Origin of the sequence: Vibrio sp. 1F255, assembly GCF_041439145.1 — a bacterium.
Classification (GTDB): Bacteria; Pseudomonadota; Gammaproteobacteria; order Enterobacterales; family Vibrionaceae; genus Vibrio; species Vibrio crassostreae_C.
The window spans coordinates 79,588-137,258 of the sequence record NZ_JBGONQ010000005.1; the positions used below are offsets into that span (position 1 = coordinate 79,588).

Consider the following 57,671-nt stretch of genomic DNA (forward strand, 5'->3'; position numbering starts at 1 on the left):
ATGCGGGCAATAGCGCGACGTCGACCGAGCTTGAAGTCATCATCGATACCGAAGCAGGAGCAGGTATAGATATCGATCAAGTTACTGGTGATGGGATTGTTAATGCTGAAGAAGCTTCATCTGATCAAGAGATAACAGGTAAAGTTTCTGGTGATGCAAGTGAAGGGGATACTGTACATATTTACTTGGGGGTTGGAGATAGCAAAGTTTTTATCGGTTCGACGGTAGTTCTAGCTGACAATACGTTCAAGTTAGTCACACATGGTTCGAATCTTATTATGGGTAACCCTGCAGATCTTACCGCTACTGTGACTGGAAGTGACGATGCTGGTAACGATTTTGTTGCTTCTAATACAGAGCGTTACTTTGTGTTCACAGATATTCCGGAATCTCCTGTAATTACAAATATCTCAGATGATTCTGCAGCTAGTGATTATTCTGAAGTTACATTGAGTGGTACTGGTGAGCCTGGCTTAACAATATTACTATTCGATGAAGACAGTAATCAGGTGAATGTAGCTCCGATTACAGTCGACAGTAATGGTAACTGGACCACTGATATATCGAACCTGGTTTCTACGTCAGTTAATGACAACGAATTCTTTACAGCCAAACAAGTTGATAATTACGGTAACACTAGTGAATCATCGAATACCGTACATTACTACCATGGTGATTTTGACCCAGCACAGCAAGAAACTACAGATGACTTCGTCTTACTTGGTGGGGGAGATGATCAATTTAATGCCACAGTAGACGACATAGATAACAGATTAGTTGTAGATGGTGGCTCTGGTACAGATACCGCTGTGTTTGATTTCTCTTTGGATTCAGCTTTAGTACAGTTAAACGCTGATGGTTCAGTGACTATCACTGAAAGCAATAGTGATGTGAACACTTTCATCGAGTTTGAAAACTTCAACTTCACTGATGGTGGTAAAACTGTTGAAGAACTCTTTGCCCCTTCAGTTACTATTGTAAGGGATGAAGACGAATTCATTAACAGTGATAGACCTGTGGTTTCATATAATGTGACACTGCCAGCTGGTGCTGCAGTCGGTGCCACGCTGTCGATAGAAGTTGAAGGTCAACTTACTGAAACTAAAGTTCTTACTCAATCTGATATAGATTCTGGCTCCTTATCCTTTGATGTTGATATGGATACGGTTGTAGACGGTGAGCTGAATATTGATGCAGAGTTAACATATCAAAATCAGCCTGCAGGCACGCAATTTATTGGGACTGATGCGTTATCTACCAATATCGACCCTAGTGCATCTAGTTTTAGTATTGACTTAGGTACAGAGCAGACAGCACAGTTCACGTTCGATTCTCACGTAAGTGACGCTGAAGACGATTTAAGCAGTACTGATAATAAAGATGTTCAACTTTCGATTATTGATCTTCCTGAGCTTGGTTCTTTATATGTGGTTGATGGTGATACTCGTACATTAGTTGATGAAAATACAGTTCTAACTGAAGACACCCAAATCGAATATGTACTTGATGAGACTATAAACTCAGACCTGTCTTTTGATGCATCAGAAGATTTTAACAATATAAATGGTTCAGAAACATCTTATACATTAGATAGTGGTGTAATCATTTCTGGTGGTCTTTTCGATGGAGATAGACCAGACTCATCTAGCAATTTAACAGCTGAAACATTGCATTATGATAGTGAGGAAAATGAGTCAGGATTAGGTGTAGGTGATAAAGAACTTGATGTTTCAACTAAAGATTTTATCTCGATAGACTTTACTAAGGTTGGTGATTCTAACGCCACTGAGGTAACAGTAACTGAGGTTAATATCGATTTTGGTAGTGTCTGGGCTCACTATGCCGATAACAATTCTGCTGATGCTGAGATACAAGTTATCTTATTTAAAGATGGTGTTCAGGTAGGCAATGCCCCTTACATCTTTGATGATGATACTAATTCTGCCGTTTATGATGGAAGCGGTGAATTCACTGCAAATATCCAGCTTGATGGTGGGTTTGATGAGATTCGTGTATACACAGTTAATGGGGACCAATCAAATGGATCGAACTCTAATATCACATTGCAAGGTGTTGAAGTTGTAGATACGATTGTTTCTGAAAAAATCACCTATGAAGCTACAGATAGTGACAAAGGAACCGATACAGGTGTTATAACCATTTCAACTTCAAGTACACAGGATTCAACAAATAAAGCACCAGTCTTGAATGACTCTCAGCTTGATGCTTCTAATGAAGATCAGGTGGTTAGTTTGTCTCTGGATAAGCTCAATATTACTGATGCTGATGGAGACCAGACATTTATTACAGATGTCAAGGTTGACCCATCATATGGTTCGGTTCAGCTTGTAACAGATTCAGAAGGGAAAGTGACCTCTGCAGAGTTTACACCAGCTTCGGATAAACATTTCGATAGCGTACCGTTTACTGTGACTGTTTCTGATGGAGCTAAGTCGAGCGAAGGTACAGCAACACTTGTTGTGAATGCCGTGGCTGATAAGCCTAATGTTACTGCGGTATTTGGTGATACTTCAAATGTTGTGATTAGTGATGCATTGCATACTAAGCTTGTTAATGCTGATGCTAACACCAGTTTTACTGAAAGTGATTATGCTGAACTTGGTCATACTGTAATGAATCAGTATGGTCAAACAACGGGGACTGTAGGAAATGATTTAATCGTTGGTTCTGATGTAAGCTCTGGTGATAGTTTGATTGGAGATGCTAATACAAACCCAGGAGGTACAGGTTCTGATATTTTTGTTGGCCGTGATGGTGATGATCATCTTTCTGGTGGTACTGGTTCATTGGATGCTGAAAGTGCTATTGATACTGCAGTATATGAAGGTGATTTTTCTGAATACAATTTAACTTTTGTTGGTGACACGACGACACAACATGATTGGACTATCGTGGATAGTTTGAACCGTGATACTCCTGAATGGGGTAGTACTGGTGATAAACTGTATCAAATTGAACGTTTAATTTTTGCAGATGCTATTGTTGAACTTAATGAAGACGGAACATTCAATGTGCTTCAAGATGTTGGCTTTACAGTAACAGCTTCGGTAGCAGATACAGACGGAAGTGAGTACCTAGACGAAGTTAGAATTTCCGGGTTACCAGATTCTGCAGAAATTATTGATAAAGATACTGGTAATGTTCTTGGTGGTTTCGTAACCATTGGTGATGAATCTGTCTGGGTCATTGATATTGAAGGTGACACTACACAGCATATTAGCTATGACAATCTTGCAGTAAGAGATAGTTCAGGTGAACAGTTAGATGTTGATGTTGAAGTCGTTGCTGTAGATGTGAATGAAAATGTTTCAACAGCGAGTACTAGTGTTAATGTTGCTGAAACTAACGATATCATGGCAGATCAAGGCGGGAGCGAACCAACAACAGTCATTACTCTGATTATTGATTCTTCTGGAAGTATGGCAAGTACTCCCAGTGGTCTAAGCGATATGAGAATTGAGTACGTATTGCAAGCGTCAATTAATCTCTTGCAAAACGTGGCTGATCAAGAAGGCAGTGAAGATGTTCTGGTACAGTTAATAGACTTTGATTCTGGAGCGACGAATACTGGTTGGAAGACAGTAGCTGAAGCTATAGCTATTCTTACCACCGCTCAAGAAAAAGTAGATGAGAGAAATTATAACGGTATCTTCGATGCGCAAGGCGGAACGGATTATGAAGATGGCGTAGAGGCAGCAATCGCTGGTTACAATACTAACCCAGTTTCAAATTTGTCATCTGACGATACCAATGACGTTGTTTACTTCTTAAGTGACGGTCGAGACAATGGCGATTGGGACAGTGATACCAACAGCGATTGGGACAGCTTTATTGCCGATAAAGATGTGACTGCCGTTGGAGTCGGTAGCTCAGATAATGTGCCTGAGAGTGGTCTTAAAGAAGTCGCTGGTAACAATGGTAAAGTTGTTTATATACCAGACTCTCTAATCACAACGGAATTACCAAAACTTCGTCCAACAATCGGTATTGCTGGTTCGTTGTTGCTATCTCTATCTGGCCTAGATGCAGTAGCAGTAATGATTGATGAGAGCAAAGCGTCAGTGATTCAGAAAGTCGATACTGATGGAAACACCATTAACCTGCCAACAGGTCTAACATTTACCAAAGACAGTGTTGGGAATGAACTGGTTGTTGATATTGGTTACGGAGAATTTCGAGTTGCACAAGATGGTTCATACTATTTCCAACCATCAAGTGACAGCACAGCAAGTGACACCGGTAAAGCGGTTGCATTTGAAATCCTTGTAACTGTAGAAGACAGTCAAGGCGCTCAGTCACAGCAACTTATTACATTAAATCTAAGCCCTAGCGGTGAGGTGAATGTTGCACCTACTTCTTCGTTTAACGCATCGACAGGTGATGATCAGTTCCAGGGTACTGAACAAGATGACATTATCTTAGGTCATGCTGGTAATGATGTACTACTAGGGGCTGCGGGCGATGATATCTTACTCGGTGGCGACGGTAGCGATATCTTAATCGGTGGCTTAGGTGATGACATTCTAACTGGTGGCGACGGTGATGATATCTTCAAGTGGGTTGATGAACCTTTGAACAACTATCGAGACGTTATTACTGACTTTGAAGTGGGCAGTGACCGTATTGATTTGTCTGAACTCCTTCATGATGAAAATACAATGGATGATGTTCTTGAACATTTGTCAGCTAAGATTAGCGATAACAACCAAGACCTAGAGTTAACCATTACTAATGATCAAGGTTCTCAAACTATAGTATTGCAGGGCCAAGCAAGTAATCTTAGTGGTTTTGACGTCGATTCTTCTGGTGTTTATTCCGGTGATGAATTGACGAATTTAGTAAATTCACTAATGACTAACCTACCAAACTCTTAATTCATGAATAACAAAAAGGGCCGAAAGGCCCTTTTTTAATATGTCTGTTTCGTCATATAAAATAATAGAGTCAAAAGCTCAAGGATTAAAGAACCTTACAAGCAAAACCTTTCAGGTAGAAACCTTCTGGGTAGGCAGTGTCTGTTAGGTGGTCGGCTGCTTGCTCGAAGCGTTCTACGAATTTAACAGTGCGGCCTGCATCTAATGCTGCATCAGCAATGATTTTTTGGAACAAATCAGTACCCATTAAGCCAGAGCAAGAGTAGGTGAGTAGAGTGCCACCTGGTTTCAGGATTTGCATCGCAAGCATGTTAACGTCTTTGTAGCCGTTAGCGCCTGAAGTTAGGTTATTCTTGCTTGAAACAAACTTTGGTGGATCCATGATCACTACGTCGAACTTCGTGCCTTGGTCTCGGTATTCGCGAAGTAGTTTGAATACGTCTGCGTTTAGGAATACTGCACGCTTTTTCGAGATGTCGAACTCATTCAGCTCAGCGTTGAACTTAGCTGTATCAAGAGCTAATTGAGAAACGTCTGCATTGATTACACGCTTAGCATCACCTTTAAGGGCATACAGACCAAAACCACCTGTGTACGAGAAACAGTTAAGGACATCTTTGCCTTTAACGTATTTCATCGATTCTTTACGGCTATCACGTTGGTCCATATAGAAGCCCGTTTTATGGCCTTCGATAATGTTTACGCTGATTTTCACACCGTTTTCTTCAATGACCACTGATTTAGGTGGTTCTTCACCGTGAAGTACGCCAACAACTTGTTCTAAGCCTTCTTTTTTACGGACTGCTACGTCAGAACGCTCATAAATATTGCAGTCAGGGAAACATTCAATTAAAGCTTCAACAAGTATGTTCTTATTAAACTCAGCTCCGGCGCTAAGTAATTGGCATACGAGGAAATCTTGATATTTGTCGATTGTGATACCGGGAAGGCCATCAGACTCTGCTGCAGTAAGGCGGTAGCCAGTTAGACCATCACGTTCAATGATATCTTCACGCAAAGATTGCGCGTCTTGAATTCGTTTTACGAAGAATGCTTTATTGATTTCTTCTTTTTCAAATGTCCAAACACGAGCTCGAATTTGAGATTCCGGTGAGTAAGCCGCTTTTGCAAGCCACTGACCATTTTGAGTGTATACGTCTACAGTTTCACCTGATTTTGGCTCGCCTTCGACTTTATCGATACCGCGTGAAAATACCCATGGGTGTTTACGGCGTAGTGATTTGTCACGGCCTTTAGCTAGATGAATTGAAGGAGTCATAATTTACTCTGTTTGTTGAATTTGAAGGAGGGGTATTGTCGAGGAAGTACAGTTGAAAAGCAAATAAGAAAGGGCTGCACAAGCAGCCCTAGTAATGATTAATCAACACATACTGGCTAGATATAAGTATTAAGCTTTGAGACCTGTCAGCAAACCTTCCATCGTATCACTTTGTTTACGAAGTTGGTCAACATTGGAATTACTCTTACTGATCATCTCGCAGATACTGTCTGACTGATGACGAATCTCCTCAACACTTTGAGCTATGTTATCTGCACCAACACCTTGCTCTTCCGCGGCTGTAGCAATCTGAGTACTACTGTCTGAGATAGATTGATTCTTTTCTGCTAAAGAGCCGATCTCGACATTCACTTCTGACATCAGTGTCTGGCCTTCATTAGCGTTGTTTACCGTTATTTCCATCAGTTTGGTTAGTGATTGGCTGTTACGTTGTAATGATTCAATCATGCTTTGGATTTCAACAGTTGCTTGTTGAGTACGACCTGCAAGGGCACGAACTTCATCGGCAACAACAGCGAATCCACGACCCTGCTCGCCGGCACGAGCGGCTTCGATAGCCGCGTTCAATGCGAGTAGATTGGTCTGCTCTGAAATGCCATTGATGGTTGCGACCACCTCATCGATCTGCGCCGCGTTGGCATCAAGTTCTTCTACTGCTTGTGAAGCGGACTGGATCTCTTGAGATAGGCTAGAGATAGACTCCAGTGTATTTGAAACCTTGACTTGACCACTTTGAGCAACGCCGCGAGCGTCCATCGTTTGTGAACTAGACTCATGAGCAAGAGTCGCGACTTCGCGAATCGTAGCCGCCATTTGTTCCGTTGCACTTGCCAAGCTATTCAGGTGTTCCTGTTGGTTACCTGAGATGTCTGAACTTTGTTGTGTTGACTGGTTCAAGTCCGAGCTAATTTGCTGCATGAGAGCGACAGACTCTTGGATTGATAGAACCATGTTTTGTTCACGTTTAGCGACTTTATCGATTGTAATCGCGATTTCACTGAACTCGTCACGAACTAAGAAGTAGTTCATGCGGCAAGTTAAGTCGCCATTCGCAAGCGTGTTCAGAGCTTTGTTCATAGAGAACATCGCGCCGCCAATAAAGGTCATGATGTAGTAAACACCTAGTGCGATAAGCGTTAGGGTTACAGCGATGATAGAAACCTGAGTCGTCGATAGAGCAGACCAAAGGTTTTGGTCATGGTTAGCAACTAGGCTGAACGCTCCATTCATCACTGAAACAGAACCAGCACCGTAGCCTAAAGAGATGGTTTCAGAGCTGCTGACAAGCTGAGCTACTTGATCTTTAGTGAGTTGACCCGCTTCGATAAGCCCTTTCATCAAGAGCATTTCTTCTTGATAAAGGTGAGCAAGTAAAGAGTCCGCGGCATTATCTAAAACGAGAGTTAATATAACCAGGGCGAGAAGTGGCAATAAGAAGAGTAGATAGAACTTTTCTTGGATTTTTAGGTGAATGAGATATTTGTCAATCCAACGAAATGGGATTTCTTTCATAATCGTTATACTCGAAGTAAGTCCACCAATAAGCGGTGAATGAATAGAAACTCGACTATATCATTCATATAATTTATGAGGCAACGTTATGGAAAGTTCACAATATATTTTTGTCGTGTCAGGCGTAGTTCAATGTGTTGGGTTCCGTTACCACACCAGTAGGCAGGCGCAAGCTATGGGTCTCTCAGGTTATGCAAAGAACTTAAATGATGGTCGAGTTGAAGTGTTAGTTGTCGGAGAGAGTCAGCAAATTGAGAAGTTACATGCTTGGCTCTATATTGGCCCTTCGAGCGCAACAGTAGACAACGTTGTGATGCATCAAGTTAAAGATAGTGAGCGCCAAGACGTACGCATAGGGGCGTTTAAAATACTGTAGTTGTAGCACTACAGTATTTTATATTGAACGTAACTTAATGACCTAAAGCGGGTTAGGTTTTACAAGCACTTTGCTGGTTTAGGTAAACCGGCGAGCTTGGTCGCTTGTTTTGCAGGGCCGTTTTTGAATAACTTGAAAAGGTACTTACTATTGCCTTTTTCTGGGCCGTGAGCTTTTTCCATTGCTTTAACGAGCATGCGAACCGCTGGTGAGGTGTTGAACTCTTCGTAAAAGCTCCTTACAAAATGTACGACTTCTAAGTGTGCATCTGTAAGTTCAATCGCCTCGTCTTGAGCAAGAATTTCAATCATGCCTTCTTCCCATTGCGTGTAATCCAATAGGTAGCCTTGAGCGTCGGTTTCGATTTGCTTGCCGTTATATTCAAACATGTTTAATCCAGAATCCAATTAACTATGCGGATAGGGTACATGACCAAGTTTGTCTTTCTCAACAGAAATTATAGCTATCCAATGAAATATCGTACTTATAGATACAAAAAAGCCCAAGAGGTAGGCTCTTGGGCTAGATATTCTTCAATGATGGGAACGATTAGTCGTCGCTGCCCATGATGCCTAGGATGCTTAGTAGGCTGATGAAGATGTTGTAGATCGATACGTACAAGCTGATCGTTGCAGAGATGTAGTTTGTTTCACCGCCACGAATGATGTTTTGCGTTGTAAGCAAGATAACACCAGTCGAGAACAGGATGAACATACCGCTCATTGCCAATGATAGTAGAGGCATTTGTAGGAAGATGTTTGCAACCATACCTACAAGTAGTACTACGAAACCAGCTAATAGCATGCCATTAAGGAACGACAGGTCACGCTTAGTTGTTAGTGCGTAAGCTGATGCGCCCATAAACGCCAGTGCTGTACCGCCAAGTGCAGTTAGGATGACATCACCCATGCCTGCGCCAACGTACATGTTTAAGATTGGACCGATGGTGTAGCCTAAGAAACCTGTAAATAGGAATGTGAAGACTAGACCCATGCTGTTGTCACGGTTCTTTTCTGTTAGGAAAAGTAGGCCGTAGAAGCCAACTAGCATGATAATAAGACCCGGGCGAGGAAGGTTCATCGCCATGGATACGCCTGCTACAACAGCAGACCAAAGTAGTGTCATAGACAGTAATGCGTAGGTGTTACGCAACACTTTATTGGTTTGCAGAGCACTTTCTTGAGATGCTGTGCGTGAAAACATAGGGCTGTTCATAATCTTCCTCGTAAGGTGACTTCAATAGTTATTAGTACATTTATGGGGGTGAAAGTTCGAAAAATCAAGTCTCTCATTCCTCTTGTATACGTAAAATAATAATCAAAATAGTCGGTTAAGTGTTTCTGAAGGTGTAACAAAGTATTTCTTAAAGTGCAGTTAAGGTTCGTTGTTCAATTTTAATCGCACTGAATCGCTGTTTATAATCTTGAAAAACTAATTATAACACTGAAAACAAAGAGGCGACCTAAGCCGCCTCTGTAGTTTATGCATCATAACACATTAGTGGTGTAAGATTTGGCTTAAGAAGTTCTGCGTTCTGTCTGATTGTGGATTTTCAAAGAAATCGACAGGGTTGTTCTCTTCTATGATTTCACCGGCATCCATGAAGATAACGCGATCCGCGACCTCTTTAGCAAAGCCCATCTCGTGCGTTACACAAAGCATCGTCATGCCTTCTTCTGCAAGCTCAACCATTACGTCTAACACCTCACGAACCATTTCTGGATCGAGCGCCGACGTTGGCTCATCAAACAGCATCACTTGAGGGTTCATACACAAAGAGCGAGCGATAGCTACACGCTGCTGTTGACCACCTGAAAGCTGACCTGGGAACTTGTCCGCTTGCTCAGGGATTTTTACGCGCTCTAGGTACTTCATTGCAATCGCTTCGGCTTCTTCTTTTGGCATCTTTTTGACCCAGATTGGAGCCAGAGTACAGTTCTCTAATACCGTCAGATGTGGAAACAGATTGAAGTGTTGGAAACACATGCCGACATCTCTACGCACGGCTTCGATGTTCTTTAGGTCTTCCGTTAATTCATTACCTGAAACGAAGATATGACCTTTTTGGTGCTCTTCTAATCGGTTGATGCAGCGGATCATCGTTGATTTACCAGAGCCTGAAGGGCCACAGATAACGATTTTCTCGCCTTTTTTAACTTCTAAATTGATGTTCTTAAGTACGTGGAATTCACCGTACCACTTGTTCATGTCTTTCAACTCGATCATAAGACCTTGAGAGTTGTTTTCTGTCTGCTGCGTCATAATACGTCCTTGATCTTGTTAATTATCGTTTGTGACCGGTGTGAAGTCTGTTTTCTAGCCATATCGAATATCTCGACATGCCAAAACAAAACACCCAGAACACTAACGCGACAAATACATAACTTTCTGTTGAATACCCAAGCCATTCAGGGTCGGTATTCGCGGCTTGGCCAATTCCTAGTACATCAAACATACCAATAATCAAAACAAGACTGGTATCTTTAAACAAACCAATGAAGGTGTTCACAATTGAAGGAATCGTGATTTTAAGAGCTTGAGGTAGAATGATAAGCCCGGTCTTTTTCCAGTAGCTTAACCCCAGAGCATCAGCTGCTTCGTATTGGCCTTTTGGTATTGCTTGTAGACCACCTCGAATTACTTCGGCCATGTAGGCTGCACTGAATAGAACTACCCCTACAAGTGCTCGAATGAGCTTATCGGTTTCTGTCCCTTCTGATAAAAAGAGTGGCAGCATTACTGAAGCCATGAATAGAACTGTAATGAGCGGTACGCCACGCCAAATTTCGATGTATACGGTACACATACTGCGAATGATCGGCATCTCTGAGCGACGCCCAAGAGCAAGTGCAACACCAATAGGGAGTGACACTACAATACCAACAAGTGCGATGACCAGTGTAACCAATAGGCCGCCCCATTTATGGGTATCAACAACTTCTAACCCAAAGACGCCACCGTATAGCAAGCCGGCAATGATAAATGGGTAGATGTTGACGAAGAACAACCAAATCCACGTACGTTTAGGTGTTTTTTCATAAGCCAGTAAGGCTACAAAAATGGCCAACGTTGCGTAGAAGAGGCGAGGTCGCCACAGTTCAGCTTCTGGGTAGAAGCCATACATGAATTGGTCCCAACGAACGCTGATAAAAACCCAACAAGCGCCTTCGCTAGTACAGGCATCGCGTGTGGTTCCTATCCAGTCGGCACTGATGAATGCCCAATCCGCTATTGCCCATAATAGGGTGAAAGCAAAGTAAGCAAGAATCACAGTGACGACGCTGTTAATAGGTCCATTAAATAGATTTTTTCTTAACCAACCGACTGGCCCAACGGTATTCGCTGGAGGCGGAAGATCAGGTTGAAATTGATGTGTACTCATCTTATCTCTCCACCAACGCTACTTTGCGGTTGTATATGTTCATTAGAGCGGACGTTAATAGGCTCAAGGTTAGGTAGACGCCCATTGTCATCGCGATTACTTCGATAGCTTGTCCAGTTTGGTTAAGTGTTGTTCCTGCAAATACAGAGACAAGATCAGGATAACCAATGGCCATCGCAAGTGATGAGTTTTTGGTCAGGTTTAGATACTGACTGGTTAGTGGTGGGATAATGATTCTTAATGCTTGTGGAATAATGACAAGCTTTAGAGTTCTAGAACGTGGGATGCCTAGAGACATCGCAGCCTCAGTTTGCCCATGGTTTACCGCGTTAATACCTGAACGAACAATCTCAGCAATGAACGCTGCTGTATAGATACTTAAAGCGAGCATCAATGCAGCAAGCTCAGGGATTATCGTAACACCACCCTTGAAGTTAAACCCTTTCAACACAGGGTAATCTGCAGAGATAGGCATGCCCATAACAAAGTAAGTTATCAACGGTAAGCCTAAAATCAACGCAGCGGCAATTCGCAACATCGGTGTTTGTTGGCCGGTCAGTTTCTGTCTGTTCTTAGCCCAGATGTTGATAATAAACGTAGCGATAATACCGACAATCAATGATGCGATGACAATGCTACTGCCTTGCTCAAAGACTGGAGCAGGGAAGTACAACCCGCGTACGTTCAAGAAAATTGCTTCACCTAGACTCATACTTTGACGAGCAGAAGGCAAGGCTTGTAGAACGGCGAAATACCAGAAAAAGATTTGTAATAGCAGAGGGATATTTCGGAATATCTCAATGTAGACAGCTGCAAATCGGCTAACTAGCCAGTTTGAAGAGAGCCTAGCGATACCCATACTAAAGCCCAGCACTGTCGCTAGCATGATGCCGAGTACTGAAACCAAAGCGGTATTGAGAAGACCGATAAAGAATGTACGACCGTATGAGTAGGTCTCGTCGTATTCAATCAGTGTTAAGCCGATACCAAAACCAGCTTCTTGTGAGAGAAAATCAAAACCAGTGGTGATACCACGGGAATCTAAGTTTGTGAGTGCATTATTTACAATCGTGTAAAAGAAAGCACAAAGCGCCCCGACGGCGATAATTTGGAAAATGATGGAGCGAAAAGTGGGGTTGTAAAATAAGTTGGCACTTTTGGGCTGTGGCTTTGCCTGAGCTGGAGAAATAGTTTCATTAGGTTTCATACTACTATAACCTCAAATCCATTTAATAAATAGGGCGGAAAACTCCGCCCTAATTGATGCTTGAAAATTTATTAACGGATTGGTGGAGCGTACATAAAGCCGCCCGCATTCCATAATGCATTTACACCACGAGAGATTTGAAGTGGAGAACCTGTACCAACAGTACGCTCAAAACTCTCACCGTAGTTACCAACTTGCTTAATTACTTGGTAACCCCAGTCGTCGCGAATGCCAAGGCCTTTACCTTTAGGACCGTCTACACCAAGAATACGTTTGATGTTTGGATCTTTTGACTTAAGCATTTCGTCTGCATTTTTAGAAGAGATGCCGTATTCTTCCGCGTTAATCATTGCTGAAAGTGTCCACTTAGCAACGTTAAACCATTGATCATCATCCTGACGAACAACAGGGCCTAGAGGCTCTTTAGAGATGATTTCAGGAAGTACTTCTGCAGATTTAGGATCAGCTAGGTTTAGGCGAAGTGCGTATAGACCAGATTGGTCAGTCGTTAGCACGTCACAACGACCTGCGTCGAAACCTTTCGATGTTTGTGCTGCCGTATCGAATACCACTGGCTTGTAAGACATGCCACTGTTACGGAAGTAATCGGCTAGGTTAAGTTCAGTTGTTGTACCTGATTGAACACATACAGAAGCGCCATCAAGCTCTTGAGCACTTGTTAGGCCAAGTTCTTTTTTAACCATGAAGCCTTGACCATCGTAGTAGTTAACGCCTACGAAGTTCAGACCTAGAGCAGTGTCACGATGTAATGTCCATGTTGTGTTACGAGATAGTACGTCGATTTCGCCAGATTGAAGCGCAGTAAAACGCTCTTTTGCTGTTAGAGGTACATACTTAACTTTAGTCTTATCACCGAGTACAGCCGCTGCAAGAGCTTGACAATACTCAACATCAATTCCTTCCCATTCACCTTTTGAGTTAGGGTTAGAGAACCCTGGAAGACCGGTACTTACACCACAAGTTAGAAATCCTTGAGATGTGACTTTGTCCAGAGTGCTTTCTGCCGCTGATGCCGATGTTGCCATCATCGCAGTTGATGCAGCTACTACTGAAGCAAGAAGTGTTAGTTTATTTGTCATTTGTATCCTTCCTTGTTAACCAGGTGACACCTGATACTCGTGCTCGTTTGAGTTTCTCTTATGTGTTGCGTTTTCTATGACCTTGTTGTTCAAATTAAACGAGTTGCATTTTGCAAATGAAACTGTGTGCGATTTAAACAACTGTTTATAAGGTTAGGAAAGGATCCGTAGTTTCACAAATGTATAATTTAAAAAGAATTTTGAATGAAATCACAAATCCGAACACAATTAGAATGACCAAATGTTAAGTGAATGTAAATAGTGCAACGGTTCACACTGTTGGTGCAACGAGATTTAGATTTTTATATTGATAATCGACTAGATAAATATTCTGAATCCACATCACAATGATGAAATATTAAACTTAAGAAATGTTGAAATTTGGTCAATAAATATTTTTATTACACTTCGATAGTTATGAATATGCTCCAAATTTGGTAGCATGGCTGAATAGTTATTGAAGTAGTCTCAAGGAAGAACATGCGTTATTTCCCAATGTTTTTGGATGTAGAAAATAAGCCAATCTTAGTGGTTGGTGGGGGTGAGGTTGCTTGCCGTAAAGTCGATAGCTTACTACGAGCGGGAGCGGATGTGACTTTGGTCTCTCCCAAGGTAGCGCCTTACTTAAAGCAGCTTGTGGACGAGAACAAGCTTCACTGGGTTCAAAACTTTTACTCGTCACAGATCATATCGAAAAATTACTTGCAGGTTTGGGCCACAACAGACAACCCAAGCTTGAATCACCAAGTGTATAATGATGCGAAAAAACTGGGCATTTTAGTCAATGTGGTTGACGATCTTCCTTACTGCGACTTCATCACACCTTCGATGATAAATCGCGGCAGAATCCAAATTGCCATCTCTAGTGGCGGGGCATCACCTGTTTTAGTAAGAAATATCAGAGAAAAACTCGAAACGGTATTGCCACAAAACATAGGTTTGATAGCAGACTTCGGTGCATCAAAACGCAATTCAATCAAAGAGTCATTCCCAACCGTCGACGAGCGTCGTAAATTTTGGGAGCGTTTCTTGTCATCCAGCTTTATCGAGCAGGTGAATGACAGAGAGCAGTTAGAGTCTTACTACCAGCAAGCGCTAACCGAAGGCATTGATAGCGAAGGGCAGGTCACTTGGATTGAATTCGAGCAAGATGTCGAGCTGTTGTCTATGAAGGCTTTACGTTTGATGCAGGAGGCAGAGCTCGTACTTTCACCGAGCGATTGTCCATTTGAATTTATCGACCTGTGCCGCCGAGATGCAGAAAGAGAGAGCTACGCCAACAGCGGAGAGCTATCAACAAAGCTTGAGCAAGCAAGAGCAGAGAAATTACGAGTGTGTGTGTTTATTCCACCAGCAAGCGTAGAGTTTAATCTGTTGGTCGGCAAAGACCTAAAATTGTCAGCAGCCCAAGTACTCAGTTGAGGCTGTTGCTTCTAGTTGAAATGAGAGCTTTCTGGTTGTTTTAAATCGGCTAGAGGCTCGGAATAAAACTAAAGCTGGACCAGATAAATAAAAAGCCACTTCAAAAGAAGTGGCTTTTTGCTATTTCAAACACGACATTGTGCTGATGAATGAGCAACCCAAATAGGCGGTCACTCAAACTCAAAAATTAGTCGCGGAAGTTGTCAAACTGGAAAGGTTGACCAAGTTCACCGCCGCGAACTAGAGCCATAACAGCTTGTAGGTCATCACGCTTCTTACCAGTAACACGAACTTTGTCGCCTTGGATAGAAGCTTGAACTTTAACTTTGTTGTCTTTGATTAGCTTAACGATCTTCTTAGCGACATCAGTTTCAATGCCTTGCTTAAAGATAACCGTTTGGTGCCAAGTGCGACCTGTTTGGTCTGCCGCTTTCGCTTCCATCGCGTTAGGATCAACATTACGCTTCGTTAGGTTGCTGCGAAGGATATCGCGCATTTGCTTCAGTTGAAAATCGTCTTGAGCAGTCAATTTTACTGATTCATCTTTGTAATCAAAGCTTGCGTCAACGCCGCGGAAATCGAAACGAGTCGATAGTTCACGGTTTGCGTTGTCTACTGCGTTACGCAGTTCTACTGCTTCTACTTCAGAGATAATGTCAAATGATGGCATTGTGTTGTTTCCTTAAGCTAAGTTTCTATCTTTAATTGCTGTTGCAAGCATGTCTAGCATTGTTGCAGTATCTTCCCAGCTTAGGCATGGGTCAGTAATCGACTTGCCATATTCTAGGTTGTTAATGTCTGTCATTGGCTGGTTGCCTTCAATAATGAAGCTCTCTGCCATAATGCCTGCAATTTGGTTCTTGTTAGATTTAATTTGCTCACAAATGTCTTGTGCAACTTCTAACTGCTTACGGTGTTGCTTCTGACAGTTAGCGTGGCTAAAGTCTACAACCAAACGTTGAGGTAGATCGAATTCAGCCAGTTGCTTACATGCAGTATCTACAGATTCAGCGTCGAAGTTAGGGCCTTTATCACCACCACGTAGAATAACGTGACCGTATGGGTTGCCAGAAGTACGGTAAACCGTCATGCGGCCGTTCTTATCTGGAGAGTAGAAGTAGTGTGAAGCATGTGCTGCACGAATTGCATCGATAGCAATCTTGATGTTGCCGTTGGTCGCGTTCTTGAAGCCAACAGGGCAAGACAGTGCAGAAGCCATTTCACGGTGAATCTGAGATTCAGTTGTACGAGCGCCAATCGCACCCCAAGTGATAAGGTCTGCAATGTACTGACCTGTGATCATATCAAGGAATTCAGTCGCGGTAGCTAGACCAAGCTTGTTGATATCTAGCAGAAGCTTACGAGCTTTGTTCAAGCCTGTTTCAAGTGCGTATGAACCATCAAGGTTAGGATCTGTAATCAAACCCTTCCAACCTACAACAGTACGAGGCTTCTCGAAGTAGGTTCTCATTACAACGAACAGTTCATCTTTGTACTGGTCTTGAATTTTGCTTAGGCGCTCAGCGTAATCAAGTGCCGCATCTGTATCGTGAACAGAGCAAGGGCCTACGATAACTAATAGGCGGTTATCACGACCAGTTAGGATATCTTCGATTTGGCGGCGAGAATTTTTAATGCGCTCAGCAACGTCGTCAGTAATAGGGTGTGCATTGCCTAGTTCGGCAGGAGTTGGCATAGGACCCAGAGCTTGGGTTCTCAACTCATCAGTTTTTAATGGCATGTGATAGCTTTTTTATTCTATTGCGAAGTGGTTAAGATAACGGAATTGAACAGAGGAATAAACTCTATTGAGTCAAAGTTATCTCAGTTATTGCTAATATTCTTATTTTTATCAGCAGGCCAGCGTCAAATAAGGGATTTTCACTTGTATTAACAGGCAGCTATCGGTATTTTCGTTTGAACACAACATAAAAATGCTGGAGCAGCAATGACTCAAGAAAATCAAAGCACTTTGCACCCAGAACTTGTCTTAGGTGATGTGCTGCCTTCTTATAACGATAATAATAATTCCAACCACTTATACGTTTCACTATCAGAATTGGTGATGGATCGTGTCTTTTATCACCCAAGTATCGAGAGTCACTTAGATACTTTGACTGATATTGAAAAAACGTCTTTAGATGCGATCCTTGGCGATAAAACTGTCGATGAGCATTTTGTTTCGACCTTAGTGATTGCCATTCAAGCTGCCGTTCAGCCAAATCACACTTCTGTTCGTATCGCATTAAGTAGTGCAGACAGCTATGGCTTCCGTTCGCTACTTGGCGGGAACTGTGAAGCTGAAGAGATTAACCCAGCACTAGGCGTTCGTGGCGTTGCTCGCTATGCAACACCAGAATACAGCAAGGCTTTCGCTTTAGAGTGTCAGGTCATTAAAACATTGCGAGAGCAGGGTATTAACGTTGAAGTGGTTGTGCCTTATGTACGAACATTAAGCGATGCCGCTAAGATTATTGACCTGCTTGCCGAGCAAGGGCTACCACGCGGCCTTAACGGTTTGAAAGTACTGTTCTCGTGCGATGTGCCGTCTGCAGTGCTACTGAGCGAACGTTTACTGCATTACTTCGATGGTGTAGTGGTAAACGTTGATAGCTTAGCGTCTTTCACTTTAGGCGTAGACAAACACAATGAAGCTCAGCAACACGCTTTTGATCCACAAAACGAAGCGGTTATTACCTTGTTGGATATGATTGTTAAAGCAACCCTGAACGCGAAGAAGCCAGTGCTGCTAGTTACGCAAGGTTTAGTCGATTATCCACGTCTACAAGGTTACATTGCTGACCTTGAAGGTGTTGAAACGGTCGTGACTGCGTAAATCGATTAGCTTGCCTGATAAGCCGACTTAAGGCGCTAATGCTTTGAGAATGAAAGAGATATCATTGTGCGATGATATCTCTTTTTTGTAACATTTTTTTGACATTCTTATCGCTAGTCGATTAACTGGTCTGATGACTAACTTGGCTAGGTAATTCGAATGTTGACCCCTCTACAAAAAGCAAATTTCTACTTAAGCATGTTTGGCTTTTTCAAAGTCCCACTTATCTGGTTGTGCCGACCAAAACTACTCGCGTTGGACAACCAACATGTTGAAGTGAAAATCCCGCTTAGAAGGCGTACTAAGAATCACCTTAACAGTATGTACTTTGGCGTTTTGGCTGTAGGTGCGGATGTCGCGGGTGGGTTTCTTGCGATGAGCAAATCTCAGCAGCAAGGTGAAAAGATCTCGTTGGCTTTTAAAGAGGTGACGGGTAACTTTTTGAAGCGCCCTGAAGGTGATGTGCATTTCACTTGTAACGACGGTGAGCTGATCAACACTATGCTGGCAGAAACCATGTCGACCGGAGAACGGGTCAATCAACCCGTAACCATTATCGCGACTTGCCCATCTTTACATGGTGACGAGCCGATGGCGGAGTTCACGCTTACGCTTTCAATTAAGAAAGTCCCTTCAAGAAAATAGCGATTAAATAATAGATTTTGGTTTAGAAGTCATGGGTAACGTTGAAGAGATAAAACAACGGTATGTGAATGGTTTCCACATACCGTTATAGAGAACTTTATAACGGCTCTATGACTCTTGAGTGATCTGCTCAATATCAACTATTTTTGAACGGTTCATAACGATCTTCCAACGGTAGTAGGTTGGTTTGTTATCATGGTTGTTCTCTTTAATGATCAGGTTGAGAAGATGACGCTTTTCTACTGATTCGCGGCTCACTTGTCCTTCATTCAAGCGGTAGATCTTGTTTGAGCCTTTATCCATCAACCGTGTCAGCGCTCTGAGGCTGATCGATAACGTTTCACGAGTCTCCTCATAACCACTCATAAAGGTCGATGTCGACATCTCAGTATGAGAGCGGTAATGCAAGATTTGCTCTTCACGTTGTACCACACGCTTTTTACGGATCGACTGAATGCGATCTGCAAGCTTAGAAAAATTTGCGTAGTCCAACCATTCCAGTTTATGGCCTACTGACTTGTTGGTCGTTGGATCATAGTAACGACGCTTCCATTTTGGCTTGCCTTTACGCAGCCAGCGCCAAAGGATGTCTCTCAAGTCATCTTTAAAGATCTCACGCAGTGCGTAAATGAAAGACATTGCCACGATGAAAGAGGCGGTAATCTCACCAAGAAAGTCACGAGCCAAGATCACAGTAGTGGTCACGACAACCATCACCAAACCGGTCGCGATGCCTTTCACGGCACGCTTAACGTTCTTACCCATCGACGTTGTCTTTTCTTTAAGCACGATAGGGTGTTCAATCAAACGACGCAGCAAACGCATCTTGTTACTCAAGCGGGTAACGTCCTCTCGAACTCTTGCTGAGTTGTAGCGGTTCAGTTTACGGTGCGCGGTCTCTTTATCACAAAGCGTTAAGAGTCGTTCTTTAATCGTTGAATACTCACTACCTCGTGGCATGTGTGAAACTAGCGATAGGAACTTTTGCTCGGTATACCAAGATAGGTAGTTATCGATATTAGCGTAGTAGCGCTTGAGATTTTCTTCGTAAGGGATGCTTCGGCGTAGCTTCTTCAAGATATCTAAAGCCAATTCAATGACTTCATCTACTTCATCAGCCGTTACGTCGTCACTATCAGTTTTATTTAAGCTGCTGACTGCTTTATCTAACGCGATAACATATTGGTAGGCAAACAGACTCAAACTGACACGATACTGTGTTGTAGATAAGCGTCCACGTTTTGCCAAGCGACTGTGTACCAAAGGTAAAAGTGTTTTGTCACTATAGTAGGCACGTTTTTGAGTGATTGAGCTGTAGAAAAAGGCACTTTCAGAAAGCACTTCAGGAGTCAGTCCAAGTTCACCGGGAATGAATAGATAAACGTCCATGTCGAGCTTTTTGGTCTTAGCCATGGCATGGTTAATTTTAAGTGTTATCGCATCTTGTTTATCAACGGTGATCAACGATGTCTCCTAGAATGTAAAAATATGAATGAAACTAGCGAAAGCATATCAGAGATCACGTATAATCTCCGCCAAATTTAAAGTAGAGACAACCTTGATGATTAATATTGGTCAAATAAACAACTTAGAAGTAGTAAAACAAGCAGACTTCGGTGTATTCCTTGACGCGAGCGACTATGGAACCGTGTTGCTGCCGAAACGATTTACTCCTGAAGGTGTTGAAATTGGTCAAAAGCTAGATGTTTTCTTATACATAGATTCTGACAACCAGATCGCTGCAACGACTGAAAAACCAATAGCTCAAGTAGGCCAGTTTGGTTTGATGACGGTTGAAGGTGTTAACAGCACTGGTGCATTCATGAGCTGGGGCGTGAAAGGTAAAGACCTTCTTGTTCCTTTCAGCGAGCAGCGTGGCCGTTTAAACGAAGGTCAGTCAATCTTAGTATATGTGTATATCGATAAAGCATCGAGCCGTATCGTTGGTACAACGAAGTTCAACAAATGGTTAGACAACACGCCTGCGACTTATAAGCAAAATGAGCAAGTCGATCTCATTATCGCTGAGCGCAGCCAGTTAGGTTACAAAGCGATCGTGAACGGTGAACACTGGGGTATGATTTTCCCATCTGACATCATCGGTAAGCTGTTCATTGGTAAAACACTAAAAGGCTACATTAAAAACGTTCGTGAAGAAGACGGTAAGATTGATTTGTCTCTTCAGAAGGTTGGTGTGGCTAAGATGGATGACCTAAGCACTAAGGTTCTTGACCTGCTTGAGAAGAAAGGCGGTTACCTGCCTTTGAATGATAAGTCTTCTCCTGAAGTTATTTTCTCTGCATTCAGAACCAGCAAAGGTACGTTCAAGAAGACAATTGGTGGTCTATACAAATCTGGCAAGATCACTATCGACAAAGAAGGTATCAGCTTAGTTAAGTAAGCGGTCCTTTCGGTCAAAAAAAAGCCCAAACCTTCCTGTTTGGGCTTAGGGGAAAGGGCTCCGAAGAGCCTACGCTAATCGTTTTAATCTTTTGACTGTTAGATTGAAGTATAGTTTAGATTCTCTAAAGTGCGATTTTTCTTTTTGGAAATAGTGACTTGAATTGATATTTATATAATTAGCTGTTGATTTACAAGCGCTCGCACACTGACTTATATGGCCGATAGAATAGAAAAAGCCCAAACAATTAACGTTGTTTGGGCTTTTTGTTTATTAAGGTGTATTCAGTGCGAACGCTTTTAGAAAAGGTTCTTATCGCGCACGAGTTCGCGTGGTAAACCGTTCTTCACTCGGTTGCCAACCCACTTACCAAGGCCGATGATTGCACCATTGTACTTCACTAGTACTTCACCTTTTCCTGACAAGTTTTCAGGGCGAACATCGCGGCCCATGAACCATTCACGAGCATCTTCAATACTAAGCTCTACAACATTAGCTTCATTACCTGTTGCGAGCGTTGTCGCTACTTGGTGCTGCCAGCGGTAACCTTTTTTATGGGTTTCAGCGATCTTGATTCCCATGCGAGAAAAACGGAACTCACCGATCATCGGCTCTAGCGCTTCTGGGAATAGCCAAACGTCTTTGTCGCGAATCCAAACCTGAGTATCGCTTGGCAATTCGATATCGAGAGTACTCATTAGTTGTTCAGCGACTTCTTGCTGAGTTTTCTTTGATGCTTTTTCAAATGGGAATTTACCCATACGTTTTTTAACTTCTGGTGGAGTAACAGACGCTAGTTTACGGATACGTGCAACAAAGAAACCTTCAGAGTCATAGACCTGTGGGAAGATGTGAAGAAAGCCTTCTTCTGTCGTGGTTGCTTTTGCGTTGTCGAATAGTGATTCAAGAGATTCAAATTCAACCGCATCACCAAAGGTTTCTTTTAAGTGATGACACACTTGTTGGTTCTCTTCGGTGCTAAGCGTACACGTTGAGTAAACCAAAACACCATTAGGTTTAAGAGCATGGAATGCACTTTCAATCAGATCTTTTTGCGTGTCGGCAATATCGACCACAGATTGATACGTCCAGTTCTTCATCGCATCGGCGTCTTTACGAATGGTACCTTCGCCAGAGCAGGGTGCGTCTAGCAACACAGCATCAAACTGTTCTGGTAACCAACCACCAAAAACTCGACCGTCAAAGTTACTTAGAGCGGCATTACGAACGCCACAACGTTCGATGTTAGCGTGAAGGACTTTCACACGGCTTGCTGCATACTCATTGGCAACCAATACACCGCGATTATTCATTAGCGCAGCGATTTGCGTTGTTTTAGAGCCGGGTGCAGCCGCAGTGTCTAGCACCGCTTGGTAATCAGCTTCGCCTTGGAAAAGTGCCGAGGGTGGCATCATCGAGCTGGCTTCTTGGATGTAGAAAAGACCAGACATGTGTTCTGCCGTATTACCTAGTGGCGCTTCACTATCGTCCGCTGTAATCCAAAAGCCCGTTTCACACCAAGGTACAGGTTCCAGTTCCCAGCCTTTCTCTTTTGCTCGTACTAGGAAGTCTTCAACACTGATTTTCAATGTGTTGATTCGAATACTTTTACGAAGTGGTTTTTGGCATGACGCAACAAAAGAAGCCATATCTAGATGACTAGGCATGATTGCTTCGATGTGCGTTAGGAATTCTTCAGGAATATATACGTTAGCGTGCAAAAGAGTATCTCGATTTATTGCATTAATGCGGGGAGTTTAAAGCAAAATGAGGCCGTCCTAAACCATATTTGCAGCAAACAACAAAAATGCAGCCTAATGGCTGCATTTTGATGAAGAATTAATCATCCAGAAACGTCAGAGAGTTCACTCTATGGACGAGGAATTGCGGTTCTCCATGATTTCCACTCATCTTCGGCTTGAGGATAGAGGTAGAAAGACTGATCTTCGCTTGCTACTGGTTGAAGTTCATTTGTCGGTGGCGTTGAGAATGTAATACCACCTCTTAACAAGCTGTCTACCGTTCCGGCTTTGATGTTTGCGCCTGACAGGCCGATAGAGACATCGACGCCCGACACGTTCCAGAACACGGTGTTTGCGCGGATTAGATACGCGTAGTCAGGTTCTATTTGAATCGTAGATATGATGCGATCAGCAAACTCGCCCAGCTGAACATCTATAACACTGCCAATTTCTAGTTCACGGAATAGGATAGGTGTACCTTCAGATACTGAGCCGCGCGTTTCGCTTTGCAGTTGGAATATCTTGCCTTCAGGCTGTACAGGTCCTTTGCTAAGCTCAAATTTCGTGTTTCTTTCACCTTTGCCCGGGTCTACGTTGATGTGTTTAGAGAGCAGCGCAGAGACGTTTTTGATGCCATTAAGGCCAATCTCAGGTTCTGCCAACCAGAAGTGACTGTTCGTCACGGCAATCTTGTCGACGTACTCAGGTAAAATACGCGCAGTAATTTCAATGCCGCCCTTGTTGAAGTTCGGAATCACCAAAGTAACCTCACCAACAGTGACACCTTGATATTTGATCGCCATGCCCTTGTTGACTTCTTGATCGCCAGAAGAGGTGATAGTAATCGCGCGGCCAAATTTTCGAGCAGATTTTGAATCTTTGTAAAGCTTCCACACGTCACCAAGTTTGTTGTCGATTCCCGGCAGAGAGTCAAAAGCAATACCGCCTTGGATAAGGGTTTTAACTGGTGCCGCTTTAATGCTGATACCCGATAGCGACGCATCAACCTCAACGCCTGATCGGTTCCAGAAAACAGTGTGCTTGTTGAGTAAGTGCGTGTAACGATTTTCGATTGTGACTTTGATTCTTACGCCACCGTCGGCAAGCTGAAAATCAGAAATACTACCCACTTGTAGGTTGCGGTAGAGGAGTGGACTGCCTTTAGAAATTGAAGGTAACTCACTGGCAAACAAAGAAAGTGTCTTTGAACCAGACTGATTAAACTTAGCAATTTCTGCTAACGACTTACTTTGGAAAAGTTGGTAGTCCGTTCGAGCTTCAGATTTACCTTCACTCACAAAGCTAATCGAGCCGGTAAGAAGCTGTTTTGCTGGTGGGACCGTAACACTCAAGCCTGATTCGGTTAGCTCTGCAGTCGCACTACCTGTCACAAAGAAACGGTTGTGGCTTTTGATAAGGTGCGCGTACTCATTATCGATAAGTGCATCCATGAAGACTTCGTGTTTATCAGAGCCCGTACCAACACCATCAACTAATCCCACATGGATGATAGAGCCAACGGCAATGCCTTTGTAGAGAAGTTGTGTACCGACATCTAACCCGAACGAATTGTTCGACGTTAAGCGAATCGCAACGGATTTCTCTTGTTCCTGACTGAATTCATTTTTGCGGATTGCAGTAAATCGACGCGCCTTTTCACCTTCACCCGGTACCAAGGTTAAAAAGTTACCTGTCACTAAATTGGCGATGTTTTTCATGCCAGTAAGCGACAGTTCAGCCTCTTCTAGAACGAATTTACTGCCGCTGTTTAAAAAGTCACTGAATGCCGGTTGGATAGCGGCAGATGCAACGACGTTTTCACGCCCTTCACTTAGCGATAAATCAGTGATTTGACCGATTTCAATGCCGCGATACATGATCGGAGCACCCGTTGCACTGATTTTATTATCATCGGGAACGGCAATCTTGATAGAGATACCTCGACCCGCTGTTTTCAGATCTGGGTAGAGTTTGAACTTAGTATTCATCTCAACCGGTTGGCCTTCTCCTGGAGAGTCGACCGCAATTGAACCGCCAAGCAATGCACTTAGGCTCTCTAAGCGAACATCAACACCAGAAAAGCCAATACTGGCACCTAAGCCACTGACATTCCAAAAACGGCTTTGGTCGGTAATGATATGGCTGTATTCATCTTTAATCGACGCTTGAATCGTAACGGATTTCGCGTTGTCGTTTAACTGGTAGTTGTAAACCTCACCAATTGGGATTTTACGATAAACGATTTGAGAGCCAACAGACACACCACCCAGATCTTTGGTCGTCAGTGAAATATTCAAACCTTCAGAAGCCAGCAAATCAGAAGGAGACGACTCTAAAGCCTGAAAAACGGTTTCTGGCTCTTCTTTAGTTTCGCTAGGGTGTATAGCGATATAGTTACCTGAAACAAGTGCATCTAACCCAGAGATACCAGACAAACTGGCCGTTGGCTTTACGAGCCAAAAACGTGTGCCTTTTGATAGTAGTTTCTTCGCTTCTGGGTAGATGTCAGCATCGACATAGATGCTCGATAGATCTTTGGATAAGGTGATGTCGCGCACCATACCCACCTCTAAGCCTTGGTAACGAATCGTTGTTCGACCTGCGACTAAACCTGCGGCATCTGAAAAGTATATCTGAACACGTTGGCCTGCATCGTGGATCGATTTCATGACCAACCAACCGGCTAATGCGACGGTTAATATCGGCAGAATCCACAAAGGTGAGATGCCTTTGTTTTTCCTTACTTCTGGTGAATATGACGTTTGTGATTGGTTATCGTTGTTCATTCACTGACTCATCTTTAGAGGTGTAGTTATCCCAAATTAGCCTAGGATCTAAGCTTTCCGCTGCTAGCATCGTGAGAACAACCACGACGCCAAAAGCGACTGCACCATAACCTGGTGTAAAGTTTAAAATTTGTCCGCGGTCGACCAAGGTCATCATGATCGAAATAACGAATAGATCCATAACCGACCATTTTCCCACCCATTTCACGATGAAATAGATGGTCATACGTTGTCTGTGGTAAATCGTACGCTTCATCTTGATACAGATTAAGATGTACGCGAGGCCCAGTATTTTCGCGACGGGAACGACGATACTGGCAATGAAAATGATCGCTGCAATGCCATACATATCGCTATTTATTAGCGACGCGACACCGGAAATTATTGTGTCTTCTAGCCTTTGTCCGTTGGTGATAAGGATAGAAATCGGAATGACGTTGGCTGGCACAATAGCCACTGATGCGGCAAACAACAGTGCCCATGTCTTCTGTATAGAGTAGGGCTTGCGGTGGTATAAGTCATGGTGACAACGCACGCAAGTATGCCCATCCGGTTGAGATAGGTGGCAGTTGTGACAGTGTACGTTCTTACTTTCAGTAAATGAGTAGTCAGATTCTTTTGTCCAAGCTTCCCAGTAGCGACGCACGCTGATGCGGCTTACCAACAATACACTGAAAAGCTGCAGAAGAATGAGGCCAACCAATCCAGGGCCGACAAAAATATCTGAGTAATCTTGCAGTTTGAAACATGAGACCGCCAAACTTACCAGAAACACATCCAACATCATCCAATGTTTTAATGTCTGGATGATGGCTAACGCATACCTAAATGGTGTAAAAAATTTGAATCGCAATGATAAATGGGTAATGAGTACCGATGTACACACGAGCAACGGAGCGATCGAACTGCAGAACAGGATCAGCAAACCAAGTAGAGGAAAGCCTTCGCCCATTAAGGTAAAAACACCCGATGGTAACGTCGCGGGTATCATGACGCCAATCAGGCGAATACTGATGAATTCAAAAAAGTGCGATGGGATAAACAGCAATAAGCAGGTAATTGCGATTGCTAGGTTTCCAGAGAGGCTAGGGGTACCGCCTCTATAAAGCTGAGTTCCGCATCTTGGGCAGTAAGCTGATTTCCCTAAAGGGATGTCCATTTTATCTACGGGAAGTTCGCAGCCCTGGCAAAGACGCACTGAGCTGCTGTCGCATTGGTGTTTTGTTGATAAAGGGTTGGTTACGGATGGGGAGGTCACGCGACCTCCCAAGTTGAAACGTAAGTTAGGTTAGCAACCCGACTTAAAGACTCAGAGCCACAAACATCAGGCGTGCGATTGCACACTACCGTAGAGTGTTTGATAGAGTCCTTGTTGTTCAACCAATTCACCATGTGTTCCCGTCTGTGTGACTTGTCCATCTTCTAAAACATAGATTAGATCGGCTTGTTTCACCGCTGATAATCGATGAGCCACTATCAAAGTTGTGCGATCTTTCAAAAACTCGCTCAACGCTTTATGCAGTGCTGACTCTGTTGCTGTATCGAGTGCAGATGTCGCTTCATCAAGAATAACAAACTTAGGATTGCTCAGCACCATACGAGCTATTGCTAAGCGTTGTCGTTGACCACCAGACAGTCGAACGCCATTCCTACCAATTTGTGTATCTAAGCCATTGCTCAGTTGCTTGATGACATCTTGCATTTGAGCGACTTCAAGCGCACGCCACAACGACATTTCGTCGTATTCAGCACCAAGGGTCAGATTATGCCTTAATGTATCGTTAAAGAGTATAGGTTGTTGTAAAACAACGGCAATTTGATTGCGTATTACATCAAAGCTGATGTCATCGGTTGTTTCACCGTTATAGCGAATGCAACCTGAGTCTGCTTGGTAAACCCCAATCAGCAACTGGATTAACGTAGATTTACCCCCTCCACTCGCACCGACCAAAGCGACTTTTTTACCTGCAGGGATGTGCAGCGATAGCCTATTTAAAACAGTGTTTTCTAATGTGTAAGAGAATGTAACGTCTTCGATGTCAACTGTCACTTCTTGATCTTCAGTAAATGGGTTCACTTTACTGATAGGGCGCTTCTCTTCTTCTAACTGAAGAAGATCGTTGATGCGTTGTAGTGCCGCTTTCGCGCTATACCAAGAGAATTGAATCCCTAGTAGCTCTTGGACCGGGCCTAACATGAACCACAAGTAGCCAAATACCGCGAAAATCTGACCAATGGTTAAGTCACTGAATAACACCATTAGCATAGCGACGGCACGGAAAAGCTCGAAACCTAGTAAGAACAGCAGAAACGAAACACGGCCAGCAGCTTCAGATTGCCAAGCGTATTTGTCTGCATCGATTCTTACTTGGTTTGCTTGAACCTTAAGTTCATCGAGAAAGATACGTTCTTTATTCGCCGCGCGCAGTTGGTAAATGCCATCTAAGGTTTCCACCAAACGGTTTTGAAAGCGCTCAAAAGATTGGTTTTCGTATTTCTTAAGGTGTTTGACCCTGCTGCCTAGTTTACGGGAGAAATAAATCACAACAGGATTGACCAGTAAAATGAACAACCCTAAACGCCACTCTAGCCACAACAGCACGATCGCTGTACCGAACACGGTCAGGAAGCTGATGATAAATTTAGAAAGAGTCGAGCCAATGAACTTATCTATTGTCTCTATGTCTGTTATTAGGTGGGCGTTGATACCGCCGCTGCCTTTGGTTTCGTATTGTCTAATACTGATGCGACCAAGCTTATCTATCATCTTGCTGCGCATTTGATAGGTAATTGTTTTGGACACAAGCGTAAACTGGCGCCCTTGCAGAATGTTCAACGCTTGGCTAACGGAGCGCATGATAATCACTAACAACAAAGTTAGTGCTATATAGCCAGTCGGTGTTTGTAATGAAGATGGAAGTAGGTGGTTCATCATCTCTAAGCCTGAAGCGGGCTTATCGAGTAATACTTCATCAACCATTAATGGCATGAGCAACGGGATAGGGACACTAATGAGAGTTGCAAATATGGCAATAATGTTAGCAAACAGTAATTTGGACTTGTGTTTTTTTACTTGAGTTATTAACCAAGAACGGCTAATAGTGTCTTCTGAATTGTTCATTGTAATGAGAATAAGTCCTATTTAGTTTGATGGCCGCATTCTACTGCGTTCTCTTGATAATGGAAGTCTCAATTTAATTGGAAGTTAATATGAAAATAGAACATTACCAACGCTTAACCAAACAAGCCGTTGCATTAATTGAATCAGAAACCGATCTAACTGCTAATCTTGCTAATATCAGTTCATTATTATTCATGGAATTGGATGACTTGAATTGGGCGGGTTTCTATTTAATGAAGCAGGATTTAGCTAAGGAAAAAGACGAACTTGTACTGGGCCCTTTCCAAGGTCAACCTGCTTGTGTGCGAATTCCGGTCGGGCGTGGTGTGTGTGGAACTGCGGTTGCGACGAATACAGTTCAGCGCATTCATGATGTTCATGAGTTCGAAGGTCACATCGCTTGTGACGCTGCAAGTAACTCAGAAATCGTTATTCCGTTCTCGATTGGCGGAAAAATCGCGGGCGTTCTTGATATTGATAGCCCAAATGTTGGTCGTTTTTCTCAAATTGACGAGGACGGATTGACATTTTTCATGGCAGAAGTGGAAAAGCTGCTTAATTCGCACGCGAACAAGGCATAAATTATTCTCTTACTGTGGTTTTTCCCAAGCATCTCTTTATAATACGTAAAAATATTTTCTTAATGCTCGCGGAAAACCGCAAAAACCAGGAACCCACATGGAAAACACTGAAAAGTTAAAAAACAGCAAAGAAGTTATCGCATATATTGCTGAATGTTTCCCTAAATGCTTTACTCTAGAAGGTGAAGCGAAGCCACTTAAAATTGGTATTTTTCAAGATCTTGCTGAACGTCTAAATGAAGACGAAAAAGTAAGTAAGACTCAGCTTCGTGCAGCGTTAAGACAGTACACATCATCATGGCGTTACCTGCACGGCGTAAAAGCTGGCGCAGAACGTGTTGACCTAGACGGCAACGCGTGTGGCACACTAGAAGAAGAGCACGTTGAACACGCTAAAGCTACACTTGCAGAAAGCAAAGCGAAAGTTCAGGCTCGTCGTAAAGAACAAGCACAAAAAGCTCGTGAAGAAGGCAAAGCGAAACCTAAGGCGAAGAAAGCTCAACAGCCTCGTCGTCAAGCGCCTAAAGCACCAAAAGTAGAAAAGCCTGTAGAAACACGCGCTTTGAACGCTGACGAATTCATCGCTGGCAAAGAAGTAAATGTGAACATGGGTAAAGGAAACATGGCTGCGACCATTGTTGAAATCAATAAGGAAGATGTGCGTGTTCAGTTAGCAAACGGCCTACAAATGGTTGTTAAAGCGGAGCACTTGCGCGCTTAAAGGAGATACTCCTACGCATGAAATGCCGTTCAAAATTGACACTGATTGCTGCTAGCTTTTGGCTAGCAGCTTCAGCTCAGGCTCTTGAAGCCAAATTAGATCAGGACGATTTACCTCTACTCGCTCCTGAGGTCCAACACGAAACTGCTAGTAAACGTGTTACTTCTCGATTTACTCGTTCTCACTATAAACACTTCAATCTCAACGATGATTTCTCTCAAGCTATCTTTAATCGTTACTTAGAGATGCTGGATTATAATCGTAATATCTTCACTCAAGCTGATATTGACTCTTTCTCTGCGTCATCTAAACAAATTGATGATCAGCTGAAATCGGGCAATAACCAGATTGCATTCGATGTTTATAATCTGTCTATGCAGAAGCGTTTTGAACGTTTTCAATATGCATTGTCTTTGCTAGATACAGAGATTAAGTTTGATACCGATGAAAGTATTGAGCTCAATCGTAGTGAAGCTGAGTGGCCAAAAGATATCGCTGAAGTGAATGAGCTTTGGAGAAAACGCGTTAAATATGATGCGTTGAATCTAAAACTTACTGGTAAAGAGTGGCCAGAGATTCAAGAAGTTTTGGAAAAGCGTTACAACAATGCGATGAAGCGTATTACGCAATCGCATAATGAAGATGCTTTCCAGATCTACATGAACGCATTTGCGCGTGAAGTTGATCCTCACACAAGTTACCTTTCTCCAAGAAATGCAGAACAATTCCAATCTGAGATGAACCTATCTCTAGAAGGTATTGGTGCTGTGCTTCAGATGACAGACGACTACACCGTTATTCGCTCTTTAGTTGCTGGTGGCCCTGCGTCAAACAGCAAACAATTGAGTGATGGAGACCGCATTGTTGGTGTTGGTCAAGATGGCGAAGAAATTGTTGATGTTATCGGGTGGCGTTTAGACGATGTAGTACAACTTATTAAAGGCCCTAAAGGGACCAAAGTTAAGCTACAGATCTTGCCAGATGGTAAAGATGCAAAAAGTCACGTTGTCACAATTGTTCGCGATAAGATTCGTTTAGAAGACCGCGCTGTTAAATCAGAAGTGATCGAGAAAGACGGCAAGAAAATTGGTGTATTAGAAGTACCAAGTTTCTACGTTGGCCTTTCTAAAGATACCGATAAACTGATCACCGAGCTTAAAGAGCAAGGTGTTGAAGGTATTATTGTTGACCTCCGAAACAACGGTGGTGGTGCACTGACTGAAGCAACTGAACTCTCTGGTTTGTTTATCAAAGAAGGACCTGTTGTTCAGGTTCGTGATAGCTACGGTCGTGTCAAAGTGAACAGCGATACTGATGGTCAAATCAGTTACCAAGGCCCGTTAACGGTATTGGTGAATCGCTACAGTGCTTCAGCGTCTGAAATCTTTGCAGCAGCGATGCAAGATTATGGCCGTGCGATTATCTTGGGTGAAAACTCTTTCGGTAAAGGTACGGTGCAACAGCATCGCTCTTTGAATCATATTTATGATTTGTTCGATAAAGAGTTAGGCTACGTTCAATACACAATCCAAAAATTCTACCGAATCAATGGTGGTAGTACGCAAAACAAGGGTGTAATACCTGATATTGCTTACCCAACGCCAATTGATCCTGCAGATACTGGTGAAAGTGTTGAAGACAACGCTCTTCCTTGGGACAGCATCGACAAAGCGAAGTACTCAGTGTTACAGCGTAACGATGAGCAGATCGCAGCGTTGACGGCTAAACACGAAGCTCGTATCGCAACAGACATGGAATTTGGCTTTATCGCGCAAGATATTGAAAAATATAAGGCAGATAAAGACGACAATGACCTTTCTCTGAATGAAAAGGTTCGTCAACAAGAGAGTGATGATGCGGATGCGCTTCGTCTAGAGCGTATTAACCAACGTCAAAAAGCCGCTAAGTTAGAGGCATTTAAAACGTTGGATGATATTCCAAAAGACTACGAAGCCCCGGATGCTTATCTTGATGAATCAGTTGCTATCATGCTGGATATGATCAAGAAATAAACAAAATACCTGTTATAAGGTGATTGTTTAAAGACGTACTATTTGAAAAGCGAGCTTAGGCTCGCTTTTTTTGTACCTGTGTTCTTGCCTCGAATAATGTCATGTTAACGGCATGCTTCCTCGCTTTTTAACTTGCTGCAGAACCACTGTTATTTGATTTTCGGCTGTGAAGTACACTGTAAAAATAACTAAACTTAAGTATTATTTTTCGAGTGATAATGACATTTAAGTTACTTCGCACTTAAAATTTAGTGACTTAGATCATATTTTTTCGCTTTCTATTCATTACGTGCCTAAGCTTAAAGAAAACGAGGGGACGCTTATGAAATGGATTCTACTATTTTTATCTTGTTTAAGTTTTGTGGCTTTTGGGAGCGAGGTCGCTTCGAGTAGCCAACAATCAAAAAGTGATAGTAATCTATCTCATTTTGACCTTCCTTTGCTGCTTGGTGATTGGTATTTGATGAATCCTGATCCTGAGCAAGGCACTGAAAACTTTAGAGCGATCAAGCTCACTCTTGATTCAAACTACTCATTCACTATCGATATCCAAAAGAAAGACTACAGTGTCGATCATTGGGAAGGTTTGTATAACGCCAATGAAGACACGATTATTTTGGGTTTGAATACCTCAGAACCTCAGGTTTACGCGTACAGCAGTAATCACAACATGCTGAATCTTAACGGTGTTATGTTCACCAAGGCCTTGCCAAATGCATTGGCGGGAATCTGGTCCAGTGCCCAACTGTCTGGAAGCGATCTACGTGCGAGTAACATTCAAAAAATGGATTTAGTCCTTCAGCCGGACTTTATATTCATGTTCCGAGTATCAGATGAAGAAGGTGGTGAAGTCATTCGTCGCGGGGTGTATTACACAGAAGGCGATCAACTAGTGTTACTTTATGAGAACGGTGAACACGGCACTCGATATACACTGAACAGCGATGTGTTAACGCTGCAAGGTGAAGAGGGAGATATGTTTGCGGTACTCAATCGCATTCGATAATCGTGAGTTTTAGCAGTAACGGCGTACTCGTTGATAATATTGTGCACAGTTCATTTCTTAGGCGTTCCTGTCTGATTTGATTGATAAAATAGCAAAACATGGAGGCATTTTCTTACAATGCCTCCTTTTTTTAATATTCCCCTTGTTTTATTGGCGCTCAACCTTTAGATATATACAGTTAAAAAATAATTACGTATAACGATCAAAAGGAACCCGTCATGGCACATACACCTCAAGCCAAGTATCGTAAAGATTATCAATCACCATCTCACACGATTTCTGAAATCGATCTTACTTTCGATTTGTACGACTCAGCATCCATTGTTACGGCTGTTTCTAGTGTTAAGCAGGAGAAAGACAGCACGACATTAGTACTTGATGGTGAAGGCTTGAAGTTGGTTTCTGTTTTGGTAGAAGGTAAAGAGTGGACTCAATATGAACAGTCTGAAACTCAACTTACGCTGAATGACCTTCCAAAAGAATTTACTCTAACCATCGTTACCGAAGTTAACCCTGAAGGGAACAGTGCACTTGAAGGCTTGTACAAGTCGGGTGGCGCGTTCTGTACTCAATGTGAAGCTGAAGGTTTCCGCCGTATCACTTACTACATGGATCGCCCAGATGTGTTGGCGAAATTCACTACAACGGTAATTGCAGACAAAGCAGAGAACCCATTCTTATTAAGTAATGGTAACCGTGTAGATGAAGGTGAAGCTGAAAACGGTCGTCATTGGGTGAAGTGGCAAGACCCACATCCAAAACCAGCGTACTTGTTTGCTTTAGTAGCGGGTGACTTTGATGTACTTCGTGACGCATACACTACACAATCGGGTCGTAAAGTTGACCTAGAAATCTTTGTTGATAAAGGCAATCTAGACCGTGCGAGCCACGCGATGGTTTCTTTGATTAACTCAATGAAGTGGGACGAAGAACGTTTCAATCTTGAATACGACTTAGACATCTACATGATCGTAGCCGTTGATTTCTTCAACATGGGTGCGATGGAAAACAAAGGCTTGAACGTATTCAATTCGAAGTTCGTTCTAGCAAACGACCAAACTGCAACGGATACAGATTACCTAGGTATTGAAGCAGTAATCGGCCATGAATATTTCCACAACTGGACAGGTAACCGAGTGACGTGTCGCGATTGGTTCCAGTTAAGTCTGAAAGAAGGCTTAACGGTATTCCGTGACCAAGAATTCTCATCTGATCTTGGTTCTCGCGCAGTAAACCGTATTAACAATGTACGTATCATTCGCGGTCCACAATTTGCAGAAGATGCTAGCCCAATGTCTCATCCAATTCGTCCAGAAAAAGTGATAGAAATGAATAACTTCTATACTTTGACCGTGTACGAAAAGGGCAGTGAAGTGATCCGTATGATCCACACATTGTTGGGCGAAGATGGTTTCCAAAAAGGCATGAAGCTGTACTTCGAACGTCACGATGGTACGGCGGCAACATGTGAAGACTTCGTCGCGGCAATGGAAGATGCGTCGGGCATCGACCTATCTCAGTTCCGTTTATGGTACAGCCAATCTGGTACGCCGACGCTGTCTGTTGAAAGTAAGTACGACGCAGAGAAGAAACAGTACACGTTAACAACTCGCCAAGTAACAGCGCCAACTCATGAGCAAACGGAAAAGCAGGCTCTGCATATTCCTCTTGATATCGAGCTGTACACAGCTGCGGGTGAAGTTGTTGAGTTACAATGTAACGGTAAGCCAGTTCATAATGTATTAGATGTGAAAGAAGCAGAGCAAACGTTCGTGTTTGAAAACGTTTCTGAGCAACCGATCCCATCATTACTTCGTGAATTTTCTGCGCCAGTGAAACTGGAGTACAACTATTCAGATGAAGAACTGATCTTCCTAATGGTAAATGCACGCAATGAGTTCTCTCGTTGGGATGCGGGTCAAATGCTATTAGCGAAGTACATCCGCAGTAACGTTGAGAAGGTTCAACAGGGTCAAGCGTTTGAGCTTTCTGATTCTGTTGTTGATGCATTCCGTGGCGTACTGCTGAGTGATTCACTAGAGCCTGCGTTTATTGCAGAAATGCTCTCTCTACCAAGCCACAATGAAGTATCAGGTTGGTATGAGCGTGTTGATATTGATGCGGTCGCATCGGTTCTTAACTCGATGAAAGTTACATTAGCTGCAGAACTTGAAGACGAGTTAGCGGCGGTTTATCACAGCCACGCACTAACAGAATACACGATCGATCACGATTCGATTGGTAAGCGTACTCTACGTAAAGTTTGCTTAAGTTACTTAGCTCATACTGGGCAGGGTAATGACTTGGTTGTTGCGATGTATCAACAAGCGAATAACATGACAGATACGATGGCAGCAATGGGCGCGGCAAACAGTGCACAACTACCATGTCGTGAAACCTTGATGGTGGATTACAGTGACAAGTGGAAACACGATGGTCTTGTTATGGATAAGTGGTTTGCATTGCAAGGTACAAACCCAAGTTTAAACGCACTTGAAGTGATCAAAGCGTCGATGTCGCACCAGGCGTTCAGTTTGAAGAACCCGAACCGTACCCGTAACTTGGTCGGTTCATTCTTAAACATGAACCCGGTTCAATTCCACGACAAGTCTGGTCAAGGCTATGCATTTGCTGGCGAGATCTTACGTGAGCTAAACAGCAGCAACCCACAAGTGGCTTCACGTCTGATTGACCCGCTACTTAAGTTCCGTAAGTACGATGATGTACGTCAAGCTCTTATCAAAAAAGAACTAGAGACGTTAAAGAACATGGACAACCTAGCAAAAGACTTGTTTGAGAAAGTGACGAAAGCACTAGAGGCTTAAGTCAGCGCGCATTCAGGTAACTGTTTGCTAATAAGCGGTTTACTAATAAACTGTTTGCTACAACGAAAGGTCATCAGTGGTAGAGAATATCTGCCACTGATTTTTTGTTTCTGGTTCATCGAATTTTCGATAAGCTAGAGCAGCTTCAAGTTCAGTTTCACCGTCAGACATCTAAAAGTGCCAAAAAACACTGGCACTGTATATTTATACAGGTATCGTATGAATCGCTATATTTTCCAACTTAACATCTCATATCAGCAGTTTTTGGCCAGCTATTCTGGTACGGCAAGTAAAGTTCAAGTGATAACAACAACAGGTTTACGCTTACAGTTACCTGCAACTCGGTTCAGACCATTTCTTACACAAATAGGGGTTAGAGGGCAGTTTAGGCTGACAACTGACCAAAAAAATAAGTTTATTAAGTTAGAAGCTCTGTAAACCTTGGCATGCCTAGTGAGTTAAAAGGAATCTTAATCACATAATCAAACATTTCAGCTCTTACCACCTCCAAAACAATTAACTATTTTTCAATAATGCTTTTACAATAAATGAATGCATTACCTTTGCTTAACTCGTTAGTAGAAAAGCGCTCAACGGCACGTTTCAAACACCAGATTAAGTGATCCCCCTAATAATAAAATATAATTCTAATTGTGGAGTGTGACTATGACCGCACGTGAAACTGTGGTTCCAGTTTTACTTGAAAAAGTTTACAAGCTGATTCAAGACAAACTTGACCTTGCTCATCGACCTCTCGTAACTCAACTTGCTCAACACTTGTTTAGTAACGTTTCTCACGACGATCTAACTCAGAGAAACGAATCCGATTTATACGGTGCTGTAGTTAGCTTATGGCATCACATCAATGAAAAGAAAGCCGACGAAATCTCTGTACGCGTTTTCAACCCGACGGTAAGTCGTCAAGGTTGGCAGTCTACTCATACTATCGTTGAGATAGTCGTTCCAGACAGCCCATTCCTTGTTGATTCCGTAAAAATGGCACTTACTCGCCTAGACCTTTCTTCTCACCTTATGCTTCATAACCCAACACAAATCTCTCGCTCAGATAAGGGCAGTGTTGTCGGTGTAAGCAATAACGAAGGTGCATTCCAATCGCTTTTCCATATTGAGGTTGACCGTCTTAGCAGTAAAGCTGAAATGACAGCTCTTAAAACGGAGCTACTGGATATCTTTACCGATACTAGCTTAGTTGTGAACGATTGGTTGAAGATGGTAGAACGACTTGAAGAAGTAACCAATCAAGTAGAAAAGCAGAAAGAGAGCATTCCTGTAGATGGCCAACGTTTTGATGAAACGTTGGCGTTTCTTCGTTGGTTAGGTGAACACAACTTTACATTCATGGGTTATAAGGAATATGACCTAGTTTCAGTTAACGGCGACACTGAACTGCAACCGACCAAGGAGCAAGGTCTTGGTTTGTTTGCGAACTCAGATCGTGTACGTAACGTTAAGCTATCTGAGTTTTCTGATTCGGCACGTCTTGAAGCGAAAAAGCCTTATGTGCTTATCGTAACCAAGGGCAACACGGCTTCACGCATTCACCGCCCAGCTTACAACGATTACATTGGTATTAAGAAGTTCGATAAGAACGGTAAGGTCATTGGTGAGCACCGCTTTACTGGTCTTTACACATCTGCCGTTTATAACCAAACCGTTGAAACGATTCCTCTTGTTCGCGAGAAAGTAGAACGTATTTTGGATGCGAGTGGTTACCGTGAAGGTTCATACTCTTACAAAGCGCTGCACAACATTCTTGAAAACTACCCACGTGATGAACTGCTGCAAGCTCGAGAAGAAGAGCTACTAGAAGTCGGTACGGGCGTAGTACAAATGCAAGATCGCGATCTCCTGCGTTTGTTTGTTCGCAAAGACCCGTTTGGTCGTTTCTTTAGCTGCATGGTTTACGTAACAAAAGATCGTTACAACACTGAGCTTCGTCGCCAAACACAGCGCATCTTGAAACAGTACTTTGGTTGTGAAGAAGAGGTTGAATTTACAACGTACTTCTCTGAAAGCCCGCTAGCAAGAACGCACTATATTGTTCGTGTTGATAACAACAACATGGATGTGGACGTGAAAACAATTGAGCAAAATTTAATGGAAGTATCGTCTACGTGGGATGACCGTCTGTCTGAATCTATCATTGCAAACTTCGGTGAAAGCAAAGGTCTTCCATTGTCGAAAGAGTACATGCGTGCATTCCCACGTTCGTACAAAGAAGACATGATGCCAGGTTCTGCTGTTGCCGACATTGAACGTTTAGAAGCGCTAAGTGAAGACAACAAACTGGGTATGCTTTTCTACCGTCCTCAAGAAGAAGCGGCAGATTCAAAAGCCGTTCGTTTGAAGTTGTTCTACCACAGCGATGAGCCAATTCACCTTTCTGATGTTATGCCAATGCTTGAAAACTTTGGCCTACGCGTTATCGGTGAATCTCCATATGAAGTGCGTAAAACCAACGGTGTGACCTATTGGATCCTTGATTTCTCTATGCTGCACAAGAGCGATAAGACCATTGATCTTCGTGAAGCTCGCGATCTTTTCCAACAAGCCTTTGCGGCAATCTGGGCGGGTGAGTTAGACAGCGATGGTTTCAACCGCTTAGTACTTGGCGCTGGTCTTTCTGGCCGTGAAATCTCAATCTTACGTGCTTATGCTCGTTACATGCGTCAAGTTGGTTTCCCATTCAGCCAACAATACATTGAAGACACATTGTCTCATTACCCAGAATTAGCGAAAGGGCTAGTGAGCCTATTCGGCAAGCGTTTTGACCCGAAACTGAAGGGCAGCGTAAAAGGCCAACAAGATCTTATTAAGAAGATCACTGAACAGTTGGATCATGTAGAAAGCTTGGATGATGATCGTATCATTCGTCGCTACATGGAAATGATCACTGCAACGCTTCGTACTAACTACTACCAAGTAGACGAGAATAAGCAGTCTAAACCTTGGTTGGCTCTGAAAATGAGACCAAGCGAGATTCCAGATATCCCTGCGCCGGTTCCTGCGTTTGAGATCTTCGTTTACGCACCAGACATTGAAGGTGTGCATTTACGTGGCGGTAAAGTAGCACGCGGTGGTTTACGTTGGTCAGACCGTCAAGAGGACTTCCGTACTGAGATTCTAGGCCTAGTTAAAGCGCAACAAGTTAAGAACACGGTTATCGTACCGGTTGGTGCTAAAGGTGGTTTCGTTTGTAAGCGTCAACACATGATGTCTGGCCGAGACGAGATCTTTGCTGAAGGTCAACGTTGTTACAAGCGCTTCATCCGTGCATTGCTAGACGTTTCAGACAACATCATTGAAGGTGAGGTTATCCCACCTAAGAGCGTTGTTCGTCACGATGAAGATGACCCATACTTGGTTGTTGCAGCCGATAAAGGCACCGCGACATTCTCAGATCTAGCGAACTCAGTAGCTGAAGAGTACAACTTCTGGCTAGGTGATGCGTTTGCATCGGGTGGCTCTAACGGTTACGACCACAAAGCCATGGGTATCACGGCGAAAGGTGGCTGGGAATCGGTTAAACGTCACTTCCGCGAAATGGGTATTAACTGTCAAAGCACAGACTTCACTGCCATTGGTGTGGGTGATATGGCGGGTGACGTATTTGGTAACGGTATGCTGCTATCTAAGCACATTCGCTTGCAAGCTGCGTTTAACCACATGCACATCTTCATTGACCCGAATCCAGAATCAGCATCAAGCTGGGTAGAGCGTGACCGTCTGTTTAATCTGCCTCGTTCAAGTTGGGAAGATTACAATAAAGACCTGATTTCTCAAGGTGGTGGCATCTTCTCTCGCCGAGCGAAGTCTATCTCTTTGACACCTGAAATTCAGAAAATGCTGGGTACCAAGAAAGCATCAATGGCACCAAACGACTTGATCAAAGCGATCTTGTCTATGAAAGTTGATCTACTTTGGAACGGCGGTATTGGTACTTACGTTAAGTCTTCTAGTGAGACTCATACCGATGTGGGTGACCGTGCAAATGACGTGCTACGTATCGATGGCCGTGACCTGAAAGCTAAGGTTGTTGGTGAAGGCGGTAACTTGGGTATGACTCAATTGGGTCGTATTGAATACGCTCTAACGGGCGGTCGAGTTAATACTGACTTTGTCGATAACGTTGGTGGTGTAGATTGCTCGGATAACGAAGTTAACATTAAGATCTTCTTGAATGGCTTGGTGTCTAATGGTGATCTTACCGTTAAGCAACGTAACCAAGTTCTTGAATCTATGGAAGATGAAGTAGGTGAAATCGTACTAGACGACGCTTACTGCCAAGCTGAGTCTATCTCTGTTACTGAGCATCAAGGTGTAGGCTTAGTGAAAGAGCAAATCCGCTTTATCCACACAATGGAAAAAGCCGGGTACTTAGACCGTGGTTTGGAATACATCCCAGATGACGAAACGCTGCTAGAACGTGAGAAGCAGGGCCAAGCACTAACAAGACCAGAGCTATCAGTATTGATCGCTTACGGTAAAATGGTTCTAAAAGAAGATCTTGTGAGTGATGACATTGCGAATGATGAGTTCCATGCTCAACAACTGATGCAATACTTCCCAACAGAGTTACGCCGTAACTACTCTCAGCACATGGATAACCATCCACTTCGTGCAGAGATCATTGCGACTGCGCTTGCTAACCAAATGGTTAACGAGATGGGCTGTAACTTCGTGACTCGCTTGCAAGAAGAGACGGGCGCGAACATTGTTGATATTGCGAATGCTTACGCGGCATCACGTGAAATCTACGGCCTGGGTAAGGTATTGAAGAGCATCCGTGAACTGGACAACATCTCAAGTTCTGAAGCTCAATACGAATTGCTTTACCATGTACGTCGTACGCTTCGTCGTCTAGCACGCTGGTTGCTAAGAAACCGTACCGGTAAACAGTCAGTGAATGCATTGATTGAGCTTTACCAAGGTGATGTCGTCGCAATTACTGAGAAGCTGGATGAAAACCTAGTGGCTTCAGAAGTAGAAGAGCATCAAGCAATGGCTCAAGTATGGATTGACCAAGGTGTAAACGCTGAGCTGGCTAATTCAGTGGCTCGTTTGTCTAGCCTGTACTCAGCACTGGATATATCTACAGTGGCTCGTGAAACAGGTAAAACAGTACAGCAAGCGTCTAAGCTTTACTTCAACCTAGGCGACCGTTTGTCACTGCACTGGTTCTTGAAGCAAATCAATGGCCAAGCTATAGACAACAACTGGCAAGCACTGGCGCGTGCAGCATTCAGAGAAGATCTGGATTGGCAGCAACGCCAGTTAACTGGTCAAGTACTTAACTGTGGTTGTGCTTCAGATATCGATGTGATTAAAGCGCTTGATGACTGGATGGAAAGTAACTCTGTTTCTCTACATCGTTGGGAAAGCATCCTAAACGAATTCAAAGTAGGTTCTGTTCATGAGTTTGCTAAGTTCTCAGTAGCACTGCGTGAATTGATGCTGTTGAATCTAAACTGCATGTCAAAAGACTAGTTACTAGATAAGACGAAAAAGTATAAGGGCAGGCCAAAAGGTCTGCCTTTTTCGTTTCGGTAAAGTGGAAACAATAGGCCTAACGACTTTTGAAGAACAAACTTCGACGCAAACGTTGTTTGTTGTTAAGTGACCTGATGGCTGTACTAAGGTTGAGATTAGAAATGGCTTAATAACTTGAAGAAACGATAACGTTTGCTTAATAATGAACCTCATTCGTTAGCAAACTTGATTATCTTACCCTTACAGACAGTAATAGATTGAATAGTTGGGTAAATAAGTAAATAATAGCGCCCCGTTTACACGGGGCTTTTTTCTATCGGAGGCACAATGCTTTACCGTCTAGCCAGAACTGGCTTTTTCCAACTTGATGCCGAAAAGGCACATGATCTTGCAATTCAAAATTTCAAGCGCTTCACAGGCACACCTATTGATCTTTTGTATCGCCAACAATTACCTCACCGACCTGTAGAGTGCATGGGTCTTACTTTTAAAAACCCAGTTGGCCTTGCTGCTGGCCTAGATAAAAACGGCGAATGTATTGATGCATTTGGCGCAATGGGTTTTGGTTTCGTAGAAGTAGGAACAGTGACTCCACGTCCGCAAGCGGGTAACGACAAACCTCGTTTATTCCGTCTTGTTGAAGCTGAAGGTATCATCAACCGCATGGGTTTTAACAACTTAGGCGTCGACAACCTTGTTGAGAATGTTAAGAAGTCGAACTACGATGGCATCTTAGGCATTAACATTGGTAAGAATAAAGACACACCAATTGAAAAGGGCGCTGAAGATTACTTGATCTGTATGGAGAAGGTATATCAATACGCTGGTTACATTGCTGTGAACATCTCTTCACCAAACACTCCAGGACTTCGTTCTCTGCAATATGGCGAAGCACTAGACGATCTATTGTCTGAACTGAAAACGAAACAAACTGAACTGGAAGAGAAGCATGGTAAATATGTTCCTCTTGCTCTTAAGATTGCTCCGGATCTAAGTGACGATGAAATCAGCCAAATTTGTGAATCATTGATCAAAAATAAGATCGATGGTGTGATCGCAACAAACACGACATTGGATCGTTCAATCGTTGAAGGCATGAAGCATTGCGACGAAGCGGGTGGTCTAAGTGGACGTCCAGTTCAATCTCGCAGTACTGAAGTTGTTCGTAAACTTTATCAAGAGCTTGGTGACCAACTGCCGATCATCGGGGTAGGTGGTGTTGATTCGTATGTTGCTGCAAAAGAGAAAATGATGGCAGGCGCTAAGCTTGTACAAGTTTACTCTGGTTTCATTTACAAAGGTCCAGGCCTTGTAGGTGACATCGTTAAAAATCTTTAAACGGCAAGACGCTTTTATTTCTGAAAAGCGACAATCTGGCATCGTCTTAATAAAAGAGACACTGTAACTCACTGAGTTGTAGAGAAAAGCGACAAGAAAGAGGAATTCATTTCCTCTTTTTTTTTGCCTATTGCTCAGTAAAATTACTGTAATTGAAGGTAATTTTGCGTTTTACCTAATGGAATGGTTCAACAGTGTGAGACGAAATGATGCTTAAACCTAGCGATACATGGAGTTGGTATTACGATGAGCAGCAATGTTCATTAATGCTAAACCTCGGAGAGGATATGATTTTCAAAACGAATCTGGTCCGCAATAAGCTGGTGGACTGCGCGTTTCGAGATAATGAATTCACCGTTGATGACGCATCTTCATACCAAACCTTCAAAGAACAAATTTCTGGCTTAGAACTGTCTGAGCCTCGTCAAGCTGAATTAGCACTCTATTGTGTGGCAGCAAAGCGTTTCCATAAGCCTGTACAGCCTAAGAGTTGGTTCTTCGACTCACAAGGTACTGGCCATGAATATCCTCAAGAAGGGGATATTGTACAAATGAATAACGAGCATAGCTTAGGGTATTTCATTGTATTAGAAGTGGGAGAGTGTGCGAGCCTATGTGCATTTGTTGACCTAGAAGAGTTCCTGTTAACGCCTTCAAAAGGACTGCGATTTGGAGACTCAATCAAGGTGATGCACGATAGAATGGTAGACGCGAACGCTATCCTTCATCAGACACACATAGCGATGGTAGGTTAACCTCTAATCTAGCACATCATTTCAACCACGCATCGCAGCACACAAACGTATAAACCTTCCTCAGAATCGGCTCATTAGCCGATTTTTTTGTGCCTAAAAAACCTCATCCTGATAAATACATCACGGCTTAACCATTTAAATAGTGAACTTACGACTATTTTTTCACCTTAATTTCTGCCCGTTTTCATCGCCAGAAGAGTAAATCTACCGTCTTTATTCCCTGTTTTTGGTCTTTTGTAGCTAAATTTCATCCATAAATCTCCTTTGGTATATACCAGTTTTGAGGTGAATATAAATTCACATTGCTACTTTGGTTAATAAGTGGTCAGAAATGAAGTCGGTTTGATAGGTCTTATGTTCTAAGGGGATGTGGGTAAGCGATCGCTTCAAGACTGTGCATTTGCTAGCCAGTTAGTCGAAAGATTCAATGAAAAGACGTGTTTAGTGTGATGCTCTAGTTATAAATTCAGGTATAATCGAACTCATTTTTATCAATAAAAGAACACTATGAATCAATATCTAGCGGTTACCTCAAACGGCCTTGAGAATTTATTAGTTGAAGAACTAACCCAACTAGGGATTACAAACGCAAAACCTGTTCAAGCAGGTGTTAAATTCAAAGCGACCAATGAGCAAATTTATCGTTGTTGTTTGTGGAGCCGTTTGGCTTCTCGATTTGTACGTGTCCTTTCTGAATTCACTTGTATGGACGACATGGATTTGTACCTATCAACCACTGCGGTTAACTGGGTAAATCAATTCCATAGCTCTAAGCGTTTTGTTGTTGACTTCAATGGTACGAACAACGAAATCCGTAATAGCCAATACGGTGCGATGAAAGTAAAAGATGCCGTTGTTGATTGCTTTGAGAAGAAGTCTTTACCTCGTCCTTCTATTAGCAAAGAGAACCCAGACATTCGTATCCACGTTCGTTTACACCGTGATAAAGCGATTCTTGGTGTTGATATGGTAGGTAGCGGTCTTCACCAACGTGGTTACCGTCCTGAATCAGGTCGAGCACCACTACGTGAAACTCTTGCTGCCGCGATTCTTCTTCGTAGTGGTTGGGACGCAACTAAGCCTTTCCTAGATCCAATGTGTGGTTCAGGTACGTTAGTGATTGAAGCGGCGATGATGGCTGCAAACATGGCTCCAGGTGTTAAACGTCAGAAGTGGTGTTTTGAATCACTAGAAGATTTCGAGCCTGAGCTATGGGCTGAAGTGAAAGCTGAAGCGAACGTTCAAGGTCGTCGTGGTGTTAAGAAAGTGGAATGTAAGTTCTATGGCTACGACAATGATGAACGTATGATCAAAACTGCGCGTGACAATGCTCGTCGTGCCGGTGTTGAAGAGTTGATTGAATTCGAAGTAGGCGATGCTGCAAAGCTTAAGCGTCCCACAGAGTTTACTGATGGTGTGATTGTTTCTAACCCGCCTTACGGTGAACGTCTTGGTACCGAGCCGGGTCTTATTGCACTTTACACAGCATTCGGTGCACAGCTTAAAGCTGAATTTGGTGGCTGTAACGCATCTATCTTCTCTAGCTCAGACGAGCTACTAAGCTGCTTACGCATGCGTGCAGATAAACAGTTCAAGTTGAACAACGGTGCGTTACCGTGTCACCAAAAGAACTACTCAATTTCAGATCGTCCGATGTCAGAGCGTCCATCAGGCGAGCAAGAACAATTGATTGCACCTGATTTCGCGAACCGTCTTAAAAAGAACATCGGTAAAATTGGCAAGTGGGCTAAGAAAGAGCAATTAGATTGCTACCGTATCTACGACGCTGACCTACCAGAATACAATGTAGCGATTGATGTATACCCAGGTCACCTTGTGATTCAAGAATACGCAGCGCCTAAAGATGTACCGGAAGAGAAGGCAAAACGTCGCTTAACCGATATCATCCGTGCTTCTATTCAAGTAACAGGCGTAGAAGCAAACAACGTTGTGCTTAAAGTTCGTCAGAAACAGAAAGGCCGTTCTCAATACCAGAAATTGGCTCAAGACTCATCGAACTTAGAAGTGAACGAGTATGGCGTTAAGCTGATTGTTAATCTTCATGATTACCTAGATACCGGGTTGTTCCTAGATCATAAGATCACTCGTCGTCGTATCGGTGAGATGGCCGCAGGTAAGGATTTCCTAAACTTGTTTGCTTATACAGGAAGTGCATCTGTTCATGCTGCTGTGGGTGGTGCTCGTTCTACAACTACTGTTGATATGTCTAATACCTACCTAGAGTGGGCGAAAGAGAACATGGAGCTTAACGGTCGTGTTGGTCGTCAACATCAGTTTGTTCAAGCTGACTGTCTACAATGGCTAGCTAAAGAGCAGGGTTCTTATGATCTGATCTTTATCGATCCACCTACGTTCTCTAACTCAAAGCGTATGGATCAATCTTTCGATGTTCAACGTGATCACATTCAGCTGATGGAAAACCTTAAACGTCTTCTTCGTGAAGAAGGCACGATTGTGTTCTCTAACAACAAGCGTCACTTCAAAATGGACTTGGAAGCTCTAGATGAGTTAGGTCTTAAGGCTCAGAATATCTCAGCGAAGACACTTCCATTGGACTTCTCTCGCAATAAGCACATTCATAACTGCTGGTTGATTACACATAAGTAGTTAAGAGATCGTATAAGGATATATAGTGCTGACTCTCTACAGTACAGAAGGGTGCCATCTATGTGAGATGGCATTCCAACTCACGGAACAGTTAAACATTAGCCATCACGTCAACGTTGTTGACATTGCATTTGATGATGAGCTCTTTTCCCGTTACGGGGTCACTATTCCGGTGCTCAAATTTGAAAGCTCTGACCTTTCTCAAAGCTCAGAGCTTAACTGGCCATTTGGCTTGTTAGAACTTAATGATTGGTTAAAGAAGAATGGCATTACTTACAATTCATAATGGGCAATTAGCGTTTGGTGATCACCCATTATTAGATCGTGCGGACTTCGTGCTGCAAGAAAACGAACGTGTGTGTTTAGTAGGGCGCAATGGCGCTGGTAAGTCGACATTGATGAAAATCCTATCTGGAAACATCATCATGGACGACGGTAAGATGCAAATCACGCAAGATGTGGTTGTGTCTCGTCTAGAACAAGATCCACCGCGCAATGAGCAAGGTACCGTTTATGATTACGTTGCTGGTGGCCTAGCTGAAATCGGTGAACAGCTGAAGATCTATCATGATCTTCTGGATCTCATCGCGACAGACCCAAGTGAAAAGAATCTAAACCGCCTTACTCGCGTTCAAGAACAACTGGATCATGCTAATGCATGGCGTTTTGAAGATCGTGTAAGTAACGTATTGGCAGCACTTAAGCTGACTGCTGAAACCAAACTGACAGATTTGTCTGGTGGTTGGCAACGTAAAGCGGCACTTGCTCGTGCGCTTGTATGTGACCCTGACGTGCTTCTACTCGACGAACCGACTAACCACTTGGATGTTGCAACCATTGAATGGTTAGAGGGCTTCCTGAAAGACTTCCGCGGTTCAATCATCTTTATCTCGCATGACCGTGCGTTCATTAAATCGATGGCAACACGTATTGTCGATCTTGATCGCGGTAAATTGAGCTCTTTCCCGGGCGATTACGAAAATTACCTTGTTGAGAAAGAAGAGGCGCTTCGTGTTGAAGAAATGCAAAACGCTGAATTCGATAAGAAGCTTGCTCAAGAGGAAGTTTGGATTCGTCAGGGCATCAAAGCTCGTCGTACTCGTAACGAAGGCCGTGTTCGTGCGCTTAAGAAGCTACGTGAAGAACGTTTGAACCGTCGTGAAGTGCAGGGCAAAGCGATTATCCAAATCGACGATGGCCAGCGTTCAGGCAAGATTGTATTCGAAGCAGAAAATCTTAACTTTGGTTTTGAAGGCAAAGAGATTGTTAAAGACTTTAGCTTCAACATCATGCGTGGTGATCGTATTGCTCTGATCGGTCCTAATGGTTGTGGTAAGAGTACGGTACTTAAGCTGCTTCTTGACCAGCTTAAGCCTGATTCAGGTCGTTTGCATTGTGGTACTAAGCTTGAAGTCGCTTACTTTGACCAATACCGCGAAATTCTAGACCCTGAGAAGTCTGTAATTGATAACCTCGCGGATGGTAAGCAAGAAGTGACCGTAGGTGGCCGTGAGCGTCATGCTCTAAGCTACTTACAAGATTTCTTATTCTCTCCAAAACGTGCTCGCACTCCTGTTAAAGCACTATCTGGTGGTGAGAAAAACCGTCTGTTATTGGCGCGTATTTTCCTTAAGTCGAACAACTTGTTGATTCTCGATGAGCCAACCAACGATCTAGATATCGAAACTTTGGAACTTTTAGAAGATTTGCTTGCCAACTATCAGGGTACGCTGCTTTTAGTGAGTCACGATCGTCAGTTTGTTGATAACACAGTGATGACAAGTTGGATCTTTGAGGGTAATGGCGTTATTGAAGAATTTGTTGGTGGTTACCACGATGCTCAGCAGCAAAGAAAGCAAGCATTAGAGTACCGACAGGTTGAAAAGCCATCAAAGCCCGAGAAAGTAGTTGAGGAAACTCCCAAAACTGCGCCAGTTAAGGCTAAACCTAAGAAGTTATCGTATAAGCTACAACGAGAACTAGAAGCGCTACCAATGCGTTTAGAAGAATTGGAAACTCAAATTGAAACTCTTCAGGAAGAAGTCAACGATCCCAGCTTCTTTTCAAAATCTGTAGAGCAGACACAACCAGTTTTAGATAAGCTATCTGCAGCAGAGCAGGAGCTTGAAGTTGCTTTTGAGCGCTGGGAAGAGCTCGAGGCACTACAACAGGAAAGTTAAGAAGTAATAATGACTTGTACTAAATTTAAATTAACTACAGTTGCAGCATTAGTTTTAGCTGCAACTAATGCCAATGCTGCGCTTTACAAGGTCGTTGAAGTCACTCCTTCAATTACAGGTGCCTCTGAAATCTATGGTGTGGCGATTCAACCTGGTGTTGCGACAGACGGAACGAATGAGCTTGCGTTAGGTTGCTTCGATTCAGCTGCAACCAACTGTACCGATAGTGCATTTAAACTTGCTGGTGAGACTCGCGATACGCTTGAAGCGGTAAGTTATCGTGAAGAAGTACCATTCGCAATGGATGCACCATTTCAGTACATTCAAGAGCGTGATGATTTCGAAAACTATTGTTATCGAGAGCTGAGATATTCTACATGTGAAAGTTGGGCTGAAAACCGTTGGAATGATACTTGGAGTAAGGAAAGAAATGACCTTACTCACGTAAATGCGAAAGCGTTTGTTGAAGGTGGGGATACTTTTGAAACTCGCAATACGGTCATTAACTCTCTAGATAATAATGCTCAACCACTAGGTGTTAAATCTGAAGGTGGTATCCGTAATAATGCGATGTTTACGACGACGGCTGGGCCTACTGGCACCTCTGAAACTCGTGCATGGAAAGCGATTACGGCAAGCAACAGTACTGTTTATAATGTAGGTAGTGTATCTACGGCAGGTCCAAAAACAGACACTTCGGATACAACATTTAGCTCAAAAGCTGCTATCTGGGATGGTACTACAACAAAAGAGATTGATTGGATCAGAAGTGGAAATGCTCAACAAGATGAATACTTTGCCCAAGGCAGTATGCGTTCAATTGTTGAATCAAACTCTGTTTTCTATGGTGTTGGCTATAATACAGCAGATGGCAATGGCGACCTACAAGACATGAATGCCAGTGTTTTTGTGAGCGATTCACTTGACCTTACCAGCGCAACATGGACAACTACACAAATTAGCGGTGCAGAGGTTAAGTCTGGTTCATCGAATGACGATGCTAGATACAGTAACTCCGTTGCGACTGATATTAACCAGAATTTGTTTGCTGTTGGTTATTCTAAGCGTAATGGTTATGTGCCAGAAAGTGGTAGTGCGGGTAACAAGATTTTTGTTGTAACTGATGCTAAAAACCCGACAGCAACGTATTTGTCTGGTGGTATATTCTTCGGCGGTTCGAGCGGTGAAGCTAAAGCAGTTAACAACTTTAATGAGTTTGTTGGCCAAATAGATGCAGAAACCACTCGTGAGGTTGATGGTAGTGAAAGAAGACACAGAGGCTTTATATATCCTTATAACGTGTCTTCATCAACTGAAGCTCGTCGTGTAGACATCTTTAACGGTCAGGCTTGGTGGTTAGATGATCTAACAAATGATGGCAATGTTTCCGGAGAGAACAACAAGTTCCGAATTATTGATGCTACTGACATTAACGATGCTGGTGTGATCTCTGCTACTGCTATCAAATGTACAGTTGGAGGAACGACTCAACCGTATGACACAACGTCTCACAACTCATACTGTGGTGGCGCGTCATCTAACGCGGTAGAAGAGGTTGTTGCAGTTAAGCTTGTACCAATTGCCGGTGCAACTAAAGCTGATATCCAAACTCGTAGTGCCGACTCAGAGAAAGTTGATCGTCAAGGTGGTAGCCTAGGTTGGTTAACTTTGACTGTGCTTGGTCTGTTAGGGTTCCGCAGAAAATTTAAATAATTTATCTCTTGGGCCCGAGTTCACAATTCTGAACTCGGGCTTTTTTTCGCCTTGAGAAAAGTGAAAATTTGACCGATTCTTAAAGTTGGAGTCACAAAAACTCCGTAAAGTTGTAATCATTGTATGTTAGTAAATGGAACACCCGTATGAGGACTGCACTATGAAGAGACAAAAGCGTGATCGACTAGAACGAGCACAATCTCAAGGCTACAAGGCTGGTTTAAATGGACGGTCGCAAGAAGCTTGCCCATATAGCCAAATGGATTCTCGGTCTTATTGGTTAGGTGGATGGCGTGACGCCAAAGATGACAAGCAATCAGGTCTCTATAAGTAGATAGGGCGTAAAGAATTCAAGGTCAGGGCTCCATTGTCTGTTGATTACAACGGCTGGAGCCTTGTTAGTTTCAGAACAATACAAAGACTCCCAGAGCTATGTAGCATTCTAGTTTCGCTATCATAAGCGTATCGCTGGTGGATTTATCCTGTTTCAAGCTTAATACGGGATATTTTAATGCACTATAACTAAATTTATTGGAACGAAAATAAAGCAGCCATGGGCTGCTTTACTAAAAATCTAACTATTAGATTAGAATGCTGACGTATCTTGGAAAAGGCCAACTTTCAAATCTTTAGCAACGTAGATCTCTTTACCATCAACAAGTACGCGACCATCCGCAAGGCCCATAACTAGACGACGGTTAACAACACGCTTCATGTGGATCTCGTAAGTTACTTTTTTCGCAGTAGGTAGAATTTGACCAGTGAATTTCACTTCGCCAACACCTAGAGCACGGCCTTTACCTTTGCCGCCAACCCAACCAAGGTAGAAGCCAACAAGCTGCCACATTGCGTCAAGACCTAGACAACCGGGCATTACTGGATCACCAGGGAAGTGACAGTCGAAGAACCATAGGTCAGGAGTAATATCCAGCTCAGCAAGAACTAAACCTTTACCGTAGTCACCTTCAGTTTCAGACATCTTAGTGATGCGATCCATCATTAGCATGTTCGGTGCTGGTAGTTGAGGGCCTTGTGGCCATAGTTCGCCTTGGCTTGATGCTAGAAGCTCTTCGCGAGTGTAAGAATCACGTTTGTTTTGCATTATCAATTACTCCGATTTTTGATAGGTGCATATTAGTGAACAGGTGTACGCTAAACAAGTCCGATCAGTACTAGACAAACCAGTTTTTAATGCGTCCAACGATTCCAATAGGGTGCTCATGTCTTTCAAAGTTTTCAATACGTTCCGCGATTTTACTCAGAACGCTTTCTTGTTCATCGTCTCTAAATGGTTTGTTCATAATGAGAGGAATTGCTTCGTCTACATTAGACACAGACCAAATATGGAATTCTTCATTCTTAATGCTTTCAATAAGGTCAGGCTTTAGTGCAAGATGCCTTAAGTTCGATCTTGGAAGGATCACACCTTGTTCGCCTGTTAAGCCGTTGTGCTTACACACATGGTAGAAGCCTTCGATTTTCTCGTTTAGCCCGCCAACAGCTTGCACACGTCCAAATTGGTCAACTGCACCTGTAACCGCAATTTGTTGATTGATAGGGTATTCAGACAAAGCACTAACCAGAGAACACAACTCCGCAAGAGAAGCACTATCGCCATCTACTTCGCAGTAAGACTGCTCAAATACTACGGAAGCTGCGTATGGTAATGGATCTTCAAGGTTTAGTGCGCTGCTCACAAATGCTTGCATGATCATCATGCCTTTAGCATGAAGATTACCACCCAGCTCGGCTTTGCGCTCAACATCGGCAATATCACCATCACCAAAGTGAATAACACAGGAAATTCGTGCAGGTTCACCATACGATATTGGGTGTCCCGGTACATCGATGACCGTCAATCCATTAACTTGACCAACTTGTTCACCTTCAGTTTCGATAATGACTTGGCCATCACGAATATCATCAAGGGCGCGTTCTGGTAGATAAGATTCACGGTTGTATTTGTGCTGTTGAGCTTGCTGGATATGGTGAATATCAATCTCACCATTGTCGGCTTCAATCAAAGCTTCGTTCAATAACGCGTTGTGCCAAATAGGGCACAGTGGGATATAGCTTTGATCTTCGGTTTCTCTTGCTCCGGCAGTAAGAATGCCAGTCAACGCTTGTTGCGTGATGTTTGGTAATTCATAGCGTTGTTGAAGCCACTTAAGGTAACCAAGATATTGAGTCAGAGTGTCTTCTGAGAGCTTAATGTCCTGTTCAATTTCGCTGAATAGGCAAAAACCGGTTTGAATATCGCTGTCTAGGTAATCAAGGTCACCTAGTTGAGCTCTGTCTCCAACCACAATCAACTTAATGTTGTAAGTCAAAGGCAAAGTCGGGGATTGGTTCAAGTGCTCTGGATTACTGCTGATTGGTTCTACGGCTTCACCAAGCAGTGCTGATTTAAGCAGTAACCAGCTTCCTGGGTTGGCCAAGATCAAGTTTGCTGAAACGATCAGATAGCCGTTGTTTGCTCTAGCCAGTAGGCCGGGCTTTGTCGCTACAACCTTACCGTCTTTTGACTGAACTTGGTCAAACAGAGAGACAGCATTTAAAGACTCAGTTTTTATAACCGGTAGAGTGTGATCATCTAAAGCAGTGACTAGAGATTCAACAATCATTTGACGATAGATCGAATTGTCTGGAGCGTTTACAAGTAAAACACGCGAAAGGTTAGACAAACGGACAAAGCGGGTTAGCGCATCTTTGAATCTATGTTGAATATCTGAAAACGGGAAAGGCGAGATGTCAGGGAATTGCTCTAATTGAGCGCTATATTCGTCGTACTGAGGCGTAACATGTCGCCAATCTACTTGAGTCATTTAAGTTTCTGATTATGATAATGAGGTAGGGAGTATATAGAAAAACCGATCTCGCTTGTAGCTCTATGTTGTAGTTACTAATCACTAAGCTAATATAAGTATGATCTTGGTCTATTCTTTCAAGATCATAATTGTTAAATAGCCTATTTTGGGTTACGCTGTCACTAGGATTAACTCTCGAGATTAGACATGAAATATCAGCAACTTGAAAACTTGGAATGTGGTTGGAAATGGAACTATCTGGTCAAAAAATGGAAAGAAGGCGAGTCGATCACCTGCCACATAGATTCAAGTGAAGCTGACGTTGCTGTTAAAGCCTTATTGAAGCTTGAACACCAACCTACAGGTGTCCCTGAGTGGATATCTAACAACATGTCTCCTGAGCTCGATAACAAGCTTAAACAAGCGATCAGAGCTAAGCGAAAACGCCACTTCAATGCTGAACAAGTTCATACAAAGAAGAAATCAATCGACCTTGATTACCGTGTATGGGAAAAGCTATCTCAACGTGCGAACGAGCTAGGTTGTACGCTCTCAGATGCCATCGAGTATTTGGTTAGCGAAGCGTCTCGTAGTGAGAAGGCCAGCAAGACGGTGACTAGCCTCAAAGAAGACTTAAGCAAGCTCCTTTCTGACGATAAATAACCATCAACAGTAGTGGTGACATTATGATGTACGTAATCTTAATCGGTGCGGTATTAGTTTTTTGGTTAGTAGCAGTCGACCGACCGGTATTGAAAATTAAATTTAGCGACGGGGCGATCGAACAAGTTAAAGGGCATCTTCCACCGAGCTTTAAACACAACCTTCAAGAGATTGGTCATAACAATACCTTTAAAGGCGAGCTAAAAGTGTATGCAAAACGTTCTGGTTACAATCTCAAGTTCACTAAAGATGTTCCTAAAAACGTACAGCAACGTATTCGTAACGTGTTCCCGCATAATGGTTTTAAGTCTAAAGGCTCAAAGAAAGCGTAATCGTTGAGAGTTACGCGTTAGCTGGTCAATATTCATACTAAGTTAATCCTTCATTTTTCTTAAATCTCCGCATACTGTTCTCACCCTCAACAAAGAGAGAGCAGTATGAGATATCTAGTATTACTATTATGTTTTTTATCCCCAGTCGCTTTTCCCGACGATGCATTGGTTAATCCTGTAGCTAAAAAGATAAAAGTCACCGTCATGAAAGGGCTCAACAAGAGTAATGTTGATTTCGAGGGTTATTGCGATCTGATGATTGAGATGAAGCACTCTAAAGGTTATGCAAGAATCAAAAAGGTGAGAACGTCTGGAGATAGTAAAGTTTGCAAGCAGGCGAAAAAACACCTACCGACGAAGAAAAGGTTCAAATACAGCTTTCCAGAAAAGTATATCCGGCTACATATCACACACTAGCCACTCTCAACGCACTATAACTAAATATCCTTGATTTTATTGAAACAATTTCGTGAACCAATCTCTAATTTCTATTAATATTAGTTTTGTTATAAAGGCAGGATATGCCGATACAAGAGCATTTACGGCAAAGGAAAGTCACGGTTGTTGTTAGCAAATAAAAGTTATACCCCTGAAGTAGTTGAGATCTCAAGGAAGGTCTCAATCAATGTTGAAGCTCGCTTTAATCGATGGTTAATCTCACCTGAATATAAGCTCGCACAATCTACAGTAGACACGTTACTAAGTTTGGAAAATAGGTATTGTGATAGTGTCATATTTGATGAATCTGACCGCATATCTCACAATCAACGTATTTTATTGCGCTGCGAGCAGGATAGAGTCAATGCTCATCGTGAAAAAGTCGACGCGAAGCAACAAACCTTACGATACGTTATCGATGATGTCAGCAATGCCGCTTCTGCGCTAATGCTTGAGAAGCTTCAAGGTACCTTAATAAGTTCGTTGTTTTCAGACTTACCCGATTACAATCAGTTCGCTAGTGTTGCGTATTCGCCATCTTTAAACTTTTCCAAACTCCATGAAATATCCGCGAAAAGTAGGCCATTGAGCTCAAGTTTAATCGAGTTTGTTTCCAATCAAGAGTTTGCAGATAAATATGGAAAGAAATCTAAGGTAATTCTCGATCCAAAAGTTGCAGCACGACAAATAGGAATAGAAAATTGTCGTTTATTGTTCCCATTGTTAATGAGTCAACAGCTGATTAAGTGGAATGATGGCAACATTAAACACATCACACCTAAGGTTTGGCAACACTTGGTCGTGACGTCAAATGCGACTCGAATTCGACTTCAAGAAACGTCGGTTAAAGATCCTAACGTAGGCATTTTACTTGGTGTGTTGAGAGTTCTGCCTTTGTTTTTAATTTGTAACCACTTTTCTTCAACGTTTGAAGACGCATTGGTAAAAACGATGCTTGGTTATCGTGAAGCAAGTGACAAGCATGACGAATATTATGCTTGTACTGAGGTGATGCCAAACACACAGTTTCTTGAATCAATGGTCGAGCAGCTAGAGCTTAAGCTACTAAAAAACCTCGTTGAATTTATAGATTGGAGCCCTGGAAATCAGTTCATCAAGAGGGCACTTCTAGAGGAAGTGAATGACATTCCAGTACTTGAGCGAACGGTTTATGGTGCAGCTTTGGCTCAAGGTAGAAAATATTCTGTTTTCGAGGCGTTAGATAATAGTGAACTATTTAACGTTAAGCACCGACCTTATTGGTTTTCAACTGTTCAAATGTCTATCGCGACGATTGAGCAGATGCAAGATAAAGTACTGGGAAAGCTTACGGTGAACATGTAATAAAAAGAGAGAGTCTCATTAATGTCGCTCTCTTTTTTGTTGCGCTGTAACTTTATGTGAATGTCTTGTTTTGGCGCTAAACAGTAGGATTACACTCTACTTAACTGACCACTTCGAAGGTAAACGACTCTTGCTTTGCTATTGCGTGTTTAACAGGGATACCAAGGCGCTGGCAAGTCATCAGAACTTTCAATTTCCTGTCGGCAGGAGCGTGCTCTGACAGAATCACCGAGCTTAGGCACTCTCTATTAAGGTAGAGTTTATTTTCGATCATCTCGTCATCAGGTAATACCCAGCGGTATTCCTTTTCATAACGCCAATTAGAATGCTTAATTTTGAATATCTCAGCTCCCAGTCTTGATGTTTGTAAACCTCTTAGCGATGCCGGGCGGAACATATTCGGTTCGTCTTCATACTGGACTTCAAAACAGTTGAGATTGGCCTCGCCGTTATAGCAGTTGAGATCATACTCGATACACATGCCTTTAAAGTTGTCACCATACTGCGACCATAGTATTGGGTGGTCGTTCGACTGAGAGAAACACATGATCTTAAAGTTTTGTTGAAGCTCTTTGTTGAATGCGTGGTTAGATTCAAAAGGGTTATTAAAAGTTTTAGCGTAATCAAACCACAACGAACACTCGGAAATAGATTGTATGTTTCTGTCGTGGAGCGATCTGAACTTATAAAGTTTAGGCAACATATCAAACACCTAGTTTACAAAATTGCCTGATGTTAACACTTTAATTTACTTTTAAGGATTGAATGCATAGCATTTGATTGCTTAATCACCAAATTTATTCGTATAACTGTTTGATAGATAAAAATTTAAACACGAAATAGTAGCCTGTTAAAGTGGTTTATTTTGCGTTAGGGGCAAAGCGTTCAAGTTGTAACTTTTTACAGAAGATACAACGTAACTTGTTGGATTGCTCGGAAGTTTTAACAACTCCTTCTTGAGGCTGAAACTAGCTACAGCCCAGAAAGGCCGAAAATTGATGGCATACGGCCTTACCAATGAGAGTGCGATAGTGTGTTTAACGCTTTATCTAGCGATGACGTAAGTCGATTGGTCTGACACGTCTGTTGATGCAATGCCGAAGTGCGCTAACGGACAATTGATTTAGGTGTCAGTGTTTTATCTGAAGATATTAATGCCACAGCGTTTGCCCTTTTAAGTGTGAAGGATCACGCGGTAACTTACGTAATGTGAATTCATCTCTGAGATAAGATTTAGCGAAGTTCTTTCGCTTCTTTCCCAATGCTGGCAAGTCGCCTAACACTTTAACAATACCTTTAACTTCCAGTGAATCAAAACTATAGCCTTGATCAAGAAGGAGCTCCAATACTGGATAGAGTTTTTTATATACCCGAGTTGCTTCAGCTTTTGAATCTCGTCTTACTTTTCTCTTCGCCTGCAATGAATCGAGTAGAGAGAGCCTTCCCAACATGCCAAGTATATTGGATACATTAATTATGACGTTCGTAACGTAGATACTTAGAACGAGTTCGATGCAAAAGATAACGTAGTACTCAGTAATAAATATTTGGTCACTGTACAGGATGACCGGGTAAACATTCTCTAAGATCGTCATGCCAACAAAACTAACACCGATCAAGATTCGATAATTAGAACTGATAACGTCCACATTAGTGAATCGTAAGAACAAACAAATAATGGCAACGTATGTGATAAACGCAGAAACAAAGGAGATGACTTGCTCACCAGTACTCGCCACCATTAGGTCAACATTAAAGAAAGTAGATCCGATGATTAGTAGTGCGCATAAGATAATTGCTTGCTTTTGGTCATTGTTTGTTTGCAAAATTTTGGCTCCGATTTAATACAGCGACGGAGTATAGATGAAACTTGCAACTACTTTTATATCATTGATTTAAAATGGTTATTTTGACTACCTGATTGGTGGTATTGATTGGTTCATTGAATCGAGAAACCGTGTTTTTGATAGGACTCGTTCTTTGCTACATAAAAACAAATGCTCATACCAACTCAATCAGGAGGGCTTAAGCTAACTTGACGGCCACAAACGTCCAAGTCGTCATCAATCCGGGCATGCGATTGATTTCGTGG

General features: G+C 42.8%; 43 protein-coding genes and 1 pseudogene (1 of these 44 running past the window's edge). 25 read left to right on the top strand and 19 right to left on the bottom strand.

Annotated features, from left to right (window positions below; translation table 11 throughout):
* Positions 1-4,895: Ig-like domain-containing protein (locus ACED41_RS05160; protein ID WP_371724597.1), on the top strand; the 4,895-nt coding region annotated here is incomplete at its 5' end.
* A gap of 85 nt (positions 4,896-4,980) precedes the next feature.
* Here ACED41_RS05160 and ACED41_RS05165 read toward each other — a convergent pair.
* Positions 4,981-6,174, bottom strand: a complete 1,194-nt coding sequence (locus ACED41_RS05165; RefSeq protein ID WP_017066319.1) for a class I SAM-dependent methyltransferase — start codon at positions 6,172-6,174, stop codon at positions 4,981-4,983.
* 129 nt (positions 6,175-6,303) lie between these two features.
* A complete protein-coding gene (locus ACED41_RS05170; protein ID WP_371724598.1) occupies positions 6,304-7,707 on the bottom strand; it encodes a methyl-accepting chemotaxis protein in 1,404 nt (467 codons plus the stop codon).
* Positions 7,708-7,795: 88 nt separating this feature from the next.
* On the opposite strand from ACED41_RS05170, the gene yccX reads away from it, so the two are divergent.
* On the top strand, positions 7,796-8,083 hold the full coding sequence (gene yccX / locus ACED41_RS05175) for an acylphosphatase (RefSeq protein ID WP_017059706.1): 288 nt from the start codon (positions 7,796-7,798) through the stop codon (positions 8,081-8,083).
* A 59-nt stretch (positions 8,084-8,142) separates the two neighbouring features.
* On the opposite strand, the gene ACED41_RS05180 is transcribed toward yccX, so the two are convergent.
* The 6 genes from ACED41_RS05180 to ACED41_RS05205 all read right to left on the bottom strand — a co-directional run bounded on the left by ACED41_RS05180 (position 8,143) and on the right by ACED41_RS05205 (position 13,772).
* A complete protein-coding gene (locus ACED41_RS05180) occupies positions 8,143-8,472 on the bottom strand; it encodes a TusE/DsrC/DsvC family sulfur relay protein (protein ID WP_371724599.1) in 330 nt (109 codons plus the stop codon).
* A gap of 160 nt (positions 8,473-8,632) precedes the next feature.
* On the bottom strand, positions 8,633-9,298 hold the full coding sequence (locus ACED41_RS05185; protein WP_017057206.1) for a Bax inhibitor-1/YccA family protein: 666 nt from the start codon (positions 9,296-9,298) through the stop codon (positions 8,633-8,635).
* A gap of 282 nt (positions 9,299-9,580) precedes the next feature.
* On the bottom strand, positions 9,581-10,345 hold the full coding sequence (locus ACED41_RS05190; protein WP_017059704.1) for an amino acid ABC transporter ATP-binding protein: 765 nt from the start codon (positions 10,343-10,345) through the stop codon (positions 9,581-9,583).
* A gap of 22 nt (positions 10,346-10,367) precedes the next feature.
* Positions 10,368-11,465 carry an amino acid ABC transporter permease gene (locus ACED41_RS05195; protein WP_017059703.1) on the bottom strand — a complete coding sequence of 366 codons (1,098 nt, stop codon included), beginning with the start codon at positions 11,463-11,465 and terminating at the stop codon, positions 10,368-10,370.
* A 1-nt stretch (position 11,466) separates the two neighbouring features.
* The gene (locus ACED41_RS05200; RefSeq protein ID WP_017063829.1) at positions 11,467-12,672 is read right to left on the bottom strand and encodes an amino acid ABC transporter permease; all 1,206 of its coding nucleotides are present in this window, start codon (positions 12,670-12,672) and stop codon (positions 11,467-11,469) included.
* Positions 12,673-12,743: 71 nt separating this feature from the next.
* Positions 12,744-13,772 (bottom strand): amino acid ABC transporter substrate-binding protein, encoded by a 1,029-nt coding sequence (locus ACED41_RS05205; protein WP_017059701.1) that lies wholly within the window; start codon positions 13,770-13,772, stop codon positions 12,744-12,746.
* Between the two features lie 480 nt (positions 13,773-14,252).
* Between ACED41_RS05205 and ACED41_RS05210 the strand changes: the two genes are divergently transcribed.
* On the top strand, positions 14,253-15,194 hold the full coding sequence (locus ACED41_RS05210) for a bifunctional precorrin-2 dehydrogenase/sirohydrochlorin ferrochelatase (RefSeq protein ID WP_017059700.1): 942 nt from the start codon (positions 14,253-14,255) through the stop codon (positions 15,192-15,194).
* A gap of 187 nt (positions 15,195-15,381) precedes the next feature.
* Here ACED41_RS05210 and ACED41_RS05215 read toward each other — a convergent pair whose 3' ends face one another.
* Both ACED41_RS05215 and ACED41_RS05220 read right to left on the bottom strand, forming a co-directional pair.
* The gene (locus ACED41_RS05215) at positions 15,382-15,864 is read right to left on the bottom strand and encodes a YajQ family cyclic di-GMP-binding protein (RefSeq protein ID WP_017063832.1); all 483 of its coding nucleotides are present in this window, start codon (positions 15,862-15,864) and stop codon (positions 15,382-15,384) included.
* A gap of 12 nt (positions 15,865-15,876) precedes the next feature.
* Entirely contained in the window at positions 15,877-16,935 is a 1,059-nt protein-coding gene (locus tag ACED41_RS05220; RefSeq protein WP_017059698.1) for a 3-deoxy-7-phosphoheptulonate synthase, read from the bottom strand.
* Between the two features lie 207 nt (positions 16,936-17,142).
* Here ACED41_RS05220 and ACED41_RS05225 point away from each other — a divergent pair, with 207 nt between their 5' ends.
* Together ACED41_RS05225 and ACED41_RS05230 are read left to right on the top strand one after the other, a co-directional pair.
* On the top strand, positions 17,143-18,030 hold the full coding sequence (locus tag ACED41_RS05225) for a putative PEP-binding protein (RefSeq protein WP_136974300.1): 888 nt from the start codon (positions 17,143-17,145) through the stop codon (positions 18,028-18,030).
* A gap of 159 nt (positions 18,031-18,189) precedes the next feature.
* Positions 18,190-18,675 (top strand): PaaI family thioesterase, encoded by a 486-nt coding sequence (locus tag ACED41_RS05230; RefSeq protein ID WP_017059696.1) that lies wholly within the window; start codon positions 18,190-18,192, stop codon positions 18,673-18,675.
* Positions 18,676-18,783: 108 nt separating this feature from the next.
* Here ACED41_RS05230 and ACED41_RS05235 read toward each other — a convergent pair whose 3' ends face one another.
* Positions 18,784-20,139 (bottom strand): hypothetical protein, encoded by a 1,356-nt coding sequence (locus tag ACED41_RS05235; RefSeq protein WP_371724600.1) that lies wholly within the window; start codon positions 20,137-20,139, stop codon positions 18,784-18,786.
* A 28-nt stretch (positions 20,140-20,167) separates the two neighbouring features.
* On the opposite strand from ACED41_RS05235, the gene ACED41_RS05240 reads away from it, so the two are divergent.
* On the top strand, positions 20,168-21,076 hold the full coding sequence (locus ACED41_RS05240; RefSeq protein ID WP_017059694.1) for a S1 RNA-binding domain-containing protein: 909 nt from the start codon (positions 20,168-20,170) through the stop codon (positions 21,074-21,076).
* 299 nt (positions 21,077-21,375) lie between these two features.
* On the opposite strand, the gene rsmF is transcribed toward ACED41_RS05240, so the two are convergent.
* From rsmF to ACED41_RS05260, 4 genes are all read right to left on the bottom strand, one after another.
* Positions 21,376-22,797, bottom strand: a complete 1,422-nt coding sequence (gene rsmF / locus ACED41_RS05245; RefSeq protein ID WP_371724601.1) for a 16S rRNA (cytosine(1407)-C(5))-methyltransferase RsmF — start codon at positions 22,795-22,797, stop codon at positions 21,376-21,378.
* Positions 22,798-22,946: 149 nt separating this feature from the next.
* Positions 22,947-25,604 (bottom strand): MlaD family protein, encoded by a 2,658-nt coding sequence (locus ACED41_RS05250; RefSeq protein ID WP_017063837.1) that lies wholly within the window; start codon positions 25,602-25,604, stop codon positions 22,947-22,949.
* Positions 25,591-26,874: a paraquat-inducible protein A gene (locus ACED41_RS05255; protein WP_065585048.1), complete on the bottom strand. Its 1,284-nt coding sequence runs from the start codon at positions 26,872-26,874 to the stop codon at positions 25,591-25,593. The genes ACED41_RS05250 and ACED41_RS05255 overlap by 14 nt, the downstream gene beginning before the upstream one ends.
* A gap of 54 nt (positions 26,875-26,928) precedes the next feature.
* Positions 26,929-28,725 carry an ABC transporter ATP-binding protein gene (locus ACED41_RS05260; protein ID WP_017059690.1) on the bottom strand — a complete coding sequence of 599 codons (1,797 nt, stop codon included), beginning with the start codon at positions 28,723-28,725 and terminating at the stop codon, positions 26,929-26,931.
* Positions 28,726-28,814: 89 nt separating this feature from the next.
* On the opposite strand from ACED41_RS05260, the gene ACED41_RS05265 reads away from it, so the two are divergent.
* The 14 genes from ACED41_RS05265 (at position 28,815) to rmf (ending at position 50,329) form a co-directional block, all read left to right on the top strand.
* A complete protein-coding gene (locus ACED41_RS05265; RefSeq protein ID WP_017059689.1) occupies positions 28,815-29,306 on the top strand; it encodes a GAF domain-containing protein in 492 nt (163 codons plus the stop codon).
* 97 nt (positions 29,307-29,403) lie between these two features.
* Positions 29,404-30,027, top strand: a complete 624-nt coding sequence (gene proQ / locus ACED41_RS05270) for an RNA chaperone ProQ (protein ID WP_017057223.1) — start codon at positions 29,404-29,406, stop codon at positions 30,025-30,027.
* A 17-nt stretch (positions 30,028-30,044) separates the two neighbouring features.
* The gene (gene prc, locus ACED41_RS05275; RefSeq protein ID WP_371724602.1) at positions 30,045-32,039 is read left to right on the top strand and encodes a carboxy terminal-processing peptidase; all 1,995 of its coding nucleotides are present in this window, start codon (positions 30,045-30,047) and stop codon (positions 32,037-32,039) included.
* A gap of 322 nt (positions 32,040-32,361) precedes the next feature.
* On the top strand, positions 32,362-33,045 hold the full coding sequence (locus tag ACED41_RS05280) for a hypothetical protein (RefSeq protein ID WP_017059686.1): 684 nt from the start codon (positions 32,362-32,364) through the stop codon (positions 33,043-33,045).
* Between the two features lie 218 nt (positions 33,046-33,263).
* A complete protein-coding gene (gene pepN / locus ACED41_RS05285) occupies positions 33,264-35,870 on the top strand; it encodes an aminopeptidase N (protein WP_371724603.1) in 2,607 nt (868 codons plus the stop codon).
* Positions 35,871-36,089: 219 nt separating this feature from the next.
* Complete coding sequence (locus ACED41_RS05290) at positions 36,090-36,308, top strand: DUF2835 domain-containing protein (protein ID WP_081325156.1); 219 nt, start codon at positions 36,090-36,092, stop codon at positions 36,306-36,308.
* A gap of 228 nt (positions 36,309-36,536) precedes the next feature.
* The gene (locus ACED41_RS05295; RefSeq protein WP_017063846.1) at positions 36,537-41,378 is read left to right on the top strand and encodes an NAD-glutamate dehydrogenase; all 4,842 of its coding nucleotides are present in this window, start codon (positions 36,537-36,539) and stop codon (positions 41,376-41,378) included.
* A gap of 330 nt (positions 41,379-41,708) precedes the next feature.
* Positions 41,709-42,719 (top strand): quinone-dependent dihydroorotate dehydrogenase, encoded by a 1,011-nt coding sequence (pyrD, locus tag ACED41_RS05300; protein ID WP_136974293.1) that lies wholly within the window; start codon positions 41,709-41,711, stop codon positions 42,717-42,719.
* A 206-nt stretch (positions 42,720-42,925) separates the two neighbouring features.
* Positions 42,926-43,474, top strand: coding sequence for a cell division protein ZapC (locus ACED41_RS05305; RefSeq protein WP_017063848.1), 549 nt, complete (start codon positions 42,926-42,928; stop codon positions 43,472-43,474).
* A 507-nt stretch (positions 43,475-43,981) separates the two neighbouring features.
* Positions 43,982-46,102: a bifunctional 23S rRNA (guanine(2069)-N(7))-methyltransferase RlmK/23S rRNA (guanine(2445)-N(2))-methyltransferase RlmL gene (gene rlmKL, locus ACED41_RS05310; protein ID WP_017059679.1), complete on the top strand. Its 2,121-nt coding sequence runs from the start codon at positions 43,982-43,984 to the stop codon at positions 46,100-46,102.
* A gap of 25 nt (positions 46,103-46,127) precedes the next feature.
* On the top strand, positions 46,128-46,388 hold the full coding sequence (locus ACED41_RS05315; protein WP_019823251.1) for a glutaredoxin family protein: 261 nt from the start codon (positions 46,128-46,130) through the stop codon (positions 46,386-46,388).
* The gene (locus tag ACED41_RS05320; RefSeq protein WP_017068914.1) at positions 46,366-48,282 is read left to right on the top strand and encodes an ABC transporter ATP-binding protein; all 1,917 of its coding nucleotides are present in this window, start codon (positions 46,366-46,368) and stop codon (positions 48,280-48,282) included. The genes ACED41_RS05315 and ACED41_RS05320 overlap by 23 nt, the downstream gene beginning before the upstream one ends.
* A gap of 9 nt (positions 48,283-48,291) precedes the next feature.
* The gene (locus ACED41_RS05325; protein ID WP_371724604.1) at positions 48,292-49,995 is read left to right on the top strand and encodes a DUF3466 family protein; all 1,704 of its coding nucleotides are present in this window, start codon (positions 48,292-48,294) and stop codon (positions 49,993-49,995) included.
* 160 nt (positions 49,996-50,155) lie between these two features.
* Positions 50,156-50,329 carry a ribosome modulation factor gene (rmf, locus tag ACED41_RS05330; RefSeq protein ID WP_017059676.1) on the top strand — a complete coding sequence of 58 codons (174 nt, stop codon included), beginning with the start codon at positions 50,156-50,158 and terminating at the stop codon, positions 50,327-50,329.
* Between the two features lie 252 nt (positions 50,330-50,581).
* Here rmf and fabA read toward each other — a convergent pair whose 3' ends face one another.
* Both fabA and ACED41_RS05340 read right to left on the bottom strand, forming a co-directional pair.
* Positions 50,582-51,097 carry a bifunctional 3-hydroxydecanoyl-ACP dehydratase/trans-2-decenoyl-ACP isomerase gene (gene fabA, locus ACED41_RS05335; RefSeq protein ID WP_371724605.1) on the bottom strand — a complete coding sequence of 172 codons (516 nt, stop codon included), beginning with the start codon at positions 51,095-51,097 and terminating at the stop codon, positions 50,582-50,584.
* 70 nt (positions 51,098-51,167) lie between these two features.
* Positions 51,168-52,820 carry an AAA family ATPase gene (locus ACED41_RS05340; protein WP_371724606.1) on the bottom strand — a complete coding sequence of 551 codons (1,653 nt, stop codon included), beginning with the start codon at positions 52,818-52,820 and terminating at the stop codon, positions 51,168-51,170.
* A gap of 189 nt (positions 52,821-53,009) precedes the next feature.
* On the opposite strand from ACED41_RS05340, the gene matP reads away from it, so the two are divergent.
* From matP to ACED41_RS05360, 4 genes are all read left to right on the top strand, one after another.
* Positions 53,010-53,465 (top strand): macrodomain Ter protein MatP, encoded by a 456-nt coding sequence (matP, locus tag ACED41_RS05345; protein ID WP_065585052.1) that lies wholly within the window; start codon positions 53,010-53,012, stop codon positions 53,463-53,465.
* A gap of 23 nt (positions 53,466-53,488) precedes the next feature.
* Positions 53,489-53,797: a DUF3634 family protein gene (locus ACED41_RS05350; RefSeq protein ID WP_017059672.1), complete on the top strand. Its 309-nt coding sequence runs from the start codon at positions 53,489-53,491 to the stop codon at positions 53,795-53,797.
* A 105-nt stretch (positions 53,798-53,902) separates the two neighbouring features.
* The gene (locus tag ACED41_RS05355; RefSeq protein WP_017059671.1) at positions 53,903-54,214 is read left to right on the top strand and encodes a hypothetical protein; all 312 of its coding nucleotides are present in this window, start codon (positions 53,903-53,905) and stop codon (positions 54,212-54,214) included.
* 144 nt (positions 54,215-54,358) lie between these two features.
* Complete coding sequence (locus tag ACED41_RS05360) at positions 54,359-55,579, top strand: hypothetical protein (protein ID WP_065585053.1); 1,221 nt, start codon at positions 54,359-54,361, stop codon at positions 55,577-55,579.
* 100 nt (positions 55,580-55,679) lie between these two features.
* On the opposite strand, the gene ACED41_RS05365 is transcribed toward ACED41_RS05360, so the two are convergent.
* Both ACED41_RS05365 and ACED41_RS05370 read right to left on the bottom strand, forming a co-directional pair.
* Positions 55,680-56,282, bottom strand: coding sequence for a DUF2971 domain-containing protein (locus ACED41_RS05365; protein ID WP_371724607.1), 603 nt, complete (start codon positions 56,280-56,282; stop codon positions 55,680-55,682).
* 448 nt (positions 56,283-56,730) lie between these two features.
* Positions 56,731-57,405, bottom strand: a complete 675-nt coding sequence (locus tag ACED41_RS05370; RefSeq protein WP_108100428.1) for a hypothetical protein — start codon at positions 57,403-57,405, stop codon at positions 56,731-56,733.
* A 208-nt stretch (positions 57,406-57,613) separates the two neighbouring features.
* Between ACED41_RS05370 and ACED41_RS05375 the strand changes: the two are divergent.
* Positions 57,614-57,671, top strand: a pseudogene (locus ACED41_RS05375) (M15 family peptidase); its annotated part runs 104 nt beyond the window's last position; the annotation flags it as partial.

Coding starts and splice junctions, on each gene's coding strand:
- ACED41_RS05280 (WP_017059686.1), top strand. CDS start 32,362: ATGAAATGGATTCTACTATTTTTATCTTGTTTAAGTTTTGTGGCTTTT.
- pepN (WP_371724603.1), top strand. CDS start 33,264: ATGGCACATACACCTCAAGCCAAGTATCGTAAAGATTATCAATCACCA.
- ACED41_RS05195 (WP_017059703.1), bottom strand. CDS start 11,465: ATGAGTACACATCAATTTCAACCTGATCTTCCGCCTCCAGCGAATACC.
- ACED41_RS05320 (WP_017068914.1), top strand. CDS start 46,366: ATGGCATTACTTACAATTCATAATGGGCAATTAGCGTTTGGTGATCAC.
- ACED41_RS05190 (WP_017059704.1), bottom strand. CDS start 10,345: ATGACGCAGCAGACAGAAAACAACTCTCAAGGTCTTATGATCGAGTTG.
- ACED41_RS05180 (WP_371724599.1), bottom strand. CDS start 8,472: ATGTTTGAATATAACGGCAAGCAAATCGAAACCGACGCTCAAGGCTAC.
- ACED41_RS05200 (WP_017063829.1), bottom strand. CDS start 12,672: ATGAAACCTAATGAAACTATTTCTCCAGCTCAGGCAAAGCCACAGCCC.
- ACED41_RS05355 (WP_017059671.1), top strand. CDS start 53,903: ATGAGATATCTAGTATTACTATTATGTTTTTTATCCCCAGTCGCTTTT.
- matP (WP_065585052.1), top strand. CDS start 53,010: ATGAAATATCAGCAACTTGAAAACTTGGAATGTGGTTGGAAATGGAAC.
- yccX (WP_017059706.1), top strand. CDS start 7,796: ATGGAAAGTTCACAATATATTTTTGTCGTGTCAGGCGTAGTTCAATGT.
- ACED41_RS05170 (WP_371724598.1), bottom strand. CDS start 7,707: ATGAAAGAAATCCCATTTCGTTGGATTGACAAATATCTCATTCACCTA.
- ACED41_RS05250 (WP_017063837.1), bottom strand. CDS start 25,604: ATGAACAACGATAACCAATCACAAACGTCATATTCACCAGAAGTAAGG.
- rmf (WP_017059676.1), top strand. CDS start 50,156: ATGAAGAGACAAAAGCGTGATCGACTAGAACGAGCACAATCTCAAGGC.
- ACED41_RS05240 (WP_017059694.1), top strand. CDS start 20,168: ATGAAACTAGCGAAAGCATATCAGAGATCACGTATAATCTCCGCCAAA.
- ACED41_RS05230 (WP_017059696.1), top strand. CDS start 18,190: ATGTTGACCCCTCTACAAAAAGCAAATTTCTACTTAAGCATGTTTGGC.
- ACED41_RS05185 (WP_017057206.1), bottom strand. CDS start 9,298: ATGAACAGCCCTATGTTTTCACGCACAGCATCTCAAGAAAGTGCTCTG.
- ACED41_RS05340 (WP_371724606.1), bottom strand. CDS start 52,820: ATGACTCAAGTAGATTGGCGACATGTTACGCCTCAGTACGACGAATAT.
- ACED41_RS05295 (WP_017063846.1), top strand. CDS start 36,537: ATGACCGCACGTGAAACTGTGGTTCCAGTTTTACTTGAAAAAGTTTAC.
- ACED41_RS05215 (WP_017063832.1), bottom strand. CDS start 15,864: ATGCCATCATTTGACATTATCTCTGAAGTAGAAGCAGTAGAACTGCGT.
- ACED41_RS05260 (WP_017059690.1), bottom strand. CDS start 28,725: ATGAACAATTCAGAAGACACTATTAGCCGTTCTTGGTTAATAACTCAA.
- ACED41_RS05225 (WP_136974300.1), top strand. CDS start 17,143: ATGACTCAAGAAAATCAAAGCACTTTGCACCCAGAACTTGTCTTAGGT.
- rlmKL (WP_017059679.1), top strand. CDS start 43,982: ATGAATCAATATCTAGCGGTTACCTCAAACGGCCTTGAGAATTTATTA.
- proQ (WP_017057223.1), top strand. CDS start 29,404: ATGGAAAACACTGAAAAGTTAAAAAACAGCAAAGAAGTTATCGCATAT.
- ACED41_RS05305 (WP_017063848.1), top strand. CDS start 42,926: ATGATGCTTAAACCTAGCGATACATGGAGTTGGTATTACGATGAGCAG.
- ACED41_RS05220 (WP_017059698.1), bottom strand. CDS start 16,935: ATGCCATTAAAAACTGATGAGTTGAGAACCCAAGCTCTGGGTCCTATG.
- ACED41_RS05265 (WP_017059689.1), top strand. CDS start 28,815: ATGAAAATAGAACATTACCAACGCTTAACCAAACAAGCCGTTGCATTA.
- ACED41_RS05350 (WP_017059672.1), top strand. CDS start 53,489: ATGATGTACGTAATCTTAATCGGTGCGGTATTAGTTTTTTGGTTAGTA.
- prc (WP_371724602.1), top strand. CDS start 30,045: ATGAAATGCCGTTCAAAATTGACACTGATTGCTGCTAGCTTTTGGCTA.
- pyrD (WP_136974293.1), top strand. CDS start 41,709: ATGCTTTACCGTCTAGCCAGAACTGGCTTTTTCCAACTTGATGCCGAA.
- ACED41_RS05210 (WP_017059700.1), top strand. CDS start 14,253: ATGCGTTATTTCCCAATGTTTTTGGATGTAGAAAATAAGCCAATCTTA.
- ACED41_RS05165 (WP_017066319.1), bottom strand. CDS start 6,174: ATGACTCCTTCAATTCATCTAGCTAAAGGCCGTGACAAATCACTACGC.
- ACED41_RS05290 (WP_081325156.1), top strand. CDS start 36,090: ATGAATCGCTATATTTTCCAACTTAACATCTCATATCAGCAGTTTTTG.
- ACED41_RS05365 (WP_371724607.1), bottom strand. CDS start 56,282: ATGTTGCCTAAACTTTATAAGTTCAGATCGCTCCACGACAGAAACATA.
- ACED41_RS05325 (WP_371724604.1), top strand. CDS start 48,292: ATGACTTGTACTAAATTTAAATTAACTACAGTTGCAGCATTAGTTTTA.
- ACED41_RS05205 (WP_017059701.1), bottom strand. CDS start 13,772: ATGACAAATAAACTAACACTTCTTGCTTCAGTAGTAGCTGCATCAACT.
- fabA (WP_371724605.1), bottom strand. CDS start 51,097: ATGCAAAACAAACGTGATTCTTACACTCGCGAAGAGCTTCTAGCATCA.